32 protein-coding genes (1 of these 32 only partly in view) are annotated in these 57,671 nt (G+C 71.5%); 17 read left to right on the top strand and 15 right to left on the bottom strand.

Features of this window, described 5'->3' with window-relative positions:
* The 4 genes from AB0F88_RS21525 to AB0F88_RS21510 all read left to right on the top strand — a co-directional run.
* A protein-coding gene (locus AB0F88_RS21525; protein ID WP_362686528.1) for an MFS transporter crosses the window boundary here: on the top strand, nucleotides 1–1,207 show its 3' portion. Its footprint begins 245 nt before the window's first position; the window shows 1,207 of its 1,452 coding nt (coding positions 246–1,452); its start codon lies off the left edge, out of view; its stop codon occupies nucleotides 1,205–1,207.
* 192 nt (nucleotides 1,208–1,399) lie between these two features.
* Nucleotides 1,400–1,927 carry a PadR family transcriptional regulator gene (locus AB0F88_RS21520; protein ID WP_362686525.1) on the top strand — a complete coding sequence of 176 codons (528 nt, stop codon included), beginning with the start codon at nucleotides 1,400–1,402 and terminating at the stop codon, nucleotides 1,925–1,927.
* Nucleotides 1,924–2,670 carry an ABC transporter ATP-binding protein gene (locus tag AB0F88_RS21515; protein ID WP_362686522.1) on the top strand — a complete coding sequence of 249 codons (747 nt, stop codon included), beginning with the start codon at nucleotides 1,924–1,926 and terminating at the stop codon, nucleotides 2,668–2,670. Before AB0F88_RS21520 ends, AB0F88_RS21515 begins: the two co-directional genes overlap by 4 nt.
* 5 nt (nucleotides 2,671–2,675) lie before the next feature.
* On the top strand, nucleotides 2,676–4,505 hold the full coding sequence (locus tag AB0F88_RS21510; protein WP_362686519.1) for an FtsX-like permease family protein: 1,830 nt from the start codon (nucleotides 2,676–2,678) through the stop codon (nucleotides 4,503–4,505).
* Nucleotides 4,506–4,742: 237 nt separating this feature from the next.
* On the opposite strand, the gene AB0F88_RS21505 is transcribed toward AB0F88_RS21510, so the two are convergent.
* The 3 genes from AB0F88_RS21505 to AB0F88_RS21495 form a co-directional block, all read right to left on the bottom strand.
* Complete coding sequence (locus AB0F88_RS21505) at nucleotides 4,743–5,027, bottom strand: DUF1540 domain-containing protein (protein ID WP_362686516.1); 285 nt, start codon at nucleotides 5,025–5,027, stop codon at nucleotides 4,743–4,745.
* Nucleotides 5,028–5,278: 251 nt separating this feature from the next.
* Entirely contained in the window at nucleotides 5,279–5,989 is a 711-nt protein-coding gene (locus AB0F88_RS21500) for a lysoplasmalogenase (RefSeq protein WP_362686513.1), read from the bottom strand.
* 156 nt (nucleotides 5,990–6,145) lie between these two features.
* A complete protein-coding gene (locus AB0F88_RS21495) occupies nucleotides 6,146–7,861 on the bottom strand; it encodes a right-handed parallel beta-helix repeat-containing protein (RefSeq protein ID WP_362686510.1) in 1,716 nt (571 codons plus the stop codon).
* Nucleotides 7,862–7,943: 82 nt separating this feature from the next.
* Between AB0F88_RS21495 and AB0F88_RS21490 the strand changes: the two genes are divergently transcribed.
* A complete protein-coding gene (locus AB0F88_RS21490; RefSeq protein WP_362686507.1) occupies nucleotides 7,944–8,921 on the top strand; it encodes a TetR/AcrR family transcriptional regulator in 978 nt (325 codons plus the stop codon).
* 142 nt (nucleotides 8,922–9,063) lie between these two features.
* On the opposite strand, the gene AB0F88_RS21485 is transcribed toward AB0F88_RS21490, so the two are convergent.
* The 3 genes from AB0F88_RS21485 to AB0F88_RS21475 all read right to left on the bottom strand — a co-directional run bounded on the left by AB0F88_RS21485 (nucleotide 9,064) and on the right by AB0F88_RS21475 (nucleotide 11,374).
* Nucleotides 9,064–9,657, bottom strand: a complete 594-nt coding sequence (locus AB0F88_RS21485) for a TetR/AcrR family transcriptional regulator (RefSeq protein WP_362686504.1) — start codon at nucleotides 9,655–9,657, stop codon at nucleotides 9,064–9,066.
* 7 nt (nucleotides 9,658–9,664) lie between these two features.
* A complete protein-coding gene (locus AB0F88_RS21480; protein WP_362686501.1) occupies nucleotides 9,665–10,207 on the bottom strand; it encodes a hypothetical protein in 543 nt (180 codons plus the stop codon).
* A 171-nt stretch (nucleotides 10,208–10,378) separates the two neighbouring features.
* Entirely contained in the window at nucleotides 10,379–11,374 is a 996-nt protein-coding gene (locus AB0F88_RS21475; RefSeq protein ID WP_362686498.1) for a transcriptional regulator, read from the bottom strand.
* Nucleotides 11,375–11,551: 177 nt separating this feature from the next.
* On the opposite strand from AB0F88_RS21475, the gene AB0F88_RS21470 reads away from it, so the two are divergent.
* Nucleotides 11,552–12,013: a VOC family protein gene (locus AB0F88_RS21470; protein ID WP_362686495.1), complete on the top strand. Its 462-nt coding sequence runs from the start codon at nucleotides 11,552–11,554 to the stop codon at nucleotides 12,011–12,013.
* 412 nt (nucleotides 12,014–12,425) lie between these two features.
* Here the strand turns inward: AB0F88_RS21470 and AB0F88_RS21465 are convergent, their stop codons facing one another.
* The gene (locus AB0F88_RS21465; protein ID WP_362686492.1) at nucleotides 12,426–14,303 is read right to left on the bottom strand and encodes a thiol-activated cytolysin family protein; all 1,878 of its coding nucleotides are present in this window, start codon (nucleotides 14,301–14,303) and stop codon (nucleotides 12,426–12,428) included.
* Nucleotides 14,304–14,444: 141 nt separating this feature from the next.
* Here AB0F88_RS21465 and AB0F88_RS21460 point away from each other — a divergent pair, with 141 nt between their 5' ends.
* A complete protein-coding gene (locus tag AB0F88_RS21460) occupies nucleotides 14,445–17,138 on the top strand; it encodes an AAA family ATPase (RefSeq protein WP_362686489.1) in 2,694 nt (897 codons plus the stop codon).
* A gap of 605 nt (nucleotides 17,139–17,743) precedes the next feature.
* On the opposite strand, the gene AB0F88_RS21455 is transcribed toward AB0F88_RS21460, so the two are convergent.
* The gene (locus AB0F88_RS21455; protein WP_362686486.1) at nucleotides 17,744–19,096 is read right to left on the bottom strand and encodes a saccharopine dehydrogenase NADP-binding domain-containing protein; all 1,353 of its coding nucleotides are present in this window, start codon (nucleotides 19,094–19,096) and stop codon (nucleotides 17,744–17,746) included.
* 233 nt (nucleotides 19,097–19,329) lie between these two features.
* On the opposite strand from AB0F88_RS21455, the gene AB0F88_RS21450 reads away from it, so the two are divergent.
* Nucleotides 19,330–21,765: a cation-transporting P-type ATPase gene (locus AB0F88_RS21450; RefSeq protein WP_362686483.1), complete on the top strand. Its 2,436-nt coding sequence runs from the start codon at nucleotides 19,330–19,332 to the stop codon at nucleotides 21,763–21,765.
* A gap of 33 nt (nucleotides 21,766–21,798) precedes the next feature.
* Here the strand turns inward: AB0F88_RS21450 and AB0F88_RS21445 are convergent, their stop codons facing one another.
* From AB0F88_RS21445 to AB0F88_RS21435, 3 genes are all read right to left on the bottom strand, one after another.
* Nucleotides 21,799–22,908 carry an LLM class flavin-dependent oxidoreductase gene (locus AB0F88_RS21445; RefSeq protein ID WP_362686480.1) on the bottom strand — a complete coding sequence of 370 codons (1,110 nt, stop codon included), beginning with the start codon at nucleotides 22,906–22,908 and terminating at the stop codon, nucleotides 21,799–21,801.
* A gap of 28 nt (nucleotides 22,909–22,936) precedes the next feature.
* On the bottom strand, nucleotides 22,937–23,191 hold the full coding sequence (locus AB0F88_RS21440; RefSeq protein WP_362686477.1) for a hypothetical protein: 255 nt from the start codon (nucleotides 23,189–23,191) through the stop codon (nucleotides 22,937–22,939).
* Between the two features lie 406 nt (nucleotides 23,192–23,597).
* Nucleotides 23,598–25,148: an aminotransferase class III-fold pyridoxal phosphate-dependent enzyme gene (locus AB0F88_RS21435; RefSeq protein WP_362686474.1), complete on the bottom strand. Its 1,551-nt coding sequence runs from the start codon at nucleotides 25,146–25,148 to the stop codon at nucleotides 23,598–23,600.
* A gap of 306 nt (nucleotides 25,149–25,454) precedes the next feature.
* Between AB0F88_RS21435 and AB0F88_RS21430 the strand changes: the two genes are divergently transcribed.
* The 4 genes from AB0F88_RS21430 (at nucleotide 25,455) to AB0F88_RS21415 (ending at nucleotide 46,905) form a co-directional block, all read left to right on the top strand.
* Complete coding sequence (locus AB0F88_RS21430) at nucleotides 25,455–38,810, top strand: SDR family NAD(P)-dependent oxidoreductase (RefSeq protein ID WP_362686471.1); 13,356 nt, start codon at nucleotides 25,455–25,457, stop codon at nucleotides 38,808–38,810.
* A 30-nt stretch (nucleotides 38,811–38,840) separates the two neighbouring features.
* Nucleotides 38,841–45,260, top strand: coding sequence for a thioester reductase domain-containing protein (locus tag AB0F88_RS21425; RefSeq protein WP_362686468.1), 6,420 nt, complete (start codon nucleotides 38,841–38,843; stop codon nucleotides 45,258–45,260).
* 197 nt (nucleotides 45,261–45,457) lie between these two features.
* Nucleotides 45,458–46,294 (top strand): NAD(P)H-binding protein, encoded by an 837-nt coding sequence (locus AB0F88_RS21420; protein ID WP_362686465.1) that lies wholly within the window; start codon nucleotides 45,458–45,460, stop codon nucleotides 46,292–46,294.
* 182 nt (nucleotides 46,295–46,476) lie between these two features.
* Nucleotides 46,477–46,905, top strand: a complete 429-nt coding sequence (locus AB0F88_RS21415) for a nuclear transport factor 2 family protein (protein WP_362686462.1) — start codon at nucleotides 46,477–46,479, stop codon at nucleotides 46,903–46,905.
* Here the strand turns inward: AB0F88_RS21415 and AB0F88_RS21410 are convergent.
* Nucleotides 46,851–47,948: a helix-turn-helix domain-containing protein gene (locus tag AB0F88_RS21410; RefSeq protein WP_362686459.1), complete on the bottom strand. Its 1,098-nt coding sequence runs from the start codon at nucleotides 47,946–47,948 to the stop codon at nucleotides 46,851–46,853. The genes AB0F88_RS21415 and AB0F88_RS21410 overlap by 55 nt on opposite strands.
* 144 nt (nucleotides 47,949–48,092) lie before the next feature.
* Between AB0F88_RS21410 and AB0F88_RS21405 the strand changes: the two genes are divergently transcribed.
* Nucleotides 48,093–48,989 carry an NAD(P)-binding domain-containing protein gene (locus AB0F88_RS21405; protein WP_362686456.1) on the top strand — a complete coding sequence of 299 codons (897 nt, stop codon included), beginning with the start codon at nucleotides 48,093–48,095 and terminating at the stop codon, nucleotides 48,987–48,989.
* A 184-nt stretch (nucleotides 48,990–49,173) separates the two neighbouring features.
* Here AB0F88_RS21405 and AB0F88_RS21400 read toward each other — a convergent pair whose 3' ends face one another.
* Together AB0F88_RS21400 and AB0F88_RS21395 are read right to left on the bottom strand one after the other, a co-directional pair.
* Entirely contained in the window at nucleotides 49,174–49,332 is a 159-nt protein-coding gene (locus AB0F88_RS21400; RefSeq protein ID WP_362686742.1) for a hypothetical protein, read from the bottom strand.
* 25 nt (nucleotides 49,333–49,357) lie between these two features.
* Complete coding sequence (locus tag AB0F88_RS21395) at nucleotides 49,358–49,711, bottom strand: hypothetical protein (protein ID WP_362686453.1); 354 nt, start codon at nucleotides 49,709–49,711, stop codon at nucleotides 49,358–49,360.
* Nucleotides 49,712–50,171: 460 nt separating this feature from the next.
* On the opposite strand from AB0F88_RS21395, the gene AB0F88_RS21390 reads away from it, so the two are divergent.
* The 4 genes from AB0F88_RS21390 to AB0F88_RS21375 all read left to right on the top strand — a co-directional run bounded on the left by AB0F88_RS21390 (nucleotide 50,172) and on the right by AB0F88_RS21375 (nucleotide 55,039).
* A complete protein-coding gene (locus AB0F88_RS21390) occupies nucleotides 50,172–51,686 on the top strand; it encodes an NAD(P)/FAD-dependent oxidoreductase (RefSeq protein WP_362686450.1) in 1,515 nt (504 codons plus the stop codon).
* 179 nt (nucleotides 51,687–51,865) lie between these two features.
* On the top strand, nucleotides 51,866–52,000 hold the full coding sequence (locus AB0F88_RS21385; RefSeq protein WP_362686448.1) for a hypothetical protein: 135 nt from the start codon (nucleotides 51,866–51,868) through the stop codon (nucleotides 51,998–52,000).
* 168 nt (nucleotides 52,001–52,168) lie between these two features.
* The gene (locus AB0F88_RS21380; protein ID WP_362686445.1) at nucleotides 52,169–53,671 is read left to right on the top strand and encodes an NAD(P)/FAD-dependent oxidoreductase; all 1,503 of its coding nucleotides are present in this window, start codon (nucleotides 52,169–52,171) and stop codon (nucleotides 53,669–53,671) included.
* A gap of 177 nt (nucleotides 53,672–53,848) precedes the next feature.
* The gene (locus tag AB0F88_RS21375) at nucleotides 53,849–55,039 is read left to right on the top strand and encodes a cytochrome P450 (RefSeq protein WP_362686442.1); all 1,191 of its coding nucleotides are present in this window, start codon (nucleotides 53,849–53,851) and stop codon (nucleotides 55,037–55,039) included.
* Here the strand turns inward: AB0F88_RS21375 and AB0F88_RS21370 are convergent.
* On the bottom strand, nucleotides 54,999–57,395 hold the full coding sequence (locus AB0F88_RS21370) for a BTAD domain-containing putative transcriptional regulator (protein ID WP_362686439.1): 2,397 nt from the start codon (nucleotides 57,393–57,395) through the stop codon (nucleotides 54,999–55,001). The genes AB0F88_RS21375 and AB0F88_RS21370 overlap by 41 nt on opposite strands.
* Nucleotides 57,396–57,671 lie beyond the last annotated feature (276 nt).

The following is a 57,671-nucleotide window of genomic DNA, read 5'->3' as shown; positions in this document are numbered from 1 at the left end:
CGACATGTACGGCCGGCGCAACGCGTTCGTCTTCGGCGTCGTGCTGTTCACCCTCGCCAGCGCGGCGGCCGGGGTCGCCGGGGACCCGACCCTGCTGGTCGTCGCGAGACTCGTGCAGGGACTGGCGGGCGGAGTGATCAACCCGCAGGTCAGCGGGCTGATCCAGCAGCTCTTCCGGGGGGCGGAGCGCGGCAGGGCGTTCGGGATGCTGGGCACCGTGATCGGCATCTCGACCGCGATCGGCCCGCTGCTCGGCGGGCTGCTCATCGACCTCGGCGCCGGTGCCGGCGGGTGGCGCCTCGTCTTCTACGTCAACGTGCCGATCGGCGTCCTGGCCGTGGTCCTGGCGTACCGCTACATCCGGCCCGCCGCGAAGGAGTCGCGGCCGCGGGAGTCCATGGACCCGGTGGGCGTGCTGCTGCTCGCCGCCGGCGTCGTGCTGGTGCTCCTGCCGCTCGTCGAGGGGCACGAGTGGGAGGCCTCGGTGAGGTGGCCGTCCCTGCTCGGCGGGCTCGTCGTGCTCGCCGTCTTCGCGGCCTGGGAGCGCCGGTACGGGCGGCGCCACCAGCCGGTGGTCGACCTGTCCCTGTTCCGCAGGCGCTCGTACGCGCTCGGCGCCCTGGTCGGGGCGCTCTACTTCGCGGGCTTCACCGCGATCTTCTTCGTCCTCACCCTGTACCTGCAGAACGGCCTGGGCTACTCGGCCCTGGAGGCGGGGCTGGCGACCACGCCGTTCGCGGCGGGGTCGGCCGTGACGTCCCTGTTCGGCGGCCGGATCGTCACCCGGCTGGGCCGCCCCCTGGTGGTGGCCGGGCTGGTGCTGGTCGCGGTCTCCCTCGCCGTCACGGCGCTCGCCGTGCGGCTGGTTCCCGGCACGCACGTGGCCTGGGCCGTCGCGGTGCCGCTGCTCCTCGCCGGCCTGGGCAGCGGCCTGGTGATCTCCCCGAACCAGACGCTGACCCTGTCCGAGGTGCCGGTCGCCGGGGCGGGCTCCGCGGGGGGCGTGCTCCAGACGGGACAGCGCATCGGCACCGCCGTGGGCATCGCGGCGATCGGCTCGGTGTTCTTCGCCGAGGTCGCCTCCTCGCACGGCGACTACGCGACGGCGTTCCGGCACTCGCTGCTGGTCACCATCGCCTTCGTGCTGGCCGCGCTGGTCGTGGCCGTCGTCGACGTGATCACCTCCCGCCGGGCCGCGCGGTCCTGAGCGGCCGCCCGGCCCTCCCCCCACCCGGCGGATCACCCGCCCGCTCCTGAATCCGGGAAGCCGCGACGCCCGAGCCCGCCGGCCTGTTCGTCCCGAACGAAGAGGGCACGGGTCCGGATCCCGTGGTGCCGCGGGTTTGACGACGACCGGGGATAACCGTTAGATATAGGGCTAACGGTTAGAGGGGGTCCAATGCAGCAGGAAGTGGTGCTGGCGATGCTGGCCAAGGAGCCCTCGCACGGCTACCAGCTGCGCGCGCGGCTGCGCGACGCGCTCGGCCCTCTCGGCGACTCGATGAACGCCGGGCAGGTCTACGTCACGCTGACCCGGCTGGAGAAGGCCGGTCTGCTGGCGGTCGAGACGTCCGCCGACGACGCCGACCGGTCGGATCGCAAGGTGTACGCGCTCACTCCCACCGGCCAGCAGCGAGTCGCCGAGTGGATCACCGAGGTGAGCTGGCCGAAACCCGGCCTCGCGGAGTTCCATCTCAAACTGATCGCGGCCGCGTCGGCCCGGCTGGCCGACCCGCTGACCATCGTCGGCGCCCAGCGCCGCGAGCTGCTGCGCCGGCTGCGTGACGCACAGCGCGCCGCCATGGCCGAGCCGGACCACTCGGACGCGGCGCTGCTGCTGGAGGGCATCGTGCTCCGGCTTCAGGCGGACCTGCGCTGGCTCGAGGCATGCGAGAAGAACTGGACCCACCGAAGGAGTGGCTCGTGAGCAACGCCGCCGACACACCCGTGCTTCGCGCCCGCGGGCTGCGAAAGGAGTACGGCAAGGGGGAAGGGCTGGTGCGCGCCGTCGACGAGGTCGATCTCGACATCGGCGCGGGAGAGACGGTGGCGATAACGGGGCCCAGCGGCTGCGGAAAGTCCACGCTGCTCCACATACTCGGAGGGCTGGACCGGCCCTCCGGTGGAGAGGTGTCGCTGAACGGCCGTCGCATCGACGACATCGGCGAGAAGGCCCTGTCCCGGATACGACGGACCGCCGTCGGCTTCGTCTTCCAGTCCTTCCACCTGATGGAGGAACTCACCGCCGTGGAGAACGTCGAGCTGCCGGCGCTGCTGGCCGGACGCTCGCCGCGGGCCGCCAGGCAGCGCGCGAAGGAGCTGCTGGAGCAGGTCGGGCTCGCCGGGCGGGCGCGTTTTCTGCCCTCCGCGCTCTCCGGCGGCCAACGGCAGCGGGTCGCGGTCGCCCGGGCGTTGAGCAACGAACCGTTGATCGTTCTCGCCGACGAACCGACCGGGAATCTGGACAGCGCCGCCACCCTGGACGTCCTCCAGCTCTTCGAGGGTCTGCACGAGTCCGGGCAGACGCTGGTCATCGTCACCCACGACGCGCGGATCGCGGCCACCGCCGACCGGATGATCTCCATGCGCGACGGCGCGTTCGTGGACGAGATCAGGTTGACCGGTGACACCACCGGGCGGCTCGGCGCTCTCGCCGGGTTGGAGGACTGAGGGCGATGGGCCCCATCCTGCTCGTGGGCCGCCTCGCCCTGCGTGACCTCCGGCGGCGCCGCGTCGAGGCCGTGCTTCTGCTGCTCGCCATCATGGCGGCCACCACGACGTTGACGCTCGGGCTCGTCCTGCGCGACGCGGCCGGCGACCCGTACCAGAGCACCCGGGAGGCGACCGGCGGACCCGACGTGGTCGCCAGCGCGGGCAAGGCCGAGGGGCTTTCCGCTCTCAGGGAACTGGCCGGCGCTCCCGGCGTCATCGACCACAGCGAACCGTACCCGGTCACCCCGGCAAGACTTCAGGCATCCGGCCGGACGTCGGACGCGCAGGCCGTGGGGCGCGACGCCGCGCCCGCGTCGATCGACCAGCCCAAGGTGATACAGGGCGGCTGGGTCGGCGACGGCGGCGTGGTGGTCGAGGCCGCCTTCGCCGGCGCGCTCGGTGTGCGCGTGGGTGACCCGGTCACCCTGAACGGCCGGTCGTTCGAGGTCGTCGGCGTCGCGGTCACCGCCGCCATGCCGCCCTACCCGGGGGCGTCCTGCATCGTCGCCGTCGGTTGCGCGCACGGTGCGACTCCCGAGGAGCTGTCCGAGCTGCCCGCGGACCTGTTGCAGAATCCGGGTCTGGTGTGGCTCACCCGGGCGGACGTGCGGAGCCTCACCCCGGACCCGGGCTCCCTGTCCCACGTCATGAACCTGAAGCTGGCCGACCCGGACACGGCTCAGGCGTTCGTCGACGCGAACCCGCCGGAGAGCCGGACCGCTCCACGCCTGGTGTCCTGGGAGAACATCCTCGAAGAGGCCACCGAGCTGGCCGGTGACTCCCAGATCCTTATGCTGATCGGAGCCTGGCTGCTCGGTCTGCTCGCCGTGGCCGGCCTTTCGGTGCTGGTCGGCGGCCGGATGGCCGACCAGACCAGGCGCGTCGGGCTCCTCAAGGCGGTCGGCGGCACACCGAGCCTGGTCGCCGCCGTGTTGCTCGCGGAGTACGTCCTCGTGGCCGTCGTCGCGGCCGCGGCCGGGTTGACGGTCGGATCGCTGACCGCTCCGTTGCTCACCGAGTCCGGTGCCGGCCTCGTCGGCAGCGTGGGCACGCCGTCGGTGACCATGTCCACGGCCGGCGTGGTGACCGCCGTGGCAATCGGGGTCGCGGTGGTCGCGACCGTCGTTCCGACGGTGCGCGCCGCCCGCTCCAGCACCGTCGACGCGCTGACCGACTCGCCACGCCTGCCCCGCCGCATCGGCTGGCTGATCGCGATCTCGGCGCGACTGCCCGTCCCGCTGCTTCTCGCCCTGCGGGTCGCCGCCCGCCGGCCGCGACGGGTCGTGCTGGGGGCGGCCAGCATCGCGATCACGGTCAGCGGGATCTACGTCCTGCTGGTGCTCAACGCCTTCCTCGACACCCAGTTGCTCACCGGCGGATACGGCGACGCCCAGGTGGAGGTGCTGCGCCACGTGCTCCTTGTCTGGACGGTCACGCTGCTCTCCCTGGCGGCGGTCAACGCCGTCGTCATCACCTGGGCGACGGTGATCGACAACCGGCACTCGTCGGCGCTGGCGCGCGCCCTCGGCGCGACCCCTCGTGAAGTGAGTGCGGCACTGGCGGCCGCACAGACGCTGCCCGCGCTCGCCGGCGCCGTCCTGGGCGTCTTCCCGGGAGGCCTCGCACTGTTCGCCGCGATAAACGCGATCACCGGCGGCGACGGCGACAGGGCCGCGCTTCCCTCGCCCTGGCAGCTTCTCGCCCTGGTGCCGGCGACCGTGCTCGTGGTGGCGGCACTCACCGCTGTGCCCGCCCGCCTCGGCGGCCGCCGTCCCGTGACCGAGACCCTCTAAGGCGCTGACCGAGACCCTCCAAAACGGTGATCGGGACCCTCCAAGACGTCAGGGCGGCCGGCGGCCGCCCTGACTACGAGGCCCTGGACCGTCGTGGTCCCGCGGCCGCGTGAAGCGGCCGCCTCCGCCGAGACCGCACGGGCCGGAGCACGGGGCCGTAGGGGCCGGAACCCGGGGCCGTCGCCGGCCACCCGCGGCTCCCCGAAGGCGTGGCGCCCCGACCCGGGTCACCCGCCGTCAGGCGGGCGCGTACGTGAGGCAGTCGATGTCGTTCTGCGCGTAGCCGACGACGATGCCGGAGGCCTGGCACTCGTACTGGACGTTGTGCTGGCACTTGGACATCTTGCAGGCGCCGACGTGACCGGTGGCGGACGGGTCACCGCCCTTCGTGTCGACCTTGAAGAAGGTCTCGCACTCCGCGTGGCTGCTGTTGCCGACCGTGATGGCCAGGGCGTGGCAGGTGTGCGCCGTGTTGTAGGCGCACGCCTCGACCTGGCACTCGTTGACCGCGGGCATTTGCATGGCTGAACTCTCCTAGGGCTCGGGCCGGTCCCGGGCTCTGCGAGCCTCGCCGGGGCCTGTCGCCCATTGGTTTGCCGGTCTCGCCCGGTGGCGACGCCGGCGTGTCCCGGTTGGCGTCCGGGACGTCGGCCCGCCTCGCGCCGCGCCATGTCACGGCCGCCGATGCTCGCGGCCGGACGTGACGCGGCCCGTGCCCGCGTACGGGCGCCGGGTCTACCCCGTCTCCTACCGCGCGCCGCTCGCCCTCACGCTCATACGGGTCCCAAGGCTTCTCCAAGAGAACCGGGGCGTTCGTCCCGCGGCGACGGGTTTTGGGGAAGGGGACGGAGACGGCCGACGATGCCCGAGGCCAGCAGGTACTGGGCGGCGATGTAGGTGGCCATGATCAGGAAGCCGTGTGCCGGGAGGCGGGGAAGGTCCGCCAGCTCGAACGCGATCAGCGTGTCGGACAGCAGGAACAGGGCGCCGCCCGCCCCGATCCACCGGCCGTGACCCGCGGCGGTCACCGCGGTGGCGGTCAGCAGCAGCGAGTAGGCGGCCACCGGCAGGCGCAGGTCGCCCAGCCCGGGCCAGAGAACCAGGATCAGGACCGCCCAGAGGGCGGCGTAGACCACCGGGACCACCGGGCGGCGCCGCAGCGCGTCGAGGGCTCCCTCCCGGACGAAGTAGGTCACGTAGCAGGCGTGCGCCGTGGCGAACAGGGCCATGCCCGGCAGGAAGAGGCCGTCGATCTCCAGGGCCACGTCACCGCCCCAGGACAGCAGGAGCGCCCACACCAGCGGGCGCGGCCCGCGCCGTGCCAGCACCCAGGCCGCGAGCAGCGGCATGAGCAGCGCCTTGGTCACGGAGTCCAGCGGGGCGGCGCCGGCGGCCACCAGCGCCAGGTGCACCGCGCAACAGGCCCAGAAGGCGGTCATCGCGGCGCGGGAGAGCACCCCAGCCCTTAGAACATCATTCTGCACAGAGGAATGGTAGAGCGTGCCCGAGTGGCGGGGCGTGCCGCCACCGCGACCGGGCAGACCCCGGTCGCGGGCACACCCCGCTGGACGCCGCCGCCGGCGGGCCGGGACCGCTACGGGACGGAGGCGGTGCGGGCCGGAGGTGGAGCGCCCCGGCGGTCAGCGGCCGAGCAGGTGGGCGTAGCCGGGCTCCAGGCCCGCCCGCGCGGCGATGCCCGCCGTACGGGCCGCGAAGTCCTCCTCGTCGGCCACCGTCGCGTTGCCCTCCAGGGTGACCCCCTCCGGCGGGTCGTCCCAGCCCACCGGGTCGGCGTCCCAGAGGTTGCCGCGCAGGACGACGTTCTCCAGCGGCGGCCAGACCTGCAGGGTGGCCGTGTTGTCGGCGCGCTGGACGGCGTTGCCCTCGACGGTGACCCAGGCGGCGCCGTAGTCGGTGTAGAGCCCGAAGTTGTACGGCGTGAGCGTGTCGCGCACGACGTTGCCGAGGATCGTCGCGCCGTTGTCGTGGGAGTCGCCCTGCGGGCCCGACAGGTAGATGCCGCCACCGTCGGCGAGGACCTTGAGGGTGTTGAAGGTGAGGTTGCGCAGGACCCGGGTGCTCCTGCCCGGGCCCAGCACGATGCCGCAGTGCGGGACGTCGTTCACCTGGTTGTGCGCGACCGTGGAGCCCTCGCTCGCGGTCACCGCGATGCCGGGCGAGCCGGAGTACTCCAGGCCGATGTCGTGGATCCAGTTGTTCTCGACCGTGACGCCGCGGCTCTCGCCGATCGAGATCCCGCCGCCGCAGACGTCCTCGAACACGTTGCCCCGCACCAGGACCTCGGCGCTGCCGCCGGAGAACCGCAGGGCCGTGGCGCCCAGCCGGGTGAAGCGGCAGCCTTCGATCGCGACCCGCTCGGTGCCCTCGAACACGACGTTCGCGGGGATCGTCAGCGACTCCCCGGGCACCGTCACCCACGCCCCCTCGGCGAACGACACCTTCTCGATGGGGCCGCCGTCGTAGTAACCGGTGCCGTGGTAGTGCAGGAAGCCCTCGGGACGGCTCGGCCGCGTCCAGGTGGCGTCGGCGAAGGTGATGCCCAGGAAGGCGACGTCGCGGGCGCCGGTGACCGTGACCAGTTCCTCCAGCACGGGCGCGACGACCTCCGTCCGCCCGGGGTCCTCGCCGGGGCGCGGCAGGTAGCGCAGGACGTGACGGCCGGGGCGGGACCTGTCGAGGACGAAGGTGCCCGGCTCGGTCAGGAAGCCCGCGCCGTTCTCCACCCGGGTCGGCAGACCGGGACCGTAGGACTCGCCGCCGCCCTCCCAGGGCACCACCGAGTTGTAGAGCTCGATCGCCCAGCCGAAGGCGGGCTGGGCCATGGTGATGGTGGTCGAGTGCCCGTCACCCTCGACGGCGGCGACGCCGAGGCGGGCCTCCGTCCACGGGTAGACGCCGCGCAGGACGAACTCGACGTCGCCGGGGTTGCCCCAGCCCTGCGGGGCGGTGCTGTCCGTGACGTAACCCGTGCCGGTTCTGGTGGCGTTCCCGGGAACGGCGTCGATCGAGGCCCGCTCGGCCCTGCGGCCGTCGACGGAGAGCTGACGGGTGTCGAGGTCGCCGACCTCGGCCAGCCAGACGCCGTCCCGCTCCCACCAGCCGGTGATCCTCCGGCCGCCGCTGACGACGGCCTCGCCCACGGCCCGGTAGGTCACGCCGGAGTCGGCCTCGGTGAGCCGGAGGGTTTCGGCGAGCCGGTGGGTGCCCGCCAGCAGGTTGACCACGCCGCCCGCGCCGCGGGCCAGGTCACGGGCGTGGGCGAGGGTGGCGAAGGGGTGTTCGCGGGTGCCGGGCCAGGCGTCGTCACCGGAGGGGGAGACGTAGAGCTCGCTCAAGAGCACTCCTCGTTTATGGTGTAAACAATGATATACAACATAAACAGATATTGAGGCCGAGCGTCAAGCCGAAGGAGGACGGGTGACCGGCGGGGAGGATCCGGACCGGACGGTCGAGTTGCTGTGGCGGGAGCCGCGGGACGCCGCGCCGAGACAGGGGCTGAGCGTCGACGCGATCGTGCGCGCCGCCGTCGAGATCGCCGACGCCGACGGGATCGAGGGGCTGTCCATGCGCCGGGTCGGCGAACGGCTCGGCTTCACCAGCATGTCGCTGTACCGGCACGTACCGGGCAAGGCGCAGCTCGTCGACCTGATGTGCGACGCCGTGACGGGCGACGTCACGGCGGACACCGCCGCAAGTACCGCCGCAGGCACCGGGGCGGACGACGCGGCGACCGACACGGCGACCGACACGGCGACGGACGAAGCGGCGAGGAGCGAGGCGGGCGGCGGCGTGGCGGCGGGGACCCCGGCGGGCACGCCGCACGGGTGGCGCGAGGCGCTCGAGGGGTGGGCGCGTCGCAGCTGGGCCCTGTGCCGCCGTCACCCCTGGCTGGCCGGGGTGCGCGGCAGCCGGCACGTCCCGGGCCCGAACTCCGTCGCCCACTTCGAGTACGCGCTCAGCACCGTGGCGGGGATCGGCCTGAAACCCGCCGAGATGGTCGCCGTGGTGGGCCTCGTCGGCCGGTTCGTGGACAGCGAGGCGGCCAGGGTCGCGGAGATCGCCAAGGTCGAGCGGCACACCGGGGTCTCCGAGGAGGAGTGGTGGGGCGCCAGGGACTCCCTGTACGAGAAGCTCCACCTCTACCCCACGCTGACCCACGTCTGGGAGGCGGGCGGCTACGACGAGCCGGAGGACTCCTTCGAGTTCGGCCTGCGGCGCGTGCTGGACGGCATCGAGGCACTGGTCCGCGAGCGTGACATAAAGCGTGACGAAAGTGACTCATGTGTGATGTGCGGAACGAGCATGGACCGGGCGGAGGCGGGCCGCCCCCGCGCCTACTGCTCGCGGGCCTGCCGGCAACGCGCCTACCGCAGGCGCCATCGGCCCGCACCGTGACCGGGCGACCCCTCGGACCGGACGCCCTTCCACGTGCCCCCAGCCCCGAAGTGAGCCGATCCGCGCAGGTCACCGGCCTCCAGGAAAAACCGGCCTCCGGCGGTCCCGGCGCGGTTCACGATCGGCACATGGCCGGCGCGGTCTACGCCCCGGAGTCCTCGCCTTCGGGGACGGCGTTCCAGAGCCGGGCGAGGAACAGGGTGAGCGTGCCCGCGACGGAGTCGCCGGGCTCGCCCGGGTGGTCGAGCGCCCACGCGTCGAGCGCGTCGAAGACGCCGAGCGTCGCCACGGTGATCAGCTCGGCGTTCGGGAACGGATCGATCAGGCCGATGCGCAGGCCGTTCGCGACGAGCCTGTGGATCCAGGAGCGGCCGTCGCGGGCGAGGTAGGGCTGCCGGGCGAGTACGGCCCGGTCGTCCGGGTGCTCGCGCAGGTGTGCCACCAGCCGCGCCGTGCCCGCCGCCACCTGCTCCCACAGCTCCTCCCCCGACGTGACGTCGACCCAGGGGCCGAGGGCGGTGAGCGTCCGGGTGCCGGCGTCGGCGACCACGGCGCCGAAGAGGTCGTCCTTGCCGTCGAAGTAGTGGTAGGCGGAGGTCTTGGAGATGCCGGCCTCGGCGATGATCTGGTTGAAGGACGCGGCGTCCTTGCCGTCGCGCGCGAAGTGGGCGCGGGCGACGGTGAGGATGGAGGCTCGCGCGTCGGCCGGCAGCCGGTCGAAGCGTGGAAGCGGCATGGGTTCCCTAAAGGCTTTCTGTCAGCGGGGCGGCCGGCTGCCGGGCGGCAAGCCTGCGATTGACCCGGCCCGTCATGATCCAGTGTGCGGCCCACAGCGGGAGGGCGATCGCTCCGCCGGCGTATCCGGCCGTTCCGGGGAGGAGCGACAGGATCTGGAAAGCGCACCAGCCGTATCCGAGCGCCGTCCACCACCGGATGAATCCGCCCGGCACGCGCGCGCCGGCGGTCGCCGAGGCGGCCACCGAGGCGGAGACGGCCCGCACGATGAAGAAGTCCTCGGTGAAGTTGTAGGGAATCGCGAACATCCACCAGACCGACGCGGGAGAGGCGGTCCTGGCCTCGGGCCGTACGAGCGTCATCGTCCGCTGGAGGGCCCGGCAGTACAGCGCGACGAGGCCGAGGAAGACGGCCAGGGCGATCGGCCCGCCGGGCGTTCCCAGCGCCCTGATCTCGCCCATGATCCCCGGCCCCCACTCCGGCGCCCAGAGCGGGTAGCCGAGGAGGATCGCGGCGAGGACGGTGCCCACGGTCTTGACGACAACTCGCATGCCTGGAGTGTACTACTGGTACACACCGGTGGTTCACCTCTGATCGGGAACGGCCGGGCGGGGCAGCCCGAAGATTTCGCCCGGCCGCCTCACCTGCCCGCGCGCACGGGCCGCACGGTCCTCGACCCCGTGCCTGACGGCCTGGGACACGTTCGAAAGCGGAGGGCCGGCTCAGGACGTCGGTGATGTGATGCCGTGGCCGGCCACGGTCCTGGTGAACCGGCGGGCGAGGTGGTCGAAGGCGTCGGCGAGTTCGCCGGGGCCGATGACCTCGATGTCGGCGTCGTAGCGGGCGATGGCGGCGGCGAGGCCGGGCCAGGACCAGGACCCGAGGGTGAGCCGGCAGCGGTGGGGGCCGGCCTCCTCGACGAGCCCGTCGCGGGTGTAGAGGGCCACGGTGGCGGCGGGCAGGTCGAGGATCACCGTGCCCCGGCAGGGCCAGTCGCCCGAGGCGTCGCCGGAGCCGCGGAACGCTCCGGTGACGAAGGTGGCGGCGTCTCCTCCGGGCAGTACGCGGGGGGTGAACCGGGGCCCGTTGGGGGTGCGCGGGGTGATCCGGTCGGCGCGGAAGGTGCGCCAGTCGTCGCGGTCGAGGTCCCAGGCGATGAGGTACCAGCGTCCGTCCCAGGTGATGACGTGGTGGGGTTCGACGCGGCGCGGGGGTTCGTCCGCGGCCTCGGCACCGTAGTCGAAGCGCAGGATCTCGCGGGCGTGGACGGCGGCGCTCACGGCCAGGAGCACGTCGCCGTCGACCGGGCCGGCCGGCCGGGTGACGGGTCGTTCGACGGCGGTGACGCGCAGCGCGTCGACGCGATGCCGGAGCCGGGAGGGCATGACCTGCCGGATGGTGTTCAGCGCCCGTTCGGCGGGTTCGGCGAGGCCGTTGCCGGGGGTGGTGGCGGCGATCCGCAGGGCGACGGTGAGGGCGACGGCCTGCTCGTCGTCGAACAGCAGCGGGGGTAGTTCGGTGCCGGCGCCGAGCCGGTAGCCGCCGTCAGGGCCTTTGACGGCGGCGATGGGGTAGCCGAGCTCGCGGAGCCGGTCGACGTCGCGGCGCACGGTGCGCAGGCTGACGTCCAGGCGATCGGCCAGCACCGTGCCGGACCAGTCCCGGCGGGTCTGCAGCAGCGACAGCAGGGCCAGCAGCCGGGCGGAGGTTTTCGGCATGCACCTGATTCTGCCCGCAGTGGGTGCCACACCCTGTCACCTACCCCTGCGAATCTTCGTCTCGGGCCGGTCGGCCACCGCGGCCCGGACGGACCTCTTCCCCTGACTCTCGCAAACGAGATCTATCAGCCCATATCGGGCGTACCGCGCCCGGAAAACCACCGAGGAGTCACCGGCATGGCCATCTCCACCACCACCCACCTGAACTTCCGCGGTGACGCCCGCGCGGCGCTGGAGTTCTACCAGACCGTGTTCGGCGGCCACCTCACCACCGTCGCGTACGGCGACCTCGGCATGCCGAAGGACCTGCCCGACGCCGACAAGATCGTCTTCGGCCAGGTCACGGCCGACAACGGCTTCAGCGTCATGGCCTACGACGTGCCCGGCCGGGCACCGGCCGCCGCCGCGCCCGCCGCCACCACTCGCGAGCACGGCATGACGCTGACCGGCGAGCGGTTCTTCGTGTCCGTCCGCGGCGAAACCGCCGAGGAGGTCGGCGCGCTGTGGGACAGGCTCGCCGACGGCGCCGACCTCATCGAGAAGTACGGCCCGTCGCAGTGGGCCCCGGGCTTCGGGATGCTGACCGACCGCTTCGGCGTCACCTGGATCCTCGACGTCGCCGCCCCGTACGCCGGCTGACCATCGACGCGCTCCCAGGTCCGGGGCGGCCTTCCCGGGCCGCCCCGGACCACCCGGCCCTCGGCCTTCCGAAGGAACGGATCATGCGCAGACGACGACACCCTCGACCGGATCGACAAGGTGGTCCCGCCCGGGGTGAACCCGGGCACGCTCGACATCGCCTACGTACCACCCGCACTCGAGCAAGCCGACCTGCGCCGCCGCCGCGCCGGTGATCGCGCCGCCGCCTGACGTGCCCGTCCACGACCGCCGGCAGGAGCGCGAAGTCCTTGAGCACCGGGCCTTCGGAGGGCGCGTGCTCCGGTCACCACGGAAGACCCGGAGGGGTTGGAGACCCAACGTCCTCACCGCGGACGGCACCATCTGCGGCGTGATCGGTTTCGGCGGTCCCTTCGCGAGGAGGCGTCAGACGTCAGAGGTGCTGTGCGGGGATGGAAGGCAGGCGGCGCCGCACGGTCACCGTGACCTTGAAGGAGCCGTCGCCGTTCTGCATGTTGTCGTCGTTGAGCCGGAGCCACAGTTCCGAGCCGTGTTGCTCGTCGGGGACGACGACAGGCTGCGGGGTGCCGGAGCCGACGTAGAACCAGCTCGCGTTGTTGTACCCGGCGATGAGGCTGGCTCCGCGCTCCTGGGGAAGGGGATACCAGGGCTTTCCCGGCCCGTCGAGTCCTTCGGGTCCGTTGCGGCCGATGAACGCCCAGCCCGCCCAGACGGCGCCTTCCGCGGTGATGACGATCCTGTCGCCCCTGGCGAGCCTGATCCGGGTGTTGACCGGCCCGCTGTCACGGCCTTCTCCGACCTGGATGTTCTCCATCCTCACCTCGGGGCCGCCGTGGACATCGGCGTCCACCACCCGTACCACCTGTGTGGTGCGGTTGACAGCGGCCAGGTTGTGAGGGGGCGCCAGATATCGCGTCGCATACTTGACGGGCGCCGCCGGGATGTCGGCGGTCACCCGGATCTCCTTTTGGATGAACGCGGTCAGTTTCGCGGCCGGATCAGCCAGCACGAGGCCCGCGTTGCCGGTCGAGCCGCCGACGACGACCACCCGGAGCGAAGACCGCCGCAGGACATGGGTGTGCTCGGCCGCGAGGTTGAGGTCCCCGGAGACCGCCCCCTTCCAGGCCGCGTCCAACGCCGCCTTGACCTTGGTGAAGCTCTCGGTGGACTCGGCGAAGACAAGGATCGCCCGGCCGTAGGACACGGTTGAGATGTAGCACGGCGGGTTGTCGGGCCCCGCGTAAAGCTTGATCTCGTCGAGGCTCACATCGTCGGCGAAAAAGCGTGAGGGTGATCCGTCCGGGGTGAAGGCGACGTTGTAGTAGGTCTGGGTGAACAAACCGAGTGCGGCGGACTGTTTCAACCGGCCGGTCAGACTCGCCTTGGCACTGACGCCGAACATGGCCCCCTTGATGTTGAGTCCGAGGTTGACCATGCCCTCCTCCAGGCTGCTGACCTGGATCACATTGTGGTGGACGGCGGCCTCGGCGTCTTTGGGGTTGAGTTCCCCGATGAGGGCGTTGAGAGTGTCGATGCAGGACGGCAGGGAGGGGGCGTCCAGGCGGCTGCTCCGGGATCTCCCGCTCGCGGTCTTGAGATCGGTGGTGACGGTGAGCGTCCCCGGATGGCGCGTCAGGTTGACGGGCGCCAGCGCGCCGGACCGTACCGACTGTCCCGTCACGACGGCGCCCGCCCACAGGGCATCGGGAACCGGCGTCGTCTCGGTGAACTCGTCGACGAGGTTGACGACCTCCACCGTGGTTTCCTTGATCAGGACATCTACATCATCCACTCGGGTCGACCGCGATCGAGTGCTGATCTCGCGGGTACCGGCCGGTTCGGCGGGCAGCGGGGCCAGCGACCGAAGATAGGCGTCCACCTCCAGAACACTCTGCGAGGTGTCGGTGATGCTCGCCAGGGCCGGGCCGTGGTCGATCCGGAACAGCTTCAGGTCCGACGGCTCCACCACGGAGACGCGCTCGCGTGGTAGCCAGGCCAAGGTCTGCTCGTCGGGTACCTCCCGCAGAGTGCCGGCCCGCATCAGGAAAGCGGAGGTGGCGTCGGAGGAGACGTACAGCGTCCCTTCCGTCAAAGACGGTAGCGGCCTGCCCTCCTCCAACTCCTCGAGGCGGTGGTCGGGCAGAATGTGGACGGCGTCGTAGCCGCCCCGGCCGAGGCCTGCGAAGGTGACGTCGTCGGGAATCAGCCGGCGACGGCCGTCCTCCACCAAATAGACGTGGGGGGAAGATTCCCCCTTGACCAGGTTGGCATTTTCCGCAGGAACGCTCATGTCCTCTCCTTCCTCGAACGTGACGGCTTGACCATAGGAAGGCGGCAGAGCGCGCACCTCAGGGAAGCGACCCGGGGAATTCCCTCAAGGCCATCAAGCTGAGCCCTAGCCGATGGGACGTCGTCCGCTCAGGATGAAGGAATGATTTCGGCGTTCGTCGGACGGGCCGTCGAGCTCGAACGGCTCGAGACAGTCTTGGAACAGGTCACATCCGGCACGCCGCACCTGGTCCTGGTGGATGGCGCTGCCGGTATCGGCAAGACCACACTGATTCGCCGCTTCCTTTCAGGCTGGCCGAAACTATGCGTGTTGAACGCCAGCGGGGATGAGAACGAAACCGATCTGCCCTATGGCGTGCTGTCCCAGCTGACCGGTGAGCTCTGCCCGGCCGATCGCGATCCGATCGCGGCGGGGACCAAACTGCTGGAACGCCTGGGGACCCTCCAGGACAGCGGGCCGATCGCAGTGGTCATGGACGACACACAATGGGCGGACCTGCCGTCGCTGCAGGCAGTGACCTTCGCGCTGCGCCGTCTACGCGCCGACCGGGTGCTGTCCATCGTCGTCACCCGCGAACTGGCCGGAATGGTCATGCCCACCGGCCTGCGCAAACTGCTGAAGGACGACCGGACGATCCGCATCCGCCTCAGCGGTCTGCCCGCCGCCGAGCTTCGTGAGCTCGGGTCCGAGGCCGGCGACATGTTGCTGAGCGGGGCGGCGGCGGAGCGCCTGTGGGTCTTCACCGCAGGCAACGCATTGCATGTATGCGAACTCATGGAACATCTGCCGGCGCAGGTTTTGAACGATCTCACCCGGCCGCTTCCCGCTCCCCGCGGGTACGCCTCGCTGGTGCTGGCCCGGGTGGCCGCGTGCAGCCCGGCCACCCGGGACTTCCTGGCCGCTGCCAGTGTTCTGTCCCTTCCGCACCTCATCGATGACATCGCCAAGCTCGCCGCCGTTGAGCCGCTGACCGCACTCGACGAGGCGGTCAGGGCCGGACTGCTGGAGGAGCAGCGAGTCGGATACAACCTTCATGTGTGCTTCCCGCACCCCTTGACTCAGGCGGCCGTCTACCAAGGGCTCGGGGTAGCGGCCAGGCACCGGCTCCACAGGCGGGCCGCCGAGCTCGCCACCGGGGATCTCGACCGGTTTCACCACCGCGTGCGGGCGTCGACGGGTCACGACCCCGCTCTGGCTCTCGAGCTGGACGCCCTCGCACAGCACGAACAGCGCGCTGGTCTGTGGTCCACCGCGGGGACCCACCTGACACAGGCCGCGCACCTTGTCCAGGACGTGCGGCTGCGCGCCAGGCTCATCGGCGAGGCGATCGGCACGCTCGTCCACGCGGGCCGGGTGGAGGAAGCGGTCGAGCTGGCCCAGACGCTGCCTTCGGAGTGCCCGCAGGAGGTTCGTTCCTTCGCGGAGGGGGTGCTCGCCCAGATCGAGGGACGCAGCGGAGAGGCGGCCAGACTGCTGGTCGATGCCTGGAACCGGACCGACCTGGCGCTCGATCCAGCTCTGGCAGTGCGTACGGCGGAGCAACTGGCCATCGTGATGATGATGGCGGCCGATAGCGCACAGGCGACGATCTGGGCCGACAGGGCGCTCGCCGGCCCCATGCCGGGCACCGATTCGGGCATCGCCCGTGGCATACAGGTCCTGGCCACCGCCGCCCTGGGATTCCCGGACAAGGCTCTCGAGCTCACTGCGCACCTCCCGCCGGCGACGGCGGGGGTGGTGCGTACCGAGGACCGCGACCTGCTGGTCGGCCGAGGCACGGTCAGGTCTTGGGTCGGGGATCTCGACGGGGCCATCGATGATTTCACCGGCCTCCTGCGCGGCGCCCGGCGGCTCTCGGCGTTTCAGCGCGTGGTCGGCCATTCCCATCTCGGCAATGCCCTGCACATGGTCGGCCGATGGGACGACGCGCTGGTTCACGGCGAGATCTCCACGACGCTGGCCGACGAGTGCGACCAAGCCTGGATGGCGGGTGGCGCCCGTGGCCTGGCCGCTTTGGTTCCCGCCAAGCGCGGAGACTGGGCTTCAGCCGAGTATCACGTGGCAGAAGGTTGGCGGACCGTTGGAGAGATCGCCGCCTCGCGGTTCTACGTCGCGGTCGCGGAGGCGTGGCTGGCCACCTCGCGCGGCGATCCGGCCCGTGTGCTGCGTGTACTGCTTCCCCTGCACGAGGCCGCTCCTCAGGACGGATTCGAAGAGCCTGGTGTGCTGGACTGGCGCGACCTGCTCAGCGACGCCCAGCTCGCTCTTGGAAAGGTGCGTCAAGCGCAGGACTCCCTGGCGCCTTTCGAACAGCGAGCACTGGCCCGCGGGCACGACCTGTCTTTGACTCGGGTGTACAGGGCCAAGGGCAACCTTCTGGCGGCACAAAAGGATCTCGTGGGCGCCACGGCCGCCTTCGAGCAAGGACTGCGCCACGCCGGGCGGGCCCGTGTTCCCTTCGACACCGCGCATCTCGGCTTCGACCATGGACGTTTCCTGCGGCGCCACGGATCACGCAAGGCTGCGGCAGAGCGGCTGGAGGCGGCGCAGCGGATCTTCGACACGCTGCGCGCCACACCCTACCTGGAACGATGCGAGCATGAGCTGGCGGCGTGTGGCCGCGTGGCGCGCGACAGGCAGCACAAATGGGGCCTGACCGTGCGGGAGCTCGCGGTGGCCAAGCTGGTGGCCACCGGGCTGAGCAACCAGCAGGTCGGCAGGGAGCTGATGCTCAGCGTCAAGACGGTCGAGTACCACCTCGGTCATATTTTCGCCAAGCTGGGTGTGACGAGCAGAGCCGAGCTCGCCGCACAGTTCGCCGCAGGTACACGTTGAGGGATTTCCCCGGGGGCACCCCTGGGGCGCGGGTGGCAAGCAGGACTGAGCATGACGTCATGCGCTTCACTTTGGACCTGCCAAGCTGTTGTCAGAGAATTTCGCTGGAATCACCCGCGCGAAAGGCAAGGAGCAGGGCAGGGAGGCCCTGCTCGATTCCATCGCCGAGCCTGCGGATCCCTCCCTCCGCAGGCGGCTGGAGTCAACCAAGGTCTGGGTGTGGGCAACTCCGGGCTGCTCCGTCGTGCGCAGTGTCGTGGTCACCGACGGTCCGGAGCCCGGGCGCTTCCGCAATGTTCACGTGCTGGCTCCGGAAGAGGGCGTGTGGCGATGCCTGGTTTGGCAGGTCACGGAGCTGAGAACGTAGCGTTGGCGGCCAACCATCTGAAGACAGGACCTGCGCCACCCGTCCGTCACGAGAGCAGTGGTCCCGGTGGCAGCTGTCGGCAGAGGGCCCACTCGGCAGAGCGCTCGCTGACGCTCCTGGACAAGACCAGGCTCTCAACGCCCTCGCTGCGGTAGTCGACTGCCTCATGGGTCCGGGCCGGTCAGGCGGGTTCCGGACCCGGGCGGACGTCCGCCTCCGGACGTCCGCCTCCCGACGCCTACTTCCGCGAGTCGCTCAGCACCGTGAACGTGATGCCCGCCCGCCGGAGCCGGTCGATGAGCGCGTCGCCCATCGCCACGGCGGTGGTGACCTGGCCCGAGACGTCGGGCAGGTCGTCGGTCGCCAGGCAGAGCGCCGACTCGCCGAGCATCTTGGCGGTCTCGCCGTAACCGGGGTCTCCGCCCGCGACCTCGGTGACGACGCGTGCCCCACCCCCCTGGCCGAGGAAGGTCACCTTGAACCAGCTCCTGGCCCGCTGCTCGGCGCCGGGACCGTCACCGGGGGCGAAGCGTCGCAGCAGCAGGGAACGCGCCGGGGGGATCCGGGCCAGCAGGGCGAGCGCCCCCGCCCCCGCGGCGAGGCCCAGCGCGACGGGCAGTCGCCTGACCGCGTAGTGGTGGCGGTAGGTGAAGTCGGGGCCGTAGCGCTCCAGCGCGCGGGCCGAGCGGGCGACGATCCGCGGGTCGAGCGTGGGCAGCGGCAGGGCCCAGCCCCCGACGTAGCGAAGCGACCCGGGCCCGCCGCGCGCCTTCCTGCCCCCGGAACCCGCCACGGCCCCCACCGCGACCCCGGTCGCGGAACCGGCAGCGGTCTCAGCCGTGACCCCGCTCGCGGAACCCGCCGTGGCCCCGGTCCCGGACCCGGCCGTGACCTCGGTCGCGGAACCGGCAGCGGTCTCGGCCGTGACCCCGGGCGCGGAACCCGCCGTGGCCCCGCTCGCGGGACGCGCCCAGGGGTGCCCTTCGAGTTCGCGCCGGAGACGCGCGGCCTCGGCCGCCTGCCGGAAGCGGGAGATCACCATGACGGCGGAGTGCACCGTACCGCCCGACGCGCTGCCGGAGACCCTGACGAACCCGCTGACCTCCAGCGGCACTCCCCGGGGCAGGTGCTTGACGGTGAAGTAGGCGCCGAGGTCGTGCGGGATCGAGTCGAAACCGCACGCGTGCACGAGCTTGGCCCCGGTCCGCCTGGCCCGCTCGTGGTGGCGGATGAACATGCGGTCGACGAACTCGGACTCGCCGGTGATGTCCGCGTAGTGGGTGCCCGCGTCGGCGCAGGCGGCCACGAGCGGCTCGCCGTAGGAGAGGAAGGGACCCACGGTGGTCGCGACGACCCTGGCCTGCCTCGCGATCTCCGCCAGGGAGGCGGGATCGGTCGCGTCGGCGTGGAGCAGCGGCAGCTCGGGCAGGCCGATCCGTTCCCTGACCGCTTCGAGCCTGGCCCGGTTGCGCCCGGCCAGGGCCCAGCGCACGGAGGGACCGGCGTGGCGCGCGAGATAGTCGGCGGTGAGCGCTCCGGTGAACCCGGTGGCGCCGAACAGCACGATGTCGTACGGGCGGTCGTCAGGCATGGGCCGAGACTCCTCCTCGCCGGGCCCGCGCGCAAGGCGGACCACCGGGTGTGGCGTGACAATCGCGTCGCCGCCCGCGCACGAGGTCGTCTCGAACCCCGTGCTTCGCCATCCGCCGGTCGTCTCGAACCCCGTGCGGGGACCCGAACGCCATGACATCCGGGGACCAAGGTCCCCGCCCGGGGTGTCCTTCGCCCGGAGACCTTCGGGTCTTTGGCTGTTCTGCTGTAGACATGACCACCGCCATGGAGGCCCCGTCCGGGCTCACCGAGAAGCAGGCCGTACAGCTGCTGGCCGCGCACGGCGCGAACGAACTGCCGCAACCTTCCTCGCCGACCCTGCTCGGCCGCGCCGTGCGGCAGCTGGCGGACCCGTTTTCGATCCTGCTGGCGATCGCCGGCCTGGTCACCCTTCTGGTCCTCCGGGAGATCCCCGAGGGGGCGGCGATCCTGGCCATCCTGCTGGTGAACGTGGTCATCGGCGTCAGCCAGGAGGCCAGGGCCGACCAGGCCGTCCGCGCCCTGCGCACGCTCACCGCTCCGATGGCCAAGGTCCGGCGCGACGGGGTCACCAGCCGCATCCCGGCCGCGAAGGTCGTCCCCGGTGACCTCATCGAGGTGGCGGCGGGAGATCGGGTCCCGGCCGACGCCAAGGTGGTCGAGGCCAGCTCGCTCGGCCTGGACGAGGCGACGCTCACCGGCGAATCACGCTCGGCCGGCAAGAGCGCCACCGGGGCCTTTGGCCCGGACGTCATGCTGGGCGACCGTGACGGCGAGCTGTTCTCCGGCACGCTCGTGGTGCGCGGCTCCGGCCTGGCACTCGTCGAACGGACCGGTGCCCGTACCGAGATGGGCCGTATCGCCGCCGCTCTCGAAGGCCGGGCCAAGGGCCCGCTGGAGGTGGAGCTGGCCCAGGTGTCCCGCAAGATCGGCGTCGTCGCGATCCTCGCCGGGGTGGTGATGATCGCCCTGGGCCTCGCCCGGGTGGTCCGCGGTGAGGCGGCCCTGCTCGACATCATCCTGGCCGGGGTCGCGCTGGCCATCGCGGCCGTGCCCGAGAGCCTGGCCACCGCCGTGACCACCGCACGCGCGCTGGGCTCCCAGCGCATGGCCGGGCTCGGCCTCATCGTCCGCCGCCTGTCGGCGATCGAGGCGCTCGGCGCCACCACCGTGATCGCCACCGACAAGACCGGCACGCTGACCACGGGAAAGCTCACCGTCGTCGACCAGGTGACGGTTCCCGAAACCGACCTGTGGCGGGCCGTGCTGCGCTGCAACGACGCCCGTGACGGGCTGGGCGACGGCGTCGACGTGGCGCTCGCGACCGCGGCGGAACACCACGGGGTACGGCTCGCGCCGGCCGAGACCCGCCTGGCGGCCCATCCCTTCGACGCCGAGACCCGCTCCATGGCCGTCGTCACCGACGGGCCGCTTCTGACCGTCAAGGGCGCACCCGAAGTGGTGCTCGCCCGCTGCCTGCCCGGCGGGCACACCGAACGGCTGGAGCGGGCCGTGCCGGAGCTCACCGGGCGAGGACTGCGAGTCCTGGCGGTCGCCGAGAAGGACACCGCCGACCTGGACGCGGACGGCCTGCGGCCGGTCGGGCTGCTGGGGCTGCGCGACGAGATCCGCCCCTCGGCCGGTCAGGCCGTGGCCGACTGCCGGGGCGCGGGCATCCGGGTGGTCATGGTCACCGGCGACCACGCGGACACCGCCCGCGCCGTCGCCGAGGAGGTCGGCATCCACCCCGATCCCGTCATCACCGGCGCGGCCCTGGGCGGCCCCGACCGGATGCTGCGGCTGCGCGAAGCCGGGGTGATCGCCCGCGTGGACCCGGCCACCAAGCTCGACCTGGTCCACGCCCTGCGCGAGCACGGCGAGGTCGTCACCATGACCGGCGACGGTGTCAACGACGCCCCCGCCCTGCGTCACGCCGACGTGGGCGTGGCCATGGCCGGGGACGAGGGCACCGACGTCGCCCGCGAGGCCGCCGCGGTGGTCGTCACCAACGGTGAGCTCGGCACCATCGTCACCGGTATCCGCGAGGGCCGCCGGCTCCGTCACAACGTCCATTCCATGATCGGCTACCTGCTCGCCGGAAACCTGGCCGAGATCTTCCTTGTCATCGTCGGCCTGCTCGTCTGGCCGGACCTGATCATTCCCCTGCTTCCGGTCCACCTCCTGTGGATCAACCTGGTCCTCGACGGCATCCCCGCCATCGCCCTCGGTGTCGACCGCCCCGCGGGCGACCCCCTGACCCTGCGGCCCCGCCGCGACGGCCTGATCGCCCGGCCGGTCCTCATCCGCATCGCCGCCAGGGCGCTGGTCGTCGGCACGCTGGTCTTCGCCACCGTGGAGGTCGCCAGGCGGCTCGGCTGGAGCGAGGAGCAGGTACGCACCCAGGCCGTGCTCGCCCTGGTCTTCGCCCGCCTGACCCTGGCCTACGTCGCCAGGGCCCGCCGCTGGACCTTCGAGAAGGGCTGGTGGCGCGGCCGCGCGGTCCTCGTCGCGGTGATCGCCGCCGCCGCGCTACAGGCGCTCGTCACCCTGGTGCCCGCGTTGGGCGCCCTGCTCGTCCTGGTCCCCCTGCCGCCGATCGGCTGGGCGACGGCCCTCGCCGCGGGCCTGCTCACCCCGCTCCTGTGCGACCTGCTCAGGCTCCACCGCTGACGCCCGGCGGACGGCTCGCCGCCACGACCGCCCTCACCTCGGGGCGGGCGCGGCGGCGAGCCGGGGAAGCACGTTCTCGCCGAACCAGTACGACTCCTCCAGGTGGGGGTAGCCGGACAGGACGAACTCCTCGATGCCGAGCGAGGCGTACTCCTCGATCCGCTCGGCGACCTGGGAGTGGCTGCCGACCAGCGCGGTCCCGGCGCCGCCCCTGACGAGGCCGACCCCGGCCCAGAGGTTCGGGTGGATCTCCAGGTCGCGGGCGGTGCCACCGGCGAAGCCCTCGTGCAGCTCCAGCATGCGCTTCTGGCCGACCGACTCGCTGCGGCCCAGCAGCTTCCTGGCCGAGACGATGTCGGCCGGGTCGATGGCGGCCAGCAACCGCTCCGCCTCCGCCCAGGCGTCGCGCTCGGTGTCGCGGGTGATCACGTGCAGCCGGATGCCGAAGCGGAGTTTGCGGCCCCGCTCCTCGGCCAGCCCGCGGACCCACTCGATCTTCCTCTCCACCTGCTCCGGGGGCTCGCCCCAGGTGAGGTAGACGTCCACGTGCCTGGCCGCGACCGGTCCCGCCGCCTGTGAGGAACCGCCGAAGTAGATCTCCGGCACGGGATCGGGCGTCTCGGACACCATCGCGCCGTCGACGCGGTAGTGCGTGCCGTCGAAGTCGTACGGGGTGCCGCTCCAGGCGCCGCGCACGATCGACAGGAACTCGTCGGTGCGCTCGTAGCGTTCGTCCTTGGACAGGTGGTCGCCGAACCTGGCCTGCTCGGCGGTCTCCCCGCCGGTCACCACGTTGAGCAGGAGCCTGCCGCGCGAGAGCCGCTGGTAGGTGGCGGCCATCTGCGCGGCCAGCGTCGGGGACATGAAGCCCGGCCGGAACGCGACGAGAAACTTCAGCCGTTCGGTCTCGCGGGTCAGCGCGGCGGTGACCAGCCAGGCGTCCTCGCACCAGGTGCCGGTCGGGGTGAGGACCGCCTCGAAGCCGAGCTGCTCGGCGGAGCGGGCGACCTGCGCGAGATACTCGATGTCCGGCGCGCGGAACGCCGCCGCCTCGGAGCGGCCGTGCCCTCTGGCGAGGCCGTGGCCGCCCCCGGTGAGGACCCGGCTGTCACCGGCGGTGGGCAGGAACCAGTGGAACTTCATCGGGTGCCTCCGAACCTCGGGGGGAGCGTCACGAGGGGTTCTCCAGAATGGCGTCGAACCGGGTGTCGACGATGTCGGCGATCTTGATGGGTGCCGGGATGGGCTCGGCCTCGCTGAAGGCGTCGGCCACCGGCTGCTCGCGCTCGACGACGTCCCCGGCGAGCTTGAGGTCCTTGAACGAGCCGCGCTTGATCGCCGTGCCGACGATGCCCGGGTCGAGCCCGGCGAGCTCGGAGTAGACCTTGGTCCGCACGACTGTTGATTCTTCATACAGGTGGGCCACTACCGCTCCTCGCGTGATCAGCCAGCGAATAAACACATATTAACCAGTCGGATATACATGAAACTATGGCGAAAAAGCGAGGCCCGGTTCTCGAATTCGAGAACCGGGCCTCCCCCGCGCCGAGCATCACAGCCAGGGCATCGCTCCCGCCCACACCGCGCCGCCCTCGGCGTCCGGGCCGGTACCGGCCCGGCCCGTACGCCGCCCGCAGCAGCACCGGCTCCGTGCACTCGGCAGGCGCACCACATCCAGCGGAGCAGTCCAGGAGCTGGTCGTCGGCTCCAGGCCGGCCGGCCAGGAGAATGCCCACCCGGCGATGATCGGTTTGCCCGCTGAGTGTCGGGTGGGGTGGTAGCAGAACCCGCGGTCAGGTGAGCAACGGCCGCGGGACGCCGGAGGTCACGGATCAGCCGAGCAGGGTCTTGCCGTCCTCGGCCCGAATCAGGGTGATCAGCGCGCGCAGACCCTTCTCCGTGCGGGCGATCTCCTCGTCGGTGATGTAGACGGACGGTTCGAAGCGCAGGGTGCTGGTGGCACTGGCGGTGGGGAAGACGCGCATGTTGTGCTCGCGCAGGAGGTAGCCGGAGAACATGTAGCCGATCAGACCGCCCCTGGCCTGCTCGGCGAGGATTTCGGAGGCCGAACCGGACAGGTCGTGGAACTCCAGGCCCAGCATCAGCCCCTTGCCTCGTACTTCCTTGACGACGTCGCCGAACTCGTCGCGCAGCCCGCGCAGCATGGCGATCAGCTTGTCGCCCCGCTGGGCGGCCAGCCGGTACGCCGCGCCGCCGTCGGCTTCCAGCAGCTCCACGGCGCGCAGGGCGATGAGGGTGGAAAGGCTGTCCTTGGCGTACGTCGAGGTGTGCACCAGCTCGAAGTCGCTGCGGTAGCGCGACGACCGGATCAGCGTGACCGCCGCCTTGGCGATACCGCCGCCCAAGCTCTTCGCCAGGGTGATGTAGTCGCCGCGCAGTCCCAGATGTGACGCGGCGAAGAACGCGCCAGAGCGGCCCATACCGCTCTGCACCTCGTCCACGATGACCGGGATGTCGGCGGCGTCGAGCAGCTCACGCAGGCGGGCGACGGCGTCGATGTCCAGGATGCGGATGCCCGCCTCACCCTGGATGGGCTCCAGGACGAACGCGCTGATCACCGGCAGCGGACGCTCGACGACCCGGATGACGTCGCCGTCGACGGCGACGTCGAGCAGGGTCCGGCTCTCGGCGGCGATCGCGTCCGAGATGGCGTCGGGCTGGTCGAGTGGCACGAACCGGCACTGCGCGGCCATGGCGATGAACGGTGTGCGGTAGGCGAAGTTGTGGGTGAGCTGGATGGTGCCCGCGAGCTTGCCGTGGAAGGAGCCCACGGGAGCCAGGTAGACCGGCGGCGTGGCGGCGCGCTCGGCGTTGGCGGCGCGCAGGGCGGCGACGACCTCCCCGATGTCCGACCCCCGCAGGGGGGACGCGTCCACGGTCGCGCCGGAGGCCGCCGCCGCGACGGCGGCCTCGATGTGGGCCTCGACCTCGGCGAGCGCCTCACCGATCTTGAGTACGCGGTCCATCTCGGCGTGCTTGATGGCGACCTCGTTGGCCTCGGCCCCGCTGTTGGCGAAGATCACCGCGTAGTTCTCGTCGGTGTCGAACTCGCGGTGCGCGATGGTGTTCAGCGTCCACGCGAGATTGTTCGCGTAAGGATGCCGGGAAAACTGTGCGTGGATTGGGGTATCGCTGTCCAGCAGCGATTTTGTGTACTCGATGAGCTCCGGGTTGTTGTGCCCGAGAATGGTCGAACCATAGCCGCCGACGAGGTCGAGCACCTCAATCTCGGCACCACCGGCGTCGCGGTAGTACAGGGAGTCCTTCTTCGACCTGGTGTATTCGACACCGAGTCCCAGAGATGCCAGCCAGGCGAACATGTACGGTTCGGCCAGCTCGGGCTTGTCGACCACTGGATTCATCTTCGTCCCCTGTCCACGTGAGGTTCTCGGAGGCGACCGTAGCCAACGTCCGGTGAATCACGGCCTATATCTGGTCTAGCTCCGGTAATAGCCGGCGCTACGGCCGACATGAAGAATTCCTGCCGGGAATTTACCGGACGCCCTCCGGGATCGTGTTCGCGAAACCCGGTAACCGATTGCTCAATCATGCCCTTACCGGCGGAAGACCGGCAGTGGGTCGTAAACCGCCCGCTGTGGCTAGTGTCATACGGGTTTGGGTTGGGAAAACCCGTCCGGTTTCCGGCAAGCGGAGGGCAGCCGATTTCCATGACGAGTGGTCAGCAATTCCACGGCACTCAAGAGGACGACGCGATCGCGGTCGTCGGGATGTCCTGCCTGCTACCAGGGGCACCTGACATCGCCGCGTTCTGGGACCTGCTGCGGTCCGGGCGCGACGCGCTGACCGACATGCCCGAGCATCGCTGGGAACCGATCTCCGCCGACGCGGGCGACCCGGTGCGCAGAGGCGGCTTCCTGGACTCGATAGCCGATTTCGACGCCGCCTTCTTCGGTATCTCGCCACGCGAAGCGCGGGTCATGGACCCGCAGCAGCGCCTGCTGCTGGAGTTGGCCTGGTCCGCACTGGAGGACGCCGGAATCGTCGCCGCCGACCTGGAGGGCAGCCCGACCTCGGTCTACGTCGGCACCGCGCGCGAGGACTACGCCGCTCTGGTCTACCGCCAGGGCTCGCCCGCGATCACCCAGCACACCAACGCGGGCGTGCACCGCGGCGTCATCGCCAACCGAATCTCCTACGCCCTCGGCCTGCGCGGCGCGAGCCTGACCGTCGACACCAGCCAGTCGTCGTCGCTGGTCGCGGTGCACCTGGCCTGCGAGTCCCTGCGCTCGGGGGACTCCGCACTGGCGCTGGCCGCAGGCGTGAACCTCAACATCCTGGCCGAGACCGTGCTCGGCGCCGAGCGGTTCGGCGGGCTGTCCCCCGACGGCCGCTGCCACACCTTCGATGCCAAGGCCAACGGCTACGCGCGCGGCGAGGGGGCCGCCGTGGTCGTGCTCAAACCGCTGCGGGCGGCCATCGCCGATGGCGACCGGGTGCACGGCGTGCTGCTGGGCAGCGCGGTGAACAACGACGGCGCGACCTCCGGTCTGACGGTGCCGAGCGCGCTCGCACAGGAGCAGGTGGTGCGGACGGCGCACCGCAGAGCGGGCGTGTCCCCCGACGACGTGCAGTACGTCGAGCTGCACGGGACCGGTACCCCGGTGGGTGACCCGATCGAGGCCACCGCGCTGGGAGCGTCGATCGGCACGCTCAAGCAGTCCGGCGACCCGCTGGTCGTCGGCTCGGTGAAGACCAACATCGGCCACCTGGAGGCCGCGGCGGGCATCACCGGCCTGGTGAAGACCGTGCTGGCGATCAGCAACCGGGAGCTGCCCGCGAGCCTCAACCACGAGACGCCGAACCCGGCCATCCCGTTCGGCGAGCTGAACATCTCCGTCGTCACGAGCCACTCCCCCTGGCCGCACCCGGACCGCAGGCTCGTCGCAGGGGTCAGTTCCTTCGGCATGGGTGGCACCAACTGCCACGTCGTCGTCGCGGAGGCGCCGACCACCGAGCCCGCCGAGCCCGGCGAGCCCGGCGTCGCGGCACCGCTGCCGGTGGTCGTCTCGGGCCGCACCCCGCAGGCGCTCCGCGCGCAGGCCGAGCGGCTCAGGGCCGCCGTCGAGGCGGGCGACGCCGACGTCGCGTCCGTCGGCTGGTCCGCCCTGACCACGCGCACCCGGTTCCCCCACCGCGCCGCCGTCGTCGCCGCGGACCGCGAGGAACTGGTCGCCGGTCTGCGTGCGCTGGCGGCGGGCGTCCCCGCCGCCGGGCTCGTCACCGGCGTCACGTCGGGGGGCACGACCGCGGCCGTGTTCACCGGTCAGGGCGCCCAGCGGGTCGGCATGGGCATGGAGCTGCACGCCGCGTTCCCGGTCTACGCGCGGTCTTTCGACGAGGTCGCGGCGCTCATCGACCCGCACCTGGACCGCCCGTTGCGCGAGGTGATCGAGAGCGGAACGGACCTGGACCAGACCGGCTACACCCAGCCCGCGCTGTTCGCGGTCGAGGTGGCGCTGTTCCGGCTGTTCGAGTCGTGGAACCTGCGACCGGACTTCGTGATGGGTCACTCCATCGGAGAGATCGCCGCCGCCCACGTCGCGGGCGTGCTGTCCCTGTCCGACGCCGCCGCACTCGTCTCCGCACGCGGACGCATGATGCAGGCACTGCCCGACGGCGGCGCGATGGTGGCCGTGGGGGCGACGGAGCGGCAGGTCGCCGAGTACCTGTCCGACACCGTGGCGCTCGCCGCCGTCAACGGCCCGGACGCGGTCGTGATCTCCGGTGACGAGGACGCCGTGCTCCACGCCGCTGCGCGGCTGCGGCAGGCCGGGCACAGGACCAAGCGGCTCTCGGTGAGCCACGCCTTCCACTCCCACCGCATGGACGCGATGCTCGACGCCTTCCGCGATGTCGTGTCCGGCCTGGAGTTCCACCCGCCACGGATCACGGTGGTCTCCACGGTGACCGGACAGGTCGCCCCCGCCGAACTGCTGGCGTCCCCGGAGTACTGGGTGGAGCAGGTCCGCGCGACCGTCCGCTTCACCGACGCCGCGCGCGCCCTGGAGGCGGCGGGGGTGCGCACGGTCATCGAGTTCGGCCCGGACGACGTGTGCTCGGCCCTGGTCGCCGACAGCGTCGTCGACCGGTCGGCGGTGCGGGCGGGGTCGGTGCTGCGCAAGGGCAGGCCGGAGGCTCGTACCGTAATGGCCTCGGTGTCCCGGCTGGTCGTATCCGGGGTCGAGTTGGAGTGGGACTCGGTCTTCGCGGGCACGAGGGCCCGCCGGCTCGACCTGCCCACCTATGCCTTCCAGCGCGAGCACCACTGGGTCACCGACGGCACCGACGGCGCGGCCGACAGCGCCGCCCCCGCCGCGCCGCGCGTCAGCCGCGCGCCTGCCGCACGCCCGGTCACCGGCCCGACCACCCGCGCGGCCGACCTGGTGACCGCGCACGTCGCCGCCGTCCTGGGCCTGGCCCCCGGCAAGGCGGTCGAGGTCGACCTGTCTTTCCGCGACCTGGGCTTCAGCTCGCTGATGACCGTGGAACTCAGTGACGGCCTCGCGGAGGCCACCGGGCTGAGCCTGCCGTCGAGCACCCTGTTCGACCACCCCACGCCGACCGCGCTGGCCGCTCACCTCGACGCCCGGCTCAGTGGCGGGGACACCGATGTCGATGAGGTCGTCACCGCCGGCTCGGACGACGAGCCGATCGCGATCGTCGGGATGGCGTGCCGCTACCCCGGCGGGGTCGCCTCGCCCGACGACCTGTGGGGGCTGGTCGTCGGCAACGGCGACGCCATCTCCGGTTTCCCCACCGACCGGGGCTGGGCCGAGGACCTGGTCGACCCCGACCCCGGCGCGTCCGGCAAAAGTTCGGTGCGCGAGGGCGGTTTCCTGCACGACGCGGGCCTCTTCGACGCCAGGTTCTTCGATATCTCCCCGCGCGAGGCGCAGGCGATGGACCCGCAACAGCGGCTGCTGCTGGAGACCACGTGGGAAGCGCTGGAGCGGGCCGGTCTTCTCCCTCGTGACCTGCGTGGCTCCCGGACCGGGGTCTTCATCGGCGCCACGACGTTCGACTACGGCCCCCGGATGCACGACGCGCCGGCGAGCGTGGAGGGGCACCTGCTGACCGGCGGCACGGCCAGCGTCATGTCCGGCCGCATCGCCTACCAGCTGGGTTTGCTCGGCCCCGCCATCACGGTGGACACCGCGTGCTCGTCGTCCCTGGTGGCGCTGCACCTGGCCGTTCAGTCGCTGCGCCGGGGCGAGACGTCGCTGGCGATCGCGGGCGGTGCGGCGGTGATGTCGACGCCGGGCATGTTCCTGGAGTTCTCCCGGCAGCAGGGCCTCGCCGCCGACGGCCGCTGCAAGGCCTTCGCCGCCGCCGCCGACGGCACCGCGTGGGCCGAGGGCGTTGGCCTGCTCGTGGTCGAGCGGCTGTCCGACGCCCGCCGCAACGGGCACCAGGTGCTCGCCGTGGTGCGCGGCTCGGCGATCAACTCCGATGGCGCGTCCAACGGCCTGACCGCACCGAGCGGCCTGGCGCAGCGGCGGGTGATCCGCCAGGCCCTCGCCGACGCCCGCCTGACCGGCGCCGACGTCGACGTGGTCGAGGCGCACGGCACCGGCACCAGCCTGGGCGACCCGATCGAGGCGGCGGCGCTGCTGGCGACCTACGGCGCCGACCGGGGGGACCGGGAGCCGGTACTGCTCGGGTCGCTCAAGTCCAACATCGGCCACGCTCAGGCCGCGGCCGGGGTCGGCGGTGTGATCAAGTTGGTGCAGGCGATGCGCCACGGCATCGTCCCGGCCACCTTGCACGTCGACGAGCCGACCCCACGCGTGGACTGGTCGTCGGGCGCGGTCTCGGTGGTCACCGCGAACCGCGCCTGGCCGGTGACGGGGGGGCCGCGCCGCGCGGCGGTGTCGTCGTTCGGGATCAGCGGCACCAACGCCCACGCCATCATCGAGGTGGAGCCCGAGGTGGAGCCGGAGGCGGACCGGCCGGGCGGCGGTGACGCGTCGAGGGCGCCGTGGGTGCTGTCCGCGCCGACCGGCGACGGCCTGCGCGGCCAGGCCGCACGGCTGCGCGAGTTCGTGCTCACGCGGCCGGACGCGCACCCGGCCGACATCGGTCTCGCGCTGGCGACCACGCGCACCCCGTTCGCCCACCGCGCGGTGGTGCTCGGTTCGACCGGACCGGACCGGCTCGACGGGCTGGCCGCCCTCGCGGGCGGGCAGCCCGCGCCCACCGTGGTGCGCGGCACAGCGCTGCCCGGCAAGACCCTGCTGATGTTCACCGGCCAGGGCTCCCAGCGAGTCGGCATGGGCGAGGAGCTGCGCGCCGCGTTCCCGGTGTTCGCCGAAACGTTCGACGAGATCGCCGCGCACCTCGACCCGCACCTGGACCGCCGGCTGCGCGAGGTCATCGGGAGCGGGGAGGACCTGGACCAGACCGGCTACACCCAGCCCGCGCTGTTCGCGTTCGAGGTGGCGCTTCACCGCTTGGCCGCGCATCACGGCGTGGTGCCGGACCTGGTGGTCGGGCACTCGATCGGCGAACTGGCCGCAGCGCATGTGGCCGGGGTGCTCTCCGCCGAGGACGCCGCGACGCTGGTCGCCGCCAGGGGCCGGCTGATGCAGGCCGCGCGGTCGGACGGCGCGATGATCGCCATCGAGGCCGAGCCCGACGCCGTCTCCGCCTCGATCGCCGAGCACGCCGGGCTGGTCGACATCGCCGCGGTGAACGGCCCGAGGGCGGTGGTGATCGCGGGTGACGCGGAGGTCGCGAGCCGCGTCGCCCGGCAGTGGAAGGACAAGGGCCACCGGGTGCGCCCGCTGCGGGTCAGCCACGCGTTCCACTCGCCGCACATGGACGGCATCCTCGACGAGTTCCGCGCGGTCGCCGAGAGCCTGACGTTCCACGCCCCCGCCATCCCGGTCATCTCCGCCGTCACCGGCGCGGTCGTGACTCCGGAACGGATCACGACCGCCGACTATTGGGTCGGCCAGATCCGCTCGGCGGTGCGGTTCCACGACGCCGTGCTGACAGCGGCCGGCCTGGGCGCGACGGTGTTCGCCGAGATCGGCCCGGACGCGGTGCTGACCGCGCTGGCACGGGAGACCGTCGAGGCCGCCGGTGCCACTGCGATCGCCGTGCCACTGGCACGCACGGACAAGCCGGAGGCCGACACCTTCGTCGCCGGGCTGGCGGGCGTACACGCCGCCGGTCCCCAACTCGACCTCACGCCGTTCTTCCCGGACGCCGTCCCCGTCGACCTGCCGACGTACGCGTTCCAACGCGAGCACTTCTGGCTGACCGCGGGCTCGCGCCCCGACGCGCGCGGTCTCGGCCTCGACCCGGCCGGGCACCCGCTGCTCGGCGGCGTGATCGAGGTGGCCGACGACGAGAGCGTGGTGCTGACCGGCGTGCTCTCGACCAAGACGCACCCGTGGCTCGCCGACCACGTCATCGAGGGTGTGGCCCTGTTGCCCGCGACCGCGTTCCTGGAGCTGGCGTTCGCCGCCTGCGAGCACACGGGCGCCGAGCGGGTCGCGGAGCTGACGCTGCGGGCTCCGCTGCCGCTGCCCGAGGGGGAGCCGGTACGGGTGCAGGTCAGGGTGGCCGCCGCGGACGAATCCGGCTCCCGCCGGGTCACCGTCTACGCACGACCGAACGGCGACGACCCGGCCGCGGCGTGGACCGAGCACGCCGCGGGCCTGCTGGGACCCGCCCAGGAGAGCCCTGCCGCGGCAGGGCTCTCCTGGCCGCCCGCGGGCGCGGTGGCCGAGCCGGTCGACGACGCCTACCCGGCGCTGGCCGAACTCGGCTACGACTACGGCCCGGTGTTCCAAGGGCTGCGGTCGGTGTGGCGGGCGGGAACGGACGTCCTGGCCGAGATCGTGCTGCCGGACGCCGACCACGACGACCGGTTCGGACTGCACCCCGCGCTGTTCGACGCGGCGCTGCACCCGCTGTTGCCCGGCGCGGCACGCGACCGTGACGAGATCCGGCTGCCGTTCACCTGGGAGGGTGTCACCCTGCACACCAGCGGGGCCACCGCGGCGCGGGTGCGGGTGTCGCCGGTCGGCCGGGACGCCGTCCGGCTGGAGCTGACCGACACCACCGGCGCGCCGGTGGTCACCGTCGAGTCACTGACCCTGCGCGGGGTTTCCCGCGCCGTGCTCGGCAAGGCGGGCCAGGGCACCTCGCTGTTCGGCGTCACCTGGCCCGCGATCGCGACCTCTGACACCCCGGTGCCGACCCGAGCCGACCTGGCCGCCACGCTGGCCGCCACCGAACGCGCCGACGTCGTCGTCACCACGCTGACCGCCGGTGGCGACTCCCCGGCCGACGCGCACGAGGCCACCGCCGTGGCACTGGCGCTGGTGCGGGAGTGGCTGGCCGACCAGCGGTTCGCCGACGCCACGCTGGTGCTGGTGACCAGCGGCGCGGTCGCCGCGCTGCCCGGCGACCGGGTCGACGACCTGGCGCACGCGCCGGTGTGGGGCCTGGTCCGCGCGGCGCAGACGGAGCACCCCGGCCGCCTGGTGCTGGTCGACACGGACGGCTCGGACGGCTCGGACGGCACCCTCGTCCTCGCGGCGGCGGCGAGCGGGGAACCGCAGGTGGCCATCCGCTCGGGCAGGCTGCACGCCGCCCGCCTGTCCAGGACCGCGGGCACCCGGACCGGGCGGGTGATCGACCGCGACGGCACCGTCCTGATCACCGGAGGCACCGGCGGGCTGGGCGCCCTGGTGGCCCGGCACCTGGTCACCGCACACGGCGTGCGGCGCCTGCTGCTGGTCAGCAGGCGCGGCGAGGACAGTCCTGGCTGCGCCGCTCTGGTCGACGACCTGACGGCGCTGGGCGCGTGGGTCCGGGTCGCCGCGGCCGACGCCGCCGACCGGGACGCACTCGCCGCCGCCCTGGCCCTGGTCCCGGCCGAGCACCCGCTGACCGCTGTGGTGCACACCGCGGGCGTCCTGGACGACGCGACGATCACGGCACTGACCGATGAGCAGATCACGACCGTGCTGCGACCCAAGGTCGACGGCGCGTGGAACCTGCACACCCTGACCGCCGACGACGACCTGGCCGCGTTCGTCCTGTTCTCGTCGGTCTCCGGGATCATGGGCACGGCCGGACAGGGCAACTACGCCGCCGCGAACACCTATCTCGACGCGCTGGCGGCACACCGGGCCGCCGACGGGCTGGCCGCGACCTCGCTGGCCTGGGGCCTGTGGGGCGCGGACGCGGAGGGCATGGGCGCGGCTCTGTCCGAGGCGGACGTACAGCGCTGGACCCGCTCCGGTGTGGTCCCGCTGACGCGGGCGCAAGGCTTGGCGATGTTCGACGAGGTGCTCGGCTTGGCCGACCCCCTGATCGTGCCCGCCGCGCTGGACCTGGCGGGCGGCGGCGATCGCCCGCGCCTTTGGCACGGCCTGGTCCGGCCCAGGCGGGTGGAACGCCGGGTGGTCCAGGACGACTGGGCCGCACGGATCGCCGCGCTGCCCGAAGGCGAGCGGGCACCGGCTGTGCTGGAGCTGGTGCGGGGCACGGCGGCGCTGGCGCTGGGCCACGCCTCCGGCGCGGCCGTCGAGTCGGCTCGGGCGTTCAAAGACCAAGGCTTCGACTCACTGACCGCCGTCGAGCTGCGAAACCAGCTCGGCGCCGCGACGGGGGTGCGGCTGCCGTCCACCGTCGTGTTCGACCACCCGAGCCCGGAAGCGCTGACCGCGTACCTGCTGGGTCAGATGGCCGGCACCGGTGCGGCCGGTGCCGGCATCAGGGCCACCGTCGCCGATGACGATCCGATCGCGATCATCGGAATGGCATGCCACTACCCGGGCGGGGTCCGCTCGCCGGCGGACCTGTGGCGGCTGGTCGCCGACGGCACCGACGCCATCAGCGGGTTCCCGACCAACCGGGGCTGGGACCTCGAACGGCTCTACGACCCCGACCCGGAGGCGACCGGCAGCTCCTACATCAGGGAAGGCGGCTTCCTGCACGAAGCCGACCTGTTCGACCGCGACTTCTTCGGCATCTCCCCGCGCGAGGCCACCGCGACCGACCCGCAGCAGCGGTTGCTGCTGGAGACGGCGTGGAACGCCTTCGAGAGCGCCGCGATCGACCCGGCGACCCTGCGCGGCAGCAACACCGGCGTGTTCGTCGGGGCGATGTACGACGACTACGCCGCGCACCTGCCGTCCGTGCCACCCGAGTACGAGGGCTTCCTGCTGGTGGGCAACACCTCCAGCGTGATCTCCGGTCGCCTGGCCTACACCTACGGGCTCGAAGGCCCCGCGGTCACCGTCGACACGGCGTGCTCGTCCTCGCTGGTGGCCCTGCACCTGGCCGGGCAGGCGCTGCGGTCGGGCGAGTCGGACCTGGTGCTGGCGGGCGGGGTGACGGTGATGGCCGGGCCCGGCTCGTTCGTCGAGTTCAGCAGGCAGCGCGGGCTGTCTCCCTCCGGCCGGTGCAAGTCGTTCTCCGCCGACGCCGACGGCACGGTGTGGAGTGAGGGGGTCGGCCTGCTGCTGCTGGAGCGGCTGTCGGACGCCGAGCGCAACGGGCACCGGGTATTGGCGGTGCTGCGCGGCTCCGCGATCAACCAGGACGGCGCGTCCAACGGGCTCACCGCGCCCAACGGGCCGTCGCAGGAGCGCGTGATCCAGCAGGCGCTGGCGAACGCGGGCCTGGATCCGGCCGACATCGACGTCGTCGAGGCGCACGGCACCGGCACCCCGCTGGGTGACCCGATCGAGGCGCAGGCGTTGCTGGCCACCTACGGTGCCGCGCACGACGCGGCCCGGCCCCTGTGGCTGGGGTCGCTGAAGTCCAACATCGGCCACTCCCAGGCGGCGGCCGGGGTCGGCGGCGTCATCAAGATGGTCGAGGCGATGCGGCACGGGACGCTGCCGCGCACGCTGCACGCCGAGACGCCGTCCCCGCACGTGGACTGGTCGTCGGGCGCGCTCGCGCTGCTGACCGAGCAGCGGGTGTGGGAGCGCGGGAACCGGCCGCGCCGAGCGGCGGTGTCGTCGTTCGGCATCAGCGGCACCAACGCGCATGTGATCATCGAGCAGCCGTCCCCGGTCCCGGTCGACACCGATGCCCCGGTCCCGGCCGTCGTGCCCGTGGTCGAGCCGCCGGTGCTGCCGTGGCTGCTTTCCGGCAGCTCTGTCGCGGGTCTGCGCGCCCACGCGGCCCAGATCGGCGAGCTGCTGGCCGAGGGCGACGTCGACCGAATCGACGTCGCCCTGTCCCTGGCCACCACCCGGTCCGCTCTCGCTCACCGGGGCGTGGTCGTGGCCGCCGACCGCGACGAGCTGCTGCGCGGCCTGTCCGAGCTGGCCGGCGACGGCCCCAACGCGGTGCGCGGGGTCCGCGCCGAGGGCCTGACCGCATTCATGTTCACCGGCGGCGGCGCGCAGCGCGTGGGCATGGCCAAGCAGCTCTGCGCGGCGTTCCCGGTGTTCCGGGACGCGTTCCACGAGGTGGCCGACGAGCTGGACAAGGGCCTGCCCAGGCCGCTGAGGGAGGTCATCGAGACCGGCGACGAGCTGGACCAGATCGACTACACGCTGGCCGCGCTGTTCGCCGTGGGGGTCGCGCTGTTCCGTCAGCTCGCGGCGTGGGGCGTGCACCCGGACTTCGTCGTCGGCCACTCCGCAGGCGAGCTGATCGCCGCGCACGTCGCCGGGGTGCTGTCCCTACCGGACGCGGCGACACTGGTCACCGCGCGCGGCCGGCTCATGCGCGGTCTGCCCGAGGGCGGCGCGATGATCGCGATCCAGGCCACGGAGCAGGAGATCGCCGAGACGCTGCCGGAGTCCGGCAGGGCGGTCATCGGCACCATCAACAGCCCGCAGTCGGTCGTCGTCTCCGGCGACACCGACGCCACGGAGGCCGTCGCCGCGCTCTGGAAGGCGCGCGGGCGCAACACCAAGCGGCTGGCCATCAGCCGCGCGTCGCACTCGCCGAGGATGGACCCGATGCTCGAGGAGTTCCGGGCCATCGCCCAGGGGCTGACCTTCCACCGCCCGAACATCCGGATCGTGTCGACGGTGACCGGCGAGGTCGAGTCCGGCGACCAGTGGTCCACCACCGACTACTGGGTGAACCAGGTGCGCCTGCCCGTGAGGTTCCTGGACGCCGTGCGCACGCTGGAGGCCAAGGGCGTCAGCACGATGCTGGAGCTGGGCCCGGACGGGGTGCTGACGGCGATGGCCGCGGCCGGGGTGGAGCACGCGGTGCCGGTCCCGGCCATGCGCAACGGCCACGACGAGCCGCGCACCCTGGTCGGGACGCTGGGCCTGCTGCACACCAGGGGCGTACGGGTGGACTGGGCGGCGTTCTTCGCCGGGATCGGGGCGAAGGTCGTCGACCTGCCCACGTACCCGTTCCAGCGCGAGCGCTACTGGCTGGAGGCCGCCGGCGTGCCGGCGACGTTCGGCCCGAGGCCGGGCGACCACCCGCTGCTGGGCGGAGCCGTCCCGCTGGCCGACACCGGCGAGGTGCTGTTCACCGGTGAGGTCTCGCTGGGGACGCACCCGTGGCTGGCCGAGCACACCGTGTCCGGCGCCGTGGTGCTGCCCGCGTCCGCCCTGGTGGAGGCGGTCGCCTGGGCCGGTCGTGAGGTCGGCTGCCCGGTCGTGACCGAGCTGACGGTGCCGGCCGAGCTGGCGGTGCCGGAGTCGGGCTTCGCGTCGGTGCAGGCCCGCGTCGGCGAGGCGGACGAGAATGGAGCGCGCGCGGTGTCCGTGCACGCCAGGGCCACCGATGAGGAGTGGGTCGCGGTGGCGACCGGTCTGCTTGCCGCCAAGCCCGCGGCGGTGAGCTCGCGACAGCACGTCGACGCCGCGACCGCGGTCGAAGTGCGGCTCGCCGACGAGCACACCCGGGACGCGGGCGGGTTCGGCCTGCACCCGACCCTGCTGCACGAGGCCCTGTCGCTCGCGGGCGTCACCCGTGGCCACTTGGCCTCGGCATGGCACGGGGTGCAGCTGCACGCCACCGGCGCCACGGTGGTGCGGGCGCTGGTCACGCCGACCGGGGAGAACAGCGCATCGGTGCTGCTGACCGACGCCGACGGGGGCCCGGTCGCCGGTGTGGACTCGGTCATCTGGCGCGACCGGACATCCGCCGACCTGATCGGCGGCCCCGGCCCGGCACGGTCGCTGCACCGCCTGGAGTGGATCGCGCTGCCGCTGACCCCCGGCACGCCGCCGGTCACCTGGGCCGCCGTCGGCGGCACCCGGACCGACCTGCCGGTGTTCGACGACATCGCCGCTGTCGCCGACTCCGGCCTGCCCGCCGAGGTGCTGCTGCTGAACGCCGAGGCCGAGGCCGGCGGCGACGTCGCGGCGCGGACGCACGCGGTCACGTCGGGCGTACTGGCGTCGCTGCGCACGTGGCTGGCCGACCAGCGGCTGGCCGAGACCCGGCTGGTGGTGCTCACACGGGGCGCCGTGGTCGCGGCCGGGTCCGACCTCTGCGACCCGGCCACCGCCGCGCTGTGGGGTCTGGTCCGCTCGGCGCAGTTGGAGAACCGGGGCCGGATCGTCCTGGTGGACACCGACACCGAAACCGCAGACCTCGCGCTGCTGGCCGCGCTGCTCGACACCGACGAGCCCGCCGTCGCCCTGCGTGGCGGCGAGGTCCTGGCGCCCCGCCTGGGCCGGGTCGACGGCGGTGCGCCGGACGGCGGCCAGGGCGCCTGGACAACCTCGGGTACGGTGCTGATCACCGGAGGCACCGGGGCGCTGGGCGCGGAGGTCGCTCGCCACCTCGTGGCCGAGCACGGCGTGCGGCGCCTGCTGCTGGTGAGCCGGTCCGGTCCGGACGCCGCGGGCGCCGAGCCGCTGCGGCGCGCGCTGGCCGGGCACGGCGCGTTCGTGGAGATCGTCGCGTGCGACGTCGCCGACCGCGACGCGCTGGCCGCGCTGCTGGCGGACATCCCGGCCGAGCACCCGCTGACCGCTGTGGTGCACGCGGCCGGAGTGCTGGACAGCGACCTGGTGACCGCGATGGAACCTCCCCGACTGGAGTACGTACTGCGGTCCAAAGTGGACGGCGCGTGGCACCTGCACGAGCTGACCGAGGGCATGGAGTTGTCCGCGTTCGTGCTCTTCTCCTCGCTCCTCGGCGTGTTCGGCGGTGCGGGGCAGGCCAACTACGCCGCGGCCAACGCGTTCCTGGACGGCCTGGCCCGGCACCGGGCGGCCCGCGGCCTGCGGGCGACCGCGCTGGGCTGGGGCCTGTGGGAGGTCGACGGCGGCATCGGCGCCGGGGTGACCGACGCCGATCTGACCCGCTTCCGCCGCGACGGGTTCGTCCCGGTCGGGGTTGACCACGGGCTGGCCGTGCTCGACGCCGCGCTCGGACTGCCCGACGCCGCGCTGACCGCGACCCCTTTCGACCTGGACGCACTGCGCTCCGGCGACGACGTGGCCCCGCTGCTGCGCGGTTTGGTCCCGCCCGCCGGTCAGGCTCAGCGGGCCGGGGACGACGACGGGACGCCCTTGGCCGAGCGGCTGGCAGGGCTGCCCGCGGAAAAGCACGAGGCGACCGTCCAGAGACTGGTCGGCGGCCAGGTGGCGGTGGTGCTCGGCCTCCGCGACGCGGACGCCGTCGATCCCAGGCGGCCGTTCATGGAGCTGGGCTTCGACTCGCTGACCGCGGTCGAGCTGCGCAACCGGCTCAGCGCGGCGGTGGGCGTGCGGCTGCCCGCCACGGTCGTGTTCGACCACCCGACGCCCGCCGCGCTGACCGCGTTCCTGCTCGACGCGATCGCCCCGGACAGCGCGGCGCCGCTCGCATCACCGGTGCTCGCGGAGCTGGACACGCTGGAGGACGTGCTGTTCTCCGTCGGTCAGGACGACGGGGGCAGGGACACGATCACCGTGCGCCTGCAGACGATCCTCTCCCGATGGATGGAGTCGTCCGACAGCTCCGGGATCGCCGTCACCGCACCGGACACGGCCATCGAGGAGGCGTCCACCGAGGAGCTGCTGGCGTTCATCGACAACCAACTAGGCAGAGCCGACAGCTGACGCGTCCTGACGAAGGGTTGAGAGAAGACCATGGCGGATGAGAAGAAGCTCGCCGAGTACCTGAAATGGGTCACGGCGGACTTGCAGAAGGCGCGACACCGCATCACCGAGCTGGAGTCCGGACGGCAGGAGCCGGTGGCGATCGTGGGTATGGCCTGTCGCTACCCCGGCGGGATCGCGTCGGCCGACGACCTGTGGCAGCTCGTGCTCGACGGCCGGGACGCGATCTCGGAGTTCCCGACCGACCGGGGCTGGGACCTGGACCGGCTGTTCGACGAGGACCCGGAAACCCCCGGCACGACCTACACCCGCTCGGGCGGGTTCCTCGACGGCGCCACCGAGTTCGACGCGGAGTTCTTCGGGATCTCCCCGCGCGAGGCGGTGTCGATGGACCCGCAGCAGCGGGTGGTGCTGGAGGCCGCGTGGGAAACCTTCGAGGCGGCGGGCATCGACCCGACCGGGCTCAAGGGCGACGACGTCGGCGTGTTCGTCGGCGCGGTCGAGCAGACCTACCTCGGCCTGCGCGGACCGGCCGAGCTGGAGGGCTACCTGATCACCGGGAAACTCACCAGCGTGGTGTCCGGCCGGGTCGCGTACTCGTTCGGTTTCGAGGGACCCGCGGTCACCGTCGACACCGCGTGCTCGTCGTCACTGGTCGCGCTGCACATCGCCGCCCAGTCCGTGCGCTCCGGTGAGTCGACCCTGGCGCTGGCGGGCGGCGTGACGATCAGCGCGACCCCCGGCGGGTTCGTGGACTTCTCCCGCCAGCGCGGCCTCGCCGCCGACGGCCGGTGCAAGTCGTTCGCCGCGGCGGCCGACGGCACCAGTTGGTCCGAGGGTGTCGGCCTGGTCCTGCTGGAGCGGTTGTCGGACGCCGAGCGCAACGGGCACCGGGTACTGGCGGTGCTGCGCGGCTCCGCGATCAACCAGGACGGCGCGTCCAACGGGCTCACCGCGCCCAACGGGCCGTCGCAGGAGCGGGTCATCCGCAGGGCGCTGGCCGAGGCCCGGCTGAAGGCGTCCGATGTCGACGCGGTGGAGGCGCACGGCACCGGGACCAGGCTGGGCGACCCGATCGAGGCGCAGGCGTTGCTGGCCACCTACGGTGCCGCGCACGACGCGGCCCGGCCCCTGTGGCTGGGGTCGCTGAAGTCCAACATCGGCCACGCGGTGGCCGCGTCCGGCATCGGCGGCGTCATCAAGATCGTGCAGGCGATCCGGCACGGGGTGCTGCCCAGGACGATGCACGTCGACGAGCCCACGCCGCTGGTCGACTGGGCCCGCGGCGGCGTCGAGCTGCTCACCGAGCAGCGGCCGTGGCCGGAGACGGGCAGGCCGCGCCGAGCGGCGGTGTCGTCCTTCGGGGTCAGCGGCACCAACGCGCACGTGATCCTGGAGCAGGCGCCGGACAGCGGCGGGGAGACCGGGCGGGAGGCGCCCCTGCCGGTGGTGCCGTGGCCGCTGTCGGCGAAGACCCCGCGCGCGACCAGGGCTCAGGCGCAGCGGCTGCTGTCGTTCGTCGAGCGGAACCCGGCGCTGTCGGCCGAGCGGATCGCGCAGTCGCTGGCCACGACCCGCGCCGCGCTGGACCACCGCGCGGTCGTGGTGGGCACCGACCGCGAGGGCCTGCTGACCGGGCTGCGCGCGCTGGCCGGGGACGCGGAGACCATTCCGGTGGCGGCCGCGCGCCAGGGCGGGCTCGGGCTGCTGTTCACCGGCCAGGGGTCGCAGCGCGCCGGCATGGGTCTGGAGCTGTGCGCGGCGTTCCCGGTGTTCGCCGAGGCGTTCGACGCGGTGTGCGCCGCCGTCGACCCGCACCTGGACCGCCCGCTGCGGCAGGTGATCGCCGAGGGCGACCGGCTCGGCGAGACCCGCTACGCCCAACCGGCGCTGTTCGCCTTCGAGGTGGCCACCGCGCGGCTGGTGATGTCGTGGGGGATGCGGCCGGGCGTGCTGGTCGGCCATTCCATCGGCGAGCTGGCCGCCGCGCACCTGGCCGGGGTGCTGTCGCTGCACGACGTCGCCGCCGTGGTCACCGCACGGGGCAGGCTGATGCAGCGGCTGCCCGCCGGCGGGGTCATGGTCGCGCTGCGGGCCACCCCGGACGAGGTCTCGCCGCTGCTGGAGGGCTACGAGAGCCGCGTCGGCATCGCCGCGGTCAACGGGCCGTCGGCTGTGGTCGTCTCCGGAGACGAGGACGTGGTCACCGGGATCGCCGCCACTGTGGCGTCCTGGGGCCGCTCGACCAAGCGGCTCACCGTCAGCCACGCCTTCCACTCCCCCCTGATGGAGCCGATGCTGGCCGAGTTCGGCGAAGTCGTGCGCGCGGTCACCTTCACCGCGCCGACCATCCCGATCATCTCCACGGTCACCGGTGAGGTCGCGGACGCGGACACGCTGTGCTCCCCCGAGTACTGGATCGACCAGGTGCGCAGGCCGGTGCGCTTCCTCGATGCCATGCACCGCCTCGCCGACCAGGGCGTCACGGCGACGCTGGAGGTCGGCCCTGGAGCCGCGCTGACCGCGCTGGTCGGCGACGGCCTCGACGGCAGGGCCGGGGTCACGGCGGTCGCGAGCACCCGGACCAGCGGTTCCGAGCCTCTGGAGCTTGTCGACGCGGTGGGCCGGCTGTGGGCGGCGGGGGTCGCGGTTGACTGGGCCGCCTACCTGGCCCCGGCCGGTGCGGCGGCGGGCCCGCTGCCCAGCTACGCGTTCCAGCGCCGGCGCTACTGGCTGGCGCCCGCCGCGATGCGGGGCGACGACCCGGCCGGGCCGGTGTCGGACCATCCGCTGCTGGGGGCCCCGGTCGAGGTCGCCGGCCGGGACGAGGTACTGATCTCCGGCGCGCTGTCGACGTCCATCGCGCCGTGGCTGGGTGAGCATCGCCTGTTCGGCGGCCAGGTCGTCCCATCCTCGGTGTTGCTGGAGATGGCGGTGCGGGCCGGGGACGAGGTCGGCTGCCCGCACGTCGACGAGCTGGTGGTGTGCGAGCAGGTGGTGCTGCCGGAGCGGGCCAGGCTGCGCGTGCAGCTCACCGTGGACGCCCCGGACGGCGCGGGCAGGCGGCGGATCAGCGTGCACACCGGCGCGGACGAGGATCGTCCCGTGTGGACGCCGGCCGCCCGCGGGGTGCTCAGTCCCCGCCGGAACGCCGAGGAAGGCCTGAGCGAGTGGCCGCCGCCCGGCGCCGAGCCACTGGACGTCGACCTGCTGCTGCGGCACCGGGCCGACGCCGGGTTCGCCCTCGGCCCGATCTTCTCAGGGCTGCGGGCCGCGTGGCGGCGCGACGGCGAGCTGTTCGCGGAGGTGCGGCTGCCCGCCGACACCGGGGCGGACGGGTTCAGCGTGCACCCCGCGTTGCTCGACGCCGCGCTGCACCCCGCCGCGCTGCTCACCGGGCGCCCCGGCGTCGTAGCGGAGTGGCGCGGAGTGACCGTGCACGCGGTGGGTGCCACCGCCGCCAGAGTGCGGGTCACCCCGGCCGGGAACGGCGCGGTGTCGGTGCTGCTGGCCGACGCGTCGGGCGCCCCGCTGGCCTGTGCGGCGGCCGTGGTCACCCAACGCGCGAGCGAGGACGAGGTCGGCGCCGCGCTGGCCCGTCCAGGTGAGGCGCTGTTCCGCGTGGCGTGGACCCCGGTCATCCCGGCCGGGCCGGCCGGCCGGGCGGCCGGGCCGGCCGTGTTGGAGACCGGTTACGGCGGCCTGCCGTGGCCGCTGCGGTTCGCCGGGGTCGGCGAGGCGCTGGCCGCCGCCGGGACGTTCACCGGCCTGGTCGCGCCGCTGATGTTCGCCGCGGAGGACGACGCGGCGGGCACGGTCGCCGACCGGGCCCAGAGCGCCGTCCTGCAAGCGTTGGAACTGGTACGCGCCTGGAACGACGACGAGCGCTCCGCCGAGATCCCGCTGATCTTTCTGACCCGGCGCGCGATCGACGCCGCCGATACGCCGGTCGACCTGGCCGCGGCTCCGGTCTGGGGCCTGCTGCGCTCCGCCCAGTCGGAGATGCCCGACCGGTTCCGGCTGATCGACATCGACGACGACCCGGCGTCGATTTCGGCGCTGCCGGCCGCGATCGCCACGGGAGAGGCGCAACTGGCCGTGCGCGCGGGCTCGTTGGCCGTGCCCAGGCTGGCCCGGCTCGCGCCAGGGCGCGCGGCGTCACCGTGGCGACCGGGCGGCACGGTGCTGATCACCGGTGGGACCGGCGCGCTGGGCGCGCTGTTCGCCAGGCACCTCGTCCGTGCGCACGGCGTCACCGACCTGCTGCTGGTCAGCCGGAGCGGCCCGGCCGCGCGGGGAGCGGGAGACCTGGCCGACGAGCTGGCCGCTCTCGGCGCGCGAGTGACGATCACTGCGTGCGATGCCGCCGACCGGGAGGAACTCGCCTCGGTGCTGGCTTCCATCCCCGCCGCGCACCGGCTCGTCGGTGTCGTGCACACGGCGGGTGTCCTGGACGATGGCATGATCGGCTCCCTGGACGCCGACCAGGTCGCCAGGGTGCTGCGGCCCAAGGTGCACGCCGCGTGGAACCTGCACGAGCTGACCAAGGACATGGACCTGTCGGCGTTCGTGCTGTTCTCCTCTATCGCCGGTGTCATCGGCGGTTCCGGCCAAGGCGCCTATGCCGCGGCGAACACCTTCCTCGACGCGCTGGCCGCGCACCGGGCGGGCGCCGGGCTCCCGGCGACCTCGCTGGTGTGGGGCCTGTGGTCACAGGTGGGCGGTATGGGCGGCAACCTCAGCGACGCCGATCTCAAGCGCATCGCCCGCACCGGGCTGCTGCCGATCACCCCTGACGACGGCCCCGGCCTGTTCGACGCCGCGCTGCGGACCGGTCGCCCGGCCCCGGTCGTGACGCCGCTGGACATGCGCGCGCTGGCCGCCCGGCCCACCGCGGTGCCGTTGCTGTTCACCGCCCTGGCCAGGATCACGTCCCGGCGGGCCACCCGGGGGGCGGGCGAAGCCGAGCCGCTGGAACGGCGGCTGGCCGGGCAGTCCGAGCAGCGACGGCGGGAGATCGTGGGCGAGCTGGTCCGCGCGGAGGTCGCGTCGGTCCTGGGTCACGCCGACGCCTCCGCGATCGGTGCCGACCAGTTCTTCGCCGATCTCGGCTTCGACTCGCTGATCTCGGTGGAACTGCGCAACCGGCTGGCCGCGCACATCGGCACGCGACTGTCCGCCTCGCTGGTGTTCGAGCACCCGACGCCCGCCGCGCTGACCGAGTTCCTCTGCGCCACGGCGCGCGCGGCGGTCACCGGTGGGGACGACGCCGTCGCGGGCGTGGACTTCGCCAACGAGGTGGTGCTCGACGACGACGTGGTCGCCGCGAACGCCGTGGTCACCGTCGCCACCGATCCCAGGGAGGTCCTGCTGACCGGAGCCAGTGGGTTCCTCGGAGCGTTCCTGCTGCGCGACATCGTGCGCAACACCGACGCGGTCGTGCACTGCCTGGTGCGCGGCGCCGACCAGGCCGACGCGGAGCGCAGGCTGCGGGAGAACCTGGAGTGGTACGAGGTGGCGGGCGAGGTCGACCCGGCCAGGGTCGTCGTCCACGTCGGCGACCTCACCTCCTCCCGGCTCGGCCTGGGCGAGCAGGTGTTCGACGACCTCGCTCGTCGGGTCGACGTCGTCTTCCACGCCGGGGCGACGGTGAGCTGGCTGCGCCCGTACCCGGATCTGAAGAGTTCCAACGTGACCGGCACCGTCGAGGTGCTGCGGCTGGCCGCGCGCCACCGCACGGTCCCGGTGCACTACGTGTCGACCACGGGCGTGTTCGCCGCGTCGGAGGACAACGAGCCGGTGGGTGTCACCGCCACGACCGGTCCCGCGCACCTGCTGCGCAACGGCTACCTCCAGAGCAAGTGGGTGGCGGAGGGCGTGCTCGGGATCGCCCGTGCCCGCGGTATCCCCGTGTCGGTCTACCGGGTCGACGTGGTGTGCGGGGACCGCGACAGCGGTGCGTGCCAGACCAAGGACTTCGTCTGGCTCAGCCTCAAGGGCATGCTCCAGGCCGGCGTGGTCCCGGACCGGCTGACCGGCCGGGTGCACCTGGTCCCGGTGGACTACGTCAGCGGGGCGATCACCACGCTGGCCACCCGCGAGTCCTCCGCGAACGGCACCTTCCACCTGTTCAACGAGCAGTCGCAGTCGTTCGGCGATCTCGTCGACCACCTGCGGGCGATCGGGTACGACCTGCCCGAGACCGGCTGGGACGCCTGGCGCGCGACCATCGGCGCCGACCGGGAGAACGCGGTCACCCCGCTGTTCGACTCGTTCGAGGAGATCAACTCCGAGGGCGCGGGGCCGACCTACCCGCCGATGGACGTCTCGGACACGGAGAAGGCGCTGGCGGGCAGCGGGATCGTGTGCCCGCCCGTCGACCGGGCACTGTTCGGCAGATACGTGGACTTCTTCGTCCGCAGCGGTTACTTCCCCGCTCCGGGGGGGTGACCGCGGGTTCACGGTGAGGCGGCCGGACCTGCCAGAGGTGGCCGGACCTGCCAGAGGTGCCGGCTCCCCGAGGTGCGGGCGGTCGCCGTCGTCGCCGTACGAGGGAGTTCGATGTCCGCCTGACGATATCCCTGAGGATTACCGAACTGAGAAACGGTCGCGGGGGTGGGGGATTCGCTCATGCTTGGATGAGACGCATGAGCGAATCCCCCATTCTCGTCCTCGGCGGCACGGGCAAGACCGGTGCCAGGGTCGCACGTCAGCTCACCGAGCTCGGTCACCTGCCCAGAATCGCCTCGCGTTCCGGCGCGACCCGCTTCGACTGGCACGACAGCTCCACCTGGCCTGCCGCGGTCGACGGCATGAAAGCCGTATACGTCGTCGACGAACAGGGCGCCGACGCCGCGACGATGCTCACCGACTTCATCGGCACCGCCACCACCGCGGGCGTCGAGCGCCTGGTGCTGCTCTCCGCACGCCCCTTCACGCAGAGGTCCGACGAGCCGAGCCTGTTCCGCGTCGAGGACGTGGTGAGCGGCTCCGGACTCGGCTGGACGATCCTGCGCCCCACCTGGTTCTGCCAGAACTTCAGCGAGCCCAATTTCCTCTGCACGGAGATCGCCGAGGGCGAGCTGCGGGTCACCACCCGCGAGGGTGCCGAGCCCTTCATCGACGCTGAGGACATCGCCGCCGTCGCTGTGGCCGCGCTGACCGGGGACGGCCACGATGAGGCCGTGTACGAGCTGTCCGGACCGCGGCTGATGACCTTCGGCGAGGTCGTCGCCGAGATCTCCGCCGCGTCCGGCCGTGAGGTTCGCCTCACCGTGCTCTCCCCCGAGGAGTACGTCCGGCATCTCGTGGGCAGGGGCCACTCGCGGGAACTGGCCGACTACGTCGTTCGGCTCTTCGACGCCATCGACGACGGGGCGACCGCGTACCTGTCCGACGGCGTGGAGAAGGTCACCGGCCGCAAGGCACGGGATTTCTCGGAGTATGCCGCCTCCGTTGACTGGACAAAGGTCTTCCCCGGCTGACAAAAGCAGCAAATCGGATCTCGGCGTGGTGTCAACGGGGTAATCGCCGCCGCTCTCGAAGAAGTCCGGCAGCGATTACCTGACTGCGATCGACCGCTACTCGACGGGCGGTAGCGTCCATATCGGCGTTGCCCGACATCGCGCCGAAAACATCCGATAACCAGAACAGGAGTGGGCTCACCATGGCCTTCGAAAAACACGCCCTGGCCAGTGATATCGACACGCACCAGGAAATGTTCAACGTGGCGTTCAACGCGGGCGACGCGGATGCCGTCAACGCCTTGTACGTCGAGGACGCGGTCGGCTTGTGGGAGCCCGGAAAGCCGGTCGCGGGCCAGGAGCGCAGGGATTACGTCAAGCACTTCATCGCGACCCGCAACGCGACCGTCGAGGCGACCGTGCACCAGAAGATGGTCCACGGCGACACCGCCATGGTGGTGGTCGAGTGGACGATGGACACCACCAGGGACGGCAAGCCGGAGAAGCTCGGCGGCCTGGCGGTCGACGTGTTGCAGCGTGGCGCGGACGGCGGCTGGCGGTACGTGATCGACAACGCTTACGCGGGCAACGGTCCTTGGCCGGCGGAAAGCTCCTGGCCCGCGGAGGGCTGACAGGACCCGGGCGCCGACGACCGCGTCAGCGGGGCCGGCGCCCGCTCGGCGGCTCTGCGGGCGCGGGCTCCGGCACTGAGCGAGTGCCGGTAGTCGGTGGGCGTGACACCGAAGTGTGTGGTGAAGTGCCTGCGCAGGTTGGTCGCGGTGCCCAGGCCGCTGGCCTCGCTGACCCGCTCGATCGGCAGGTCGGTGGTCTCCAACAGGCTCTGCGCGCGGGACAGGCGCTGGTTGAGCAGCCACTTCAGCGGGGTGAGGCCGGTGGCCGCCTGGAGCTTGCGGAAGAACGTGCGGTTGCTCATGCCCGCCTGCTTCGCCATCGCGTCGATGGTGAGGGGCTGGTCGAGGTTGCGCGAGGCCCAGTCCATCGTCATCGCGAGGGTGTCGTCGTCGCTGTCGGGGACGGACAGGTCGACGAACTGCGCCTGCCCACCGGGGCGGTGACCGGCCACGACCATCCGGCGCGCCAACTGGCCGGCCACATAGGCGCCCAGGTCGCGGCGCACCAGGTGCAGGCACAGGTCCAAGCCCGCGCTCATGCCCGCACTGGTGAGGACATCGCCGTCGTCGACGTAGAGCACGGTGTCCTCGACCTGGACCTCCGGGTAGCGCTTGGCCAGATCGGAGGTGTGCATCCAGTGCGTGGTGGCCCTGCGGCCGTCGAGCAGGCCCGCCTCGGCGAGGGCGAACGCCCCGGTGCACATCGACGCCATCCGCGCGCCCGCCCCGGCCGCCTCGCGCAGCGCGTCCACGAAGTCCGACGGCAGTGGAGCGCTGCCCTGCAGCACGTAGTACGGGACCGAGGGAACGATGACGGTGTCGGCGACGACCAGGTCGTCGAGCCCATGCGCCGTGCGCACGGAGAATCCGCGCGCCGCGGGCTGGTTCCCGTTCACCGCGCAAAGCTTCAATTCATACCAGGGATTGGCCAGGTCGTATTGCGGATCACCGAAGACCGCGTTCGCGATGGCGGTCTCGTAAATCTCGCAGACCTGCATGTCGGTGCCGTTGATCACAGCGATCGCGATTGTGCCCGGACTCATGATCGCGAGTCTATGGCACGAATCGTTCGAAGATGGTCAGATCCGCTGCTGGTCGGGCCACCCCTGCCAATGAAACCGTTGAAGTCCGCCGAACAACCACATCGCGTCACCTGAATGGGCGCGGACCGAACAGGAGTGAATGTGATGTCCAACCCCAATGCCGCCCAAGCGCCGGTCACCGTCATCGGTCTAGGCCTGATGGGTCAGGCATTGGCTGCCGCGTTCCTCGGGAACGGGCACCCGACCACCGTGTGGAACCGCTCGGCCGCCAAGGCCGACGAGCTCGTCGCCAAGGGCGCGGTCCTGGCGCCCTCGGTCAAGGACGCCGTCGAGGCGAGCCCGCTGGTCGTCATCTGCGTCTCGGACTACGACGCCGTGCACCAGCTGCTCGACCCGGAGGTGGGTTCGCTGGAGGGCCGCACGCTGGTCAACATGACCAGCGCCAGCTCGTCACAGGCCAGGGACATGTCGAAGTGGGCGGCGGAACACAAGGTCGGCGCGTACATCGACAGCGCGATCATGGCCATCCCGCCCGCGATCGCCACCGACGAGGCCTTGCTGCTGTACTGCGGTCCGAAGTCGGCCTTCGACGAGCACGAGCAGACCCTCAAGGCGGTGGCCCCCGCGGCGACCACCTACCTGGGTGAGAACCATGGTCTCGCCGCCCTCTACGACGTCTCCCTGCTCACCATGATGTGGGGCGTCGAGAACAGCTTCCTGCACGGTGTCGCGCTGCTGGGCACCGCAGGCGTGAAGGCCACCGAGTACCTGCCGATGGCCAAGGCGCTCGCCGAGATGTCGCTGGGCTTCATCGAGGCCTACGCCGCGCAGATCGACGCGGGCGAGTGGCCCGCGGAGGACTCCACCATCGATACGCACGTCGACGCGATGGACCACCTGCTCGACGAGAGCAAGGAGCTGGGGGTCAACACCGAGTGGCCCGCGCTCATCACGGCGTTGGGCAAGCGCGCGATCGCCGAAGGTCACGGGCCCGCCAGTTACGCCGCGATGGTCGAGGTGTTCCGCAAGCCCTCGGCCTGAGCCTTCCCCCTGCGGCGCACCGGGCGCGCCGCAGGGGCGCGCCTCATACCAGCGGTCGACCCGATACACGCCTCCGAAAAGGAGGACAACGGGTCGACCGCTATTCGGTGTTGGCCGAAATATTGACTTCACAAGCCGCTTGAAGAAGTTCAGCCCGATGACCGCCGTTAGGACCTCAGGGAATTCAGCGAGAGGCCCTCGGCATCGGGAGGGAGCAGATACGCCGAACCTTCACATGTGCGATCGCTCGTTCCGCGGCAGCGCGGATGCTGTTGATTTCCCGGTTGTTCTGCTTCTGCCCGGCGGTCGGCTTTCCGCCGCGTGGCTTCTTGGCGGGGGTGATATCCGCATGGCCTTGATAGCCGCTGTCACCGCGTGATGAAGATCGGCGATTTGATCGGCGAGACCGGAGGCGCAGAACGCGTGGGCTCGTGGCGGGCTCCGGGTACAGGCTCCTTTCCTATCGCGACCGCACGGCCGTCGAGATCGCAGGTGACTTGAGCGTTGAAGCCGGTCGTCTTACGTTCGCCGGAATACATGCCTTCGGCGGCCTTCCAATTCCATGTGGGTGCGAGTGCGCCGTCCACCAGCGCAACCGACCTGGTCAGGTCGATGAAGGCAGGACGGCCGCCAGGTTTGGCGACGCCGCCCATCAAGATCCTTACCTGCCTGGTCAGCTCGATGAGTTGTGTCATGGACAGGCTGTGGATTTCTTCGCGCAAGCGAGTCGATAGACTCTCTCGCCATCAAGAAGCTTTTGAATGGCCTTCATTGCTCACACGTGGGTCCACGGTGGTTCGTCGCCCCCGCTCATCGATGTATTCGCAGCGCGAATGGTCAAGCTAACGGTTCGATCACGGGCGGGCCGAGCCTGTTGTTGAATACGCTCCGCGCGCTAGCCTGACCGCAATCACTCGAATGCAGGACGGCTCTTAGGGGCCACCGCCCCTATGCAGTCACCCAAAGTAGCGACGTTGCCGATGGGTGGTCAGGTATCACCGCGCGCCCATTGCAAATAAGCGTCGGAACATAGCTCAACACATCAGCGCGGTCGCGGTCACATTACGCACCGTGTCCGATCGATTACGTCCAACTATCGCACGCGTTCAGCACTGCGTCCATAGTCCGGCGACCGGTCATCCGCTATTTCCGCAACAAGTTCCCGGAAGGAAACAAGGGATAATGACCAACGACGTGGAATCCACTCCACCCGAGAATCGGGGTCTGCCGCGGCGCGGCGTGCTCAAGGCGGGTCTCGCGATCACCGGGGCCGCGGTGGCGTCCTCCGCGACGGCCGCCGTCGCCGTCGCGGACACCCAGGACCCGGCCCTGCGGCGGCACTTCGACGTGATCGTCGTGGGCGCCGGGATGGCCGGGGTCACCGCAACGCGTGAACTGCGCGCCAAGGGCAAACGGGTGCTGCTGCTCGAGGCGCGCAATCGGGTCGGCGGCCGGACCTGGACCGACACCTGGCGGGGCCACATGATCGAGCGCGGCGGCACCTGGGTCGACCGGTTACAGCCGCACGTGTGGCGCGAACTCAACCGCTACCGCCTGCCGATCATGGCCGACCAGGGGGTGACCAGGGCGATCATGCCCACCCTCACCGGGTTCGAGGAGCTCGACCCGTCCGTGGCCTACATCCGGCAGAAAGAGCTCTTCACCAGGTTCTTCGACCGGTCGACCGAGATCTTCCCGGAACCCTTCCATCCGCTGCACCGACCCGACCTGGTCGCCCAGTTCGACCAGTTCTCGCTGCGGGACCGGCTCGACCAGATGGCCCTGCCGCCGGAGGACGAGGTCCTGCTGACCAGCTGGACCTCGCTGTACGGCGGGACCAGCGAGCGCGGCGCGCTGACCCTCATCCAGCAGTGGTGGGCGCTGTCCGGTGGCACGTTCGAGGGCTTCCACGGCGTCAACACCTACCGCCCGGCACAGGGCACGGTGTCGATCTTGAACGCCATGCTCGCCGAGTCCAAGCCGGTCCTCAAGCTCAACTCGCCGGTCAAGTCGGTGGTCCAGAACGCCGGCAAGGTGACCGTGACGACGCGCGCGGGCGAGTCGTTCACCGCGCCCGAGGTGATCATGGCCGTGCCGGTGAACGTCTGGCGCACGATCTCGTTCAGCCCGGCGCTGCCCGCCGCGCACCGGGAGGCGACGAACGCCGGGATCGGCGTGCCGCACGAGAAGAAGCTGTGGATCGACCTGTCCAACCCCACGGACAGGTTCGTGGCCGAGTCGCCCGAGGGCAGGGGTGATCCGCTCTGCTTCATGGGCCGGTTCAACGACGGCCAGCCGGTGGTCGCCTTCACCGTCGACCGCACCTTCGACGTCAACGACAGGAACGCGATGGAGCGGGCCCTCCGGAGGGTGCTCCCGGGGGCCACGATGCGCGACTACATCGTGACCAACTGGCACACAGACCCGTTCTCCCTGGGCGCCGGCGCGTACCGCCAGCCGTACCAGCTCATCAGGCTGCACGCGAAGCTCCAGCAGCCGCACGGCCGGATCAAGTTCGCGGGCGCCGACATCGCCAACGGGTGGAACGGCTACATCGACGGCGCGATCGAGGACGGCCTGCGGGTCGCGGGCTCGCCGACCCTGTCCGGCCCGGCCGCCGCGGCGGCCAGCGCCGAGGAACGAATTTTCGTGCCCAAGGTGAACCGCGGGCTGTACCGCGGCCTCGGCGGGCGGTAACAGCGCGCGCGTCTTGAGACTATTCGCTCTCGGGAAAGTCTCAAGACGGTCTACGCGTGGTCTGCGTTGAATAGCGGTGGCCGGAATTCCGGTCACCGCTGTTCGCAATTCCGCCTCGGTAATCTCAATGAGGGAAAACATATGCACGGGCCGGGCATGCCGCAGCTAGGCTCCTGGCCGTGAGCGCGCCCATCGGCAGCACAGCCATGAAACCGGTCTATTCGCTGTTCTCGTGGTTCCGCGAAACCCTCAATCCACAGCCGGTCACGCGAGAAGGCGACCACGGAGTGCAGGGGCGTTATCCAGAATGTTGATCTTGGGCTGACAACACAACAGCCCCGCCTGGTCGTGGCCACCTCACGCACTGCTTCCGATCGATCACACCCCAATATCGCGTGCGCGGCAATCGTGAGTCCACAGCCCGGCGACGGATCATCCGCTACCAGTTCTCAGGAAAGAAACGAGGGACAGTGACCCACGAAATGGAATCCGGTCGGCCCGAGGGTCGGGGTCTGCCGCGGCGCGGCGTGCTCAAGGCGGGTCTCGCGATCACCGGGGCCGCGGTGGCGTCCTCCGCGACGGCCGCCGTCGCCGTCGCGGAGACCCAGGACCCGGCCCTGCGGCGGCACTTCGACGTGATCGTCGTGGGCGCCGGGATGGCCGGGGTCACCGCAACGCGTGAACTGCGCGCCAAGGGCAAGCGGGTGCTGCTGCTCGAGGCGCGCGACCGGGTCGGCGGCCGGACCTGGACCGACACCTGGCGGGGCCACATGATCGAGCGCGGCGGCACCTGGGTCGACCGGTTACAGCCGCACGTGTGGCGCGAACTCAACCGCTACCGCCTGCCGATCATGGCCGACCAGGGGGTGACCAGGGCGATCATGCCCACCCTCACCGGGTTCGAGGAGCTCGACCCGTCCGTGGCCTACATCCGGCAGGGCGAGCTGTTCACCAGGTTCTTCGAGGACTCGACCAGAATCTATCCGTCGCCCTACCAACCGCTCAAGCGCCGCGACCTGGTCGCCCGGTTCGACCGGTTCTCGCTGCGGGACCGGCTCGACCAGATGGCCCTGCCGCCGGAGGACGAGATCCTGCTGACCAGCTGGACCTCGCTGTACGGCGGGACCAGCGAGCGCGGCGCGCTGACCCACATCCAGCAGTGGTGGGCACTGGCCGGTGGCACGTTCGAGGCCTTCCACGGCGTCAACACCTACCGCCCGGCACAGGGCACGGTGTCGATCTTGAACGCCATGCTCGCCGAGTCCAAGCCGGTCCTCAAGCTCAACTCGCCGGTCAAGTCGGTGGTCCAGAACGCCGGCAAGGCGACCGTGACGACGCGCGCGGGCGAGTCGTTCACCGCGCCCGAGGTGATCATGGCCGTGCCGGTGAACGTCTGGCGCACGATCTCGTTCAGCCCGCCGCTGCCCGCCGCGCACCGGGAGGCGACGAACGCCGGGATGGGCGTGACGGAGGAGAGGAAGCTGTGGATCGACCTGTCCAACCCCACGGACAGGTTCGTGGCCGAGTCGCCTGAGGGCAGGGGTGACCCGTTCTGCTTCATGGGCCGGTTCAACGACGGCGATCCGGTGGTCGCCTTCACCGTCGACACCACCTTCGACGAGACCGACGGGGACGAGGTGGAGCGGGCCCTCCGGAGGGTGCTCCCGGGGGCCAAGGTGCGCGACTACATCGTGACCGACTTCCACAAGGACGAGTTCGCCCTCGGCACCGGCGGCTACCGCCAGCCGTACCAGCTCATCAGGCTGCACGCGAAGCTCCAGCAGCCGCACGGCCGGATCAAGTTCGCGGGCAGCGACATCGCCAACGGGTGGAACGGCTACATCGACGGCGCGATCGAGGACGGCCTGCGGGTCGCGGGCTCGCCGACCCTGTCCGGCCCGGCCGCCGCGGCGGCCAGCGCCGAGGAACGAATTTTCGTGCCCAAGGTGAACCGCGGGCTGTACCGCGGCCTCGGCGGGCGATAACAGCGCGCGTCTTGAGACTATTCGCTCTCGGGAAAGTCTCAAGACGGTCTACGCGTGGTCTGCGTTGAATAGCGGTGGCCGGAATTCCGGTCACCGCTGTTCGCAATTCCGACTCGGCAAACTCAATAAAGGAAAAAGTATGCACAGGCAAGGTGCGTCGAAGATAGGCTCCTGCCCATGAGCGCGTCCATTGACAGCACAACCATGGAACCAGTCGAGTCGCTGTTCTCGTGGTTCCGCGAGATGCTCGATTCGCAGCCGGTCAGTAGCGACGGCGACCACGGAGTACAGGTATTCGGTTACGAGAACATCACCAGGATTCTTGCCGACACCAAGACGTTCTCCTCGGAGACGGCAAGGCTGTTCAATCTCCCGCACCCTGAACTCGACCGCTTCGACGAGGGCAACCTGGTCACCACAGACCCGCCTCGGCACCGCAAGCTGCGCACCGTCATCAGCCAGGTGTTCACCCCCCGCTCGGTCGCGAACCTGGCCGAACGCATCGAGCTGATCACCAACACCCTGCTGGACAAGGTCGCCGACCAGGATTCGTTCGACCTCGTCGACGCGCTCGCGTTCCCGCTGCCGATCACCGTGATCGCCGACGTGCTCGGTCTGCCCATCGAGGACGAGCCGCTGTTCCGCAGGTGGGGTGATGCGATCGGCGCGCTCGACGCCGCCACCGTGCCCCCCGAGCTGCTCGATGGCGAGGTGGGGCCCGCCCTCCACGAGATGGGCGAGTACTTCCTGCGGCACATGCGCGACCGCAGGCAGAACCCGCGCGACGACGTGATGAGCCGGCTGGCCAACGCCACCATCGACGGCGAGCCGCTGACCGACGGCGAGATGATCGGGGTCACCGGCCTGACCATGTTCGCCGGGCACGCCACCACGATGTCGTTGATCTGCACCGCGGTCATCCTCTTGGGGCAGCACCCGGAAGCGCTGGCCGAGATCCGCGCGGACCGCGACCTGGTGCCCGGCGCGCTGGAGGAGGTGCTGCGCATGTATCCGCCGTTCCCGCGCCTGGTGCGGGTCACCACCACCGACACCGAGATCGGCGGACACCCGGTCGCCGCGAACCAGCTTGTGACGCCGTGGATCGGCGCGGCCAACCGCGACGGCGCCAAGTTCCCCGACCCGGACCGCTTCGACATCCACCGCAACACCGGCGGGCACCTGGTGTTCGGCCAGGGCATCCACTTCTGCCTCGGCGCGCCGCTGGCGCGGCTAGAGGGCAAGATCGCGCTGAACCTGTTGCTGGACCGCTACTCGAAGATCAGCGTTGATCCCGAGCGCGGTGTGGAGTGGGAGAACCCCAACCAGATCATCTGCCCGCGCCGCCTGCCTGTGCGGGCAACTCGGTGACCTGGCAGTACACCACGCGGGCGGCGGCGACCTGACCACCGGCGTCGCCGCCCGGGTACCGATCCTTGCGCAGCAAGGATGAGCCGGATGCCAGGACCCGCCTCATGTGCGTGCGGCGCGCGTCCGAGTCGTCGCCGACGCCGGCGAGCAGGCTCCCAGCCGAGCCCTTGGCCCCGCTGTTCCTGGTGGATTGCAGGAGCTCCAGCAGCCGGTCTATCGCGATGTCGGAGATGGGTTCCAGGTTCATCGTCAGCGCGTGCCGCAGTCGCGAACCCCACACCGGGCGGCGCCTGGCCAGGTCCGGCCGCGCAGTGACCACCACCAGTACCGGCAGGCCGGGAAGCGACCTCGGCAGGTCCTCGACGAAGTCGATCAAATGGTCGTCTGCGACGTGCAGGTCCTCGACGATCATGACGACGGGGCAGCACCGGGCGATCTGGCCGAGCAGGTGCCGCCACGCGTGCAGCACGTCAGTGACCGGTACGTCCGAGCGTCCCCGTCTTCGGTCGACCAGGCCGGTCAGCCGGTGCACCAGTCCGCGCCGCTCGTCTTCCGACTGGACGAGTCGCTCCACCGTGCCGGTGATCTCGGCCTGTACCCACTCGACAGGGCCGTCCGGGTCGATGCCGCAGTACGAGCACAGCAGGTCGTTGAGCACGTCGACGGCGGTGTCCTCCACGAATGGCCGCGCGCGGCCGACCAGGACCCGCACCGGCTCGGCGGTCGCGGCGATCCTGCGCTCGAACTCCAGGACGAATCGGGTCTTGCCGACGCCGGGGTCGCCGAGAACGGTCACCAGGTGGGGCGCGTCGACGTGCCTGGTGCGGCGCAGGAGGCCGCACAGCACCTCAAGGTCGTGCTCGCGGTCGATCACCGGCATGTCGTGCTGCTCCAGGTACTCCTGCCGAAGCCCGCCGACCTGCCAGCCGAAGGACGACTCGACCTCGAAGTAGGTGGTGGCGCACTCGGTGGCACGCTTGGTGTTCTCGCACACCCGGATCTCGCCGACCGGGGTCTGCGAGAGCAACTCGTGGCATTCGTCGAGCAGAACGCCGCTTACCGACGGCGCACTGTCGTTGTCGTTTTGGTAGCGCACCAGCGCCTCGCCGGTGGCCACCGCGATGTGGACGGCGATAGGGGTCTCGGCGCTGGAGGCGTCCGGGAAGTCGAGCTGGTCGCGGATGGTCAACGCGGCGAGGACGGCGCGTTCGGCGTCGTCCTCGCCGGTCTCGGGGACGCCGAACAACGCCAGCCAGATCGACCCGATGGAGGCCACGACGGTGCCGCCCAGCCGCTCGACCTCGTCGCGGATCGTGGCCGCGGCCTTCTCCAGCGCCGTGTTGCCTATGCCCTGGCAGCGCACGATGAGCACGCTGACGTCCTTGCGCTCGACCACCATGGTGCGCAGCACGGGCACGGCGGGCATCGAGACGGCCCCGGCATCCCCGTGCCCATCCGGTTCCGGCTCGAAGGGCGAGAAAGATCTGCGCTGCGGCACCGGCTGGGAGGGCCGGACGTCGGCGGGCCTCGGCTGTTCTTCGGCCCTCTCGCGGGAAGAGCCGGTCATCTGCAGCTTGATTTGCTTCTGCATCCCGACCGGGACCAGCGCCGGGTCTTGGGTGAGAATCGCCTGCTGCAGCGAGCGCAGCGCCGGATTCGGTTCCAGGCCGACGTTCTCGACCAGGCTGGTGCGCAAGGCGTGGTAGGCGTTGAGGGCGTCGGTCTGCCTGCCGCTGCGGTACAGCGCCAGCATCAGCTGTCCGCACAGGCGCTCGCGCAGCGGCTCGGTGGCGACCGCGCGCTGGAGTTCGGCCAGGGTCTGGTGGTGGTGTCCTCGGTCGAGCTCAACCTCGAAGTAGTCCTCAAGCGCGTCCAGCCTGGCGTCCTGCACCGAGGTCAGCTCGGGCCAGTCGATGCCGGACTCGACCAGGTCGGCCAGCGCGGGCCCGCGCCACAGCTCCAGGGCCTGCCGCAGCAGCAGGGATGCCGCCTCCAGGTCACCCTCGGCGCACTTGGCGCGTCCCGCCTCGACACGCTGGTGGAAGTTCTGCACGTCGGTCTGCTCGGGTTCGACGCGCAGCATGTAGCCGGGTGGCTGGCTGAGCAGCGCGGCGGAGCCGCCATTGGCTGACAGCGCCCTGCGCAGCCGCCAGACCGAGTTCTGCACGATCTTCCTGGCCGACAGCGGCACCTTGTTCTTGGGCCAAAGCGAGTCCACCAGCTGACTGCTCGCCACGACACGGTTGCGGTTGAGCAGCAGGAGTCCGAGGGTGGCCCGCTGCCGGGCGCCGCCAAGGTCGACCAACTCATCGCCGTGTACGACCTCTAATGGTCCGAGCATCTTGAAGTAAGTCACTTTACTCTCCCCCAAATTTTGTTTTGCCCTATCGAGCGCGACGACACCGAGCGGCCACCTACTGCAGAGCCTTTGTTACCGGTGGACAGACTCGCATATCGCCTTTGTTACCCGTGGATAGACTCGCATATCGCTGATGCGACCGTAGCCGACCGAACCGTCCGACACATGACCAGAAGCTGTCAACGGCATCCCGAAATTGACACCTGGTTGGGCGCCCTAGCAATTCCGGACAGCTCCCCAACTAGAGTTGGGGCGACCGGAAGGACGTAGAAG

Origin of the sequence: Streptosporangium sp. NPDC023963 (genome assembly GCF_040639135.1) — a bacterium.
Classification (GTDB): domain Bacteria; phylum Actinomycetota; class Actinomycetes; order Streptosporangiales; family Streptosporangiaceae; genus Streptosporangium.
The sequence above is the reverse complement of the archived record's forward strand: the minus strand, read 5'-3'. Positions and strand labels throughout refer to the sequence as shown.

Bases quoted from the DNA above. Each gene is read 5' to 3' on its own strand.
- AB0F88_RS21505 (WP_362686516.1), bottom strand. From the start codon at position 5,027: ATGCAAATGCCCGCGGTCAACGAGTGCCAGGTCGAGGCGTGCGCCTAC.
- AB0F88_RS21390 (WP_362686450.1), top strand. From the start codon at position 50,172: ATGACCAACGACGTGGAATCCACTCCACCCGAGAATCGGGGTCTGCCG.
- AB0F88_RS21375 (WP_362686442.1), top strand. From the start codon at position 53,849: ATGAGCGCGTCCATTGACAGCACAACCATGGAACCAGTCGAGTCGCTG.
- AB0F88_RS21485 (WP_362686504.1), bottom strand. From the start codon at position 9,657: ATGCCGCTTCCACGCTTCGACCGGCTGCCGGCCGACGCGCGAGCCTCC.
- AB0F88_RS21480 (WP_362686501.1), bottom strand. From the start codon at position 10,207: ATGCGAGTTGTCGTCAAGACCGTGGGCACCGTCCTCGCCGCGATCCTC.
- AB0F88_RS21435 (WP_362686474.1), bottom strand. From the start codon at position 25,148: ATGAATCCAGTGGTCGACAAGCCCGAGCTGGCCGAACCGTACATGTTC.
- AB0F88_RS21470 (WP_362686495.1), top strand. From the start codon at position 11,552: ATGGCCATCTCCACCACCACCCACCTGAACTTCCGCGGTGACGCCCGC.
- AB0F88_RS21445 (WP_362686480.1), bottom strand. From the start codon at position 22,908: ATGAAGTTCCACTGGTTCCTGCCCACCGCCGGTGACAGCCGGGTCCTC.
- AB0F88_RS21380 (WP_362686445.1), top strand. From the start codon at position 52,169: ATGGAATCCGGTCGGCCCGAGGGTCGGGGTCTGCCGCGGCGCGGCGTG.
- AB0F88_RS21405 (WP_362686456.1), top strand. From the start codon at position 48,093: ATGTCCAACCCCAATGCCGCCCAAGCGCCGGTCACCGTCATCGGTCTA.
- AB0F88_RS21465 (WP_362686492.1), bottom strand. From the start codon at position 14,303: ATGAGCGTTCCTGCGGAAAATGCCAACCTGGTCAAGGGGGAATCTTCC.
- AB0F88_RS21475 (WP_362686498.1), bottom strand. From the start codon at position 11,374: ATGCCGAAAACCTCCGCCCGGCTGCTGGCCCTGCTGTCGCTGCTGCAG.
- AB0F88_RS21425 (WP_362686468.1), top strand. From the start codon at position 38,841: ATGGCGGATGAGAAGAAGCTCGCCGAGTACCTGAAATGGGTCACGGCG.
- AB0F88_RS21455 (WP_362686486.1), bottom strand. From the start codon at position 19,096: ATGCCTGACGACCGCCCGTACGACATCGTGCTGTTCGGCGCCACCGGG.
- AB0F88_RS21450 (WP_362686483.1), top strand. From the start codon at position 19,330: ATGACCACCGCCATGGAGGCCCCGTCCGGGCTCACCGAGAAGCAGGCC.
- AB0F88_RS21520 (WP_362686525.1), top strand. From the start codon at position 1,400: ATGCAGCAGGAAGTGGTGCTGGCGATGCTGGCCAAGGAGCCCTCGCAC.
- AB0F88_RS21460 (WP_362686489.1), top strand. From the start codon at position 14,445: ATGATTTCGGCGTTCGTCGGACGGGCCGTCGAGCTCGAACGGCTCGAG.
- AB0F88_RS21430 (WP_362686471.1), top strand. From the start codon at position 25,455: ATGACGAGTGGTCAGCAATTCCACGGCACTCAAGAGGACGACGCGATC.
- AB0F88_RS21415 (WP_362686462.1), top strand. From the start codon at position 46,477: ATGGCCTTCGAAAAACACGCCCTGGCCAGTGATATCGACACGCACCAG.
- AB0F88_RS21410 (WP_362686459.1), bottom strand. From the start codon at position 47,948: ATGAGTCCGGGCACAATCGCGATCGCTGTGATCAACGGCACCGACATG.
- AB0F88_RS21420 (WP_362686465.1), top strand. From the start codon at position 45,458: ATGAGCGAATCCCCCATTCTCGTCCTCGGCGGCACGGGCAAGACCGGT.
- AB0F88_RS21510 (WP_362686519.1), top strand. From the start codon at position 2,676: ATGGGCCCCATCCTGCTCGTGGGCCGCCTCGCCCTGCGTGACCTCCGG.